This window comes from Spirochaeta dissipatitropha (genome assembly GCF_054657935.1).
Genome location: NZ_BAAHXT010000003.1, coordinates 1 through 57,671, shown reverse-complemented (window position 1 = coordinate 57,671; position 57,671 = coordinate 1). Strand labels below are relative to the sequence as shown.

Below are 57,671 nucleotides of genomic sequence, written 5' to 3'. Positions count from 1 at the left end.
TCTGAGAGTGCATATAATCAGCAGTAACACCCATTCAGTAAGTAACTGCTTGAATCCCTGGTATCCGGAAAACCGCGACAGGGTTCTGGCCTGGGCCGAGAGCGTTCAGCATTCTGCTCTCCTGGAACATTGGGACAACTCCAATGATTTGTTGTATGCCTTGCTTCGCGACTATTTTCGTAGTTATCCGGAGGAGCAGGAGGCTTCGGCTGCACGAGGAAGGGACCATGGAATTGTTCGTCTCAAGGAAACGGCATCGACTGGAATCCAGGTGCAGATTATTGACTGTTCCAGGCTCTCGGGTGCCGCAATCGATCCGGATGTTGTCCCCGTCCCATCGGATTGCAGGGATGTAATAATCAACATTGATTATGCATTTGGTGAGCAGGCGGAGCATATAATGCGGAACCTGGTAATCCTGTTCGGTGAGAATGTTCGCAGTATCAATTTTCTTGGCAAAGCAGGGGCCTTGCTGGGTAAACGGGGTGATGTGCTGGCGCCGACTGCCTTCATCGAACAGGCAACGGATTTCTTCCAGCCGGTACCCCTGTCCTCCCCGAAAGCTCTCGAAGAGCTTGGAAGCCGCATGCCGGGACGAGAAGTGCATATCGGACCAATGCTGACGGTTGAGGGAACGCTGCTTCAGAACAGCATGATGCTGCATTTTTACCGGAATATCTGGTCATGTATCGGACTTGAAATGGAAGGCACGCATTATTACCGGCAGGTTCTTGAGTCAACACAGACCGGGGTTATTCCCGGCGACGTCGACCTCAGGTTTTTCTATTATATTTCCGATCTGCCGATGGAGCATCAATCTGCATTGTCAGCCCGTATGCAGCTGTCGGAAGGCGTACCCCCGCTCTATGCGATTACACGCCATATCCTCAGTGATATATTCCGCAGCAGCTGCTGAGCTGCCGCTGCTGTGGAATCAGAATTGATCAGATTATCGAATCGAGTTTTCCGACGGCCTCGCAAAGAGCGTCGCCAAATGACTTGTATTCAGTGAATACAGGGATCTGGGGCTGCTCCAGCTTTATGCTGTCAGGAGGGCAGAAAAAAGCTCCATAATCAGCTTCCTTGATCATGGACAGATCGTTGTAGGAGTCGCCGGCAGCGAGGACCTTCAGATTCATGGATCGGAAACCCAGTACTGCATGGCGCTTACCGTCCTGCTGACGCAGTTTATAGTCTACAATCTTCCCCGCATCATTGGATATCAGGTCATTGCAGAAAATTGTCGGGTATCCGAGGCGTGCCATTGCCGCTCCGGCAAATTGCCGGAAGGTATCGCTGAGAATTACCACCTGTGTGGTTTTTCTCATACGATCAAGAAAATCCCGGGCTCCCGGAAGTGGTTCGATAGCATGCGCAACCTCGGTTATGCTATGCATGTCGATTCCATTCTCATCGAGAATCCTCAGGCGTGTGCGCATAAGTTCATCGTAATCGGGAATGTCCCTTGTTGTTATGCGCAGGTCGTCAATACCGGTGGTATCAGCCACCGCCAGCCAGATTTCGGGGATCAGAACCCCTTCCAGGTCAAGGCATAGTACAGTCATAGCTGCATTATGCAGAATGTTTATGCCGCAATCAAGCTAGGAAAATTCATTAAGAATTAACTTAACTTTTTTGCTCGCATATATTACCCTATACAGATGGGGTAATGGGCTTTGAAAGTACAAGGTAAATTTAGCAGTCTCTTCGGCACCAGGGTTGGTGGTACGAGGGTAGTTCCGCTTCTTCACAAGATTATTTTTATTTTTCTCGTGTTTCTTCTTCTGTCAAATTTTGTGACGAACTATATAAATCTGACACTGAACCGCGGTGAGCAGATCCACCTGATGAATCAGCTGCTGGTAAAGGATCTGAAAGATCTCCAGATATTTGCAGCTAATCAGGCACAGATATTCGATTTCAATCAGGATATCGAGGCCGCAACCTTAAACATGAAGAATGCAGCCGGCAGGGATCTCAGGGGGCAGAAATCGCTTGCGCTGGCGGTAGGGCAGGATGGAGATTTTCTGTTCCTGGCGACAAACCGCAGTGATACACCTGATTCTTTTACTGACGAAAATGTGCTTCAGTCGATGAAGGACAGGCTGGATGAAGGTCTCAGCGAGGGAACTATACGTTTTACATTTTCGAGAGATAACTATTTCGGTGTCTATCGTTACAATGATCAGTGGGATACATTCCTTGTTCGTGCAGAGGAACTCGGCGAATTCTATAGTGACTCACAAAGAAACTTCCGGATAATTTCTGCAATAATAATAGCCCTCAGTTTTGCAAGTGCTGTTCTCGGTATAATTTTGCTGAGGCATATCCTGCGTTTTCTCGGGCACATAACCCAGGCGATAATGCAGATGCAGGATGAGCAACAGCTTGACCTGTTGAAACTGGAGGGCGCTTCCAACGATGACATAACCTATCTTGGAATGGCCTTCAATTCTCTGGCAGCCACTGTCGATAACCTCATGGGTATCTTCAAGAAATTCGTTGCCCGGGATATTGCAGTTAAAGCCTACAAGGAACGTGAAATCAGGCTTGAAGGCGAGAAGCGTAATCTGACTATTCTGTTTACCGATATCCGGAGTTTTACCTCCATGACCGAAACTCTGGGGACCGATATTATCAAATTGCTCAATCTGCATTATGACCGGGCGATCCGGCTGATTCATGACCAGCATGGGGATATCGGCTCGATTATCGGTGATGCGCTTCTGGCAGTGTTCGGAATTATGGGAGATAACCGGCAGAAATCAATGCTGGCGATTGACTCTGCATACCATATACAGGATGTGGCATCGAATCTCAGGCGCGAGATGCGTCAGAGAAGAGAAGCTATTGAAGCCTCGGGAGGCGCTCTGACTGAAGAAGAGGAGCGTGTGTACCAGGCTGTGCTGCTTGAAGTAGGTGTCGGTATCGATGGCGGTGAGGTCTTCTACGGCAATATCGGAAGCCTGGAGCGCATGGTCAATACTGTTATTGGAGACAATGTGAATGCTGCCTCCCGGCTCGAAGGACTTACCAGGCTTTATCAGGTTCCGGTGATTTGTTCTGATTATGTCCGTGAGGAGACCGAGGCTGTAACCAACAAGTACTATTTTCTGGAAATAGATCAGGTTCAGGTTAAAGGGAAATCGGTAGGTAAGAAGGTGTACTGGCCGATCAGTCGGAGTGAGTTGGGCGATGAGGGGATGGAGGAGATACATGCCTATGAGAAGGCCCTCGAGCTGTATTATTCCGGGAACTGGGCTTCTGCCTATGATGGTTTTGTCCAGTGCAAATCGCTGCCGTGTGCTGCGGTTTTCAGAAGACGGACACGAGGCAGTATCTGCCCGAAGGGTTGGAATGGTATATGGACAATGAAAGAAAAATAATCCGTCGGGGAGCAGATCTGTTCCTTGAAGATGTTAAGGGTGAACTCAGCCAACGCGAAAAACAGTATGATATCGCTGCCGAGTTCGCAAAGACAAGAAAAAACCGTAGTTACCTGGTGCCGATGATCATACTGTCATCGATTCTGTTTTCATTACTGCTGTCGGTTGGTGTGTATCTGCTCATCGAGCGCAATACGGCACGTGTCCAGATTCAGGTCGGCGACTTTCAGGATATAAACCTGCGGGAAGTCCTGGATACCGTTTCCCGTCTTGAATCAAGATTGCGCAGACTGCAGGATGCGCGTGACAGAATCGAGAGCGAGTATGGGCGCAGACAACAGGACATCCGGAGCAGGGCCTCCAGAGAAGAAAGCCTTCTGCTCGACCGTGGACTGACCCAGTCCCAGTTGAACGCTGAACGCAATCAACTGGCAGAGAGACAGACCCAGGAGCTTGCAGCGGTTGAGCAGCGTTTTGAAAGTGAAATGGCGGAGAATCAGGCCGAGATAAATGAGGTTCTGGATCTGCTTGCTCAATATGATACCCGTCAGAGAGATACTGCCAGAGAACAACAGGCTGTACTCGACAGTCAATCACAGTTATTTGAACTTCAGCTTGAAGAGCTTGAGGCCGAATATACAGCGCGGATAGAGAACCTGGAGCGCGATTATCAGGAGCGTATAACTGAACTGGAATCGCATCAGGATAGTCTGAGAAGTACACTGGAGCAGAGGATCGCCCGCGAGCGGGCCGAACTCGTCCGGCGTTATAATCCTCTGCTTAACCAGGGTGCGGCTGCGGAAATCATCGGTGGAGACCTGCCTGTAACGGCTGCGTTCGCTTCGAGTGATAATTTTTTCCCTTCGTATCCGGTGCTGGAGCAGGAGGGTATACAGGAGAGCGGAGAGCCAGAGAGAATTTCATCCTATCTGCAGGAGCTTGAACTGCTTTTGGCAAGGCTTGATCAGATTCCTTATACAAACTCTGTGCCGGACATCCTTGCTCACATTACTGCCCGCAGCAGATATCTCTCAATGTCATATCAGCTGACCCGTGAGCGTCAGGCTGAAGTTCTGAGCCGGAGGCTTGTTCAGATACAAGAGCGGGAGGAATACATCGGCAGGCTTATGTATGCAGCCGAGTTCTTTACAAGAAGCAGCCGTGAAAACGGTTATATTCTGAATCCTCTTGATCCGGATCAGATGATCGTGTATGTGGATCCGGAACGTCTTGCGCGCAGCACCAAACGTGGCTATGTGTTCAGGACCGAGGATCAGTTGATTGCCGAGATAGAAATACGAACCGAGGGCATGCGGCAATATGCAGAGGTTATTTCACTCACTCCAGGTGAGCATATTGAGCCGTTCGATACAATACTTCTGCAGCTGCGGGATATTGATTAAGGAGATTGTGATATGAAAAAACTGCCAATTATACTACTGGCCGTATTGATGCTGGCCGGAACAGCCACCGCCTATGAAATTAGTTATCAAGCCCTTGAAGGAAGTCGTTTCCCTGAAAGCAGCCAGCAATCGCAGGTTGAAAGCTTTCTTGAATCCCTGGAGATGATTGTCCCTTCTTCGGTGCTGGTGGTCGAAAGAGAGCTTGGCATAGAACTGCTGCTGGTGCCTGAGAGTTTTGTCTATGAGGGCACTGATTTTACACGTAACCTGCCGGCTGGGCTGCAGTTTTTTGCCAACGGAGAGATAGAGTTTGATTTCCGCATGCGGGTAGCTGAATTCTTTCTGAGGATCAGTGGTCGCTGGTTCAGTGAGCGTCAGCTTGCCGAAACAATGTATCGAGCCCTACAGAATCCGCAGGCCTTCCTGCAGTCACAGGATCCTGAGATACTTTTTCAGAGAATGATTGAACAGGAGCGCGTGTCGGCGGCTCAGCTTGCCCGGATTTACGAGCTGCAGGAGGAAACAGCAGCCTTGAGGGATGAAGCTCAGAGCCTCAGGGATGAAGCCCTCGATCTCAGAGATGAGCTGCAGGGGCAGCTTGATTATCTTTCGCGTATGCAGAGTTATCTGCAGGAAACTGTGATCGTTGAGCACAACCGGGGCTTTTTTGGCGGTCTGCGTGTTCCTGATGTCGATATGGTTATGCGGGCCCGTGAACTCAAGACGGCTGACCCCGGACTTGATGCCAGAAACCTCAGGGATATGCTGAGAGAGGAAGGTTTTTCTGCTTCTGATCGGGAGGCTGCCCTTATTTTATCCGTGTTTTTCAATGAACACAGCTGATTTCGCCGGCCACAGCGTATATGTAAAACCGAATTGCGAATCGCGGTGTTGAATAAAGCTTGTCATTCAAGTATTATCTGCGCACATAAACTGCTGACAGGTGATTTGTTAGAATCCATATAAAGGGAAGAAAACTATGAAGTTTGATATTCAGAAAATGCGTAATATCGGGATCAGTGCACATATCGATTCCGGTAAAACAACGCTGACCGAAAGGATCCTCTTCTATTGTGAGAAGATCCATGCTGTGCATGAGGTTCGGGGCAAGGATGGTGTTGGAGCGACCATGGATTCCATGGAGCTGGAGAAAGAGCGTGGGATTACCATCGCATCAGCATCTACCAACGTAACCTGGAAAGATACCCCGATCAATGTTATTGATACACCCGGCCACGTTGACTTTACAATTGAGGTTGAGCGTTCACTCCGTGTTCTTGACGGAGCAATTCTGGTGCTTTGTTCTGTAGGTGGTGTTCAGTCACAGTCAATCACTGTTGACCGCCAGCTTGCCCGCTACAACGTACCTTTCGTAGCATTTATCAACAAATGTGACCGTACCGGGGCAAATCCATACCGTATCAAGGACCAGCTGATCGACAAGCTGGGTCATAATGCAATTATGCTGCAGATGCCAATTGGTCTTGAAGACAAGCTCGAAGGTGTAGTCGATCTCGTTAAAATGAAAGCCTTCTACTTTGATGGTGACGACGGACAGATTATTCGTGAAGTCGATATACCTGCTGATATGCAGGAGGAAGCTGCACGACGCCGTGAAGAGCTGATCGATGCAGCATCCATGTTTTCTGACGAACTCGCTGAAGCCTTTCTTGAAGGTGAAGTCGAAGAGGGACTCCTCAAGTCTGCAGTTCGAACTGGTACGTTGAAGCGTGAACTTCTGCCGGTTTTCTGTGGCTCTGCCTACAAGAACAAGGGAGTGCAGAAACTGCTTGATGCAGTAGTTGATTACCTGCCGAGTCCGGGACAGGTTGAAAACTTTGCTCTTGATCTGGATAACGATGAAGCTGAAGTTAGCCTGAAACCTGTAGAGGATGCCAAGACCGTAGCTCTGGCGTTCAAGCTGGAAGACGGTCAGTATGGACAGCTTACATACATCAGAATATATCAGGGTAAGGTCGAAAAGGGATCGGAATTGTATAACTCCCGATCACGCAAGAAATTCAAGGTCGGTCGGCTTATCCGCATGCACGCCAGCAATATGGAAGAAATCGATTATGCCGGACCTGGTGATATTGTTGCACTGTTCGGTGTAGAGTGTGCATCCGGTGACACCTTTGTGTCTCAGGGACTGAACTATTCAATGACCTCAATGTATGTTCCTGCTCCGGTTATTTCTCTGGCTGTTTTTCCGAAGGACAAAAAATCTTCTGACAATATGGCTAAGGCCCTCAACCGTTTCACCAAGGAAGATCCGACCTTTACTACCTATGTCGATCCTGAATCAAATCAGACTGTTATTCAGGGCATGGGTGAGCTTCACCTTGAAGTGTACATTGAGCGCATGAAGCGTGAGTACAAGGCTGAGGTAGATACCGGCATGCCGCAGGTTGCCTATCGTGAAACAATCAGCAGGAAGGTTGAGTTTGACTACACCCACAAGAAGCAGACAGGTGGATCCGGTCAATATGGACGTGTAGCAGGATACTTCGAGCCGTTTGAAGATGATAAATATGAGTTTGTAAATAATATCAAGGGTGGGGTTATTCCTGTGGAATATGTACCTTCTGTTGATAAGGGTGTCCAGAAAGCTATGGAGCGCGGAACACTTATCGGATTCCCGATAGTAAACGTACGAGCTGTTGTCAATGATGGTGCCACTCACCCGGTTGACTCATCCGACATGGCGTTCCAGCAGGCAGGTCTCGGTGCATTCCGTCAGGCTTATGATAAAGCCGGCCCTGTTATTATGGAACCTATCATGAAGGTTACCGTTGAGGGACCGACAGAATTCCAGGGAAATATTTTTGCTACCATTAATCAGCGCCGTGGTGTTATACTTGCATCAAGTGAGGATGGGGCTTTCTCTGTTGTTGAGGCCGAAGTTCCTTTAAGTGAGATGTTCGGTTACTCTACTAACCTGCGTTCTTTGACTCAGGGTAAGGCAGAGTTTAGCATGGAATTTCTCAAATACGGCAAGGTTCCTCAGAGCATAACAGAAGAGCTGCGGAAAGCGTATCTTGAGAAGCAGAAAGCTGATCAGGGCAAGTAAAGGGGGAGACGATGGTTAAGACAGAATTAGTGCAGCGCAGCCCGCTGCGTATCCTTGAAAAATCGATACATGGCGGTCTTGGAACAGGTAACCTCGGGGTAATCGCAGCGCCGGAAGGTATCGGAAAAACCGCGGTGCTTGTGCACCTTGCGACAGACAAGCTGCTTCAGGGGCAGCATGTTATCCATGTGTCTTTCTCTGAAAAGACTGATCATATCTATGCCTGGTACGAAGATATATTTTCCGAGATTGCAAGATTGAAGAATCTTGATGATGCTATGCAGGTTCATGATGAAATAATAAAGAACAGGGTAATCATGAACTTTGTTCAAGGTGAGGTGGCAGTAAAGAAAATTATCAGCAGTATCCGTGCAATTATTCGTGACGGAGAGTTTGCCGCTGATACAGTTATGATAGACGGATTCGACTTTACAAAAACCAATGCCGATGAGATTGCCGAGCTGAAGCAGTTCCTCGCTGAAGATGGTCTTTCTCTCTGGTTCAGTGTATCTGTACCCGAAACCCAGAACTTCTCAGCAATCGAAATCCCCGCATGTCTGGCTGATTTCAGCAATCAGATAAGTGTACTTTTTACGCTTGATGATACAGCAGAGCATATCTGCCTTCGTCTGGTCAAAGATCACGATCATTCTCATCCGGAAGATCCGCATTTGATGCTGGATACCAAGAGTCTGCTCGTTATTGAAGAGAAATAGTTATCGCAGAGGCAATTGCAATATGACTTTTTGTGAAAAGCTTCTGTATGAACAAGAAAAAAGCTGCCTTTTGGCAGCTTTTTTTATTCCGTTTTTATTTGAGCTCTTTGCAAAATTACATTTTGCATGAGCATTCGCAAGATTATAAATTCTCAAGTTGTTTACATAAAACAACTTGAGAATTCGCTACTAATGCGAGGAGGAAATTGCACGTAATTTTGCAATTTCCTCTTTGCTTATGCAAATTTATTGATGAGGGAACGTGTCACACGGGTGTGAGAGGTCGGTTCAGCTCAGTCCAGGTCGTCATCGAAGTCATCAAGTGGATCCATATCTTCAGTATCTTCCAGATCCGGTTTTTCGGATTCGAGGCGGCTGAAAATTGCTTCTTCCATTTCTTTTTTGGTTTTACCCAGAGCCGAAGATGTTTCTGCCACCAGCAGTGTAAGGGCACTGTCAAACAGTTTACGTTCCAGAATAGGGAGTTCCTTGACCTTGCTGCGATGGTACAGTGAACGAACAACTCGGGCAATATCGGATACACTGCCTTCCTTGAGCAGGTCAAGGTTCATCTGGTATCTCATTTTCCAGTCGGCAGGTATCGGATCACTGGCTTCTCCGACCAGCTGAAGGGCATGTTCGGCTGATGCCTTGTCAACTATTGCTCTGATTCCGAGTGGCTCTGCTTTGTCTACAGGTACCATTACCGTCATATCCGAGACTTCAAGGTAAATAACATAGTACAGGATTGTTTTACCCTGAAATTCACGGGTTTCAATCTTGTTGATTATACCAACGCCCTGTAGAGGATATACGACCTCCTGTCCAGCAGCGAAAGTGGTTTTTTGATCTTTTGTTTGGGAAGCGCTCATGTCCTGAGTATATTGATATATTCTGTCTTCGTCAAACTGTCAGTAGAGCGCGATGCCTGGACCAGGAAGGAATTCTATTCTGCGCATGAATTTAAAGGGGTGAATATCCAGCACGGTAGGAAACCAGCCTTCAAGATCCATGGTATTTACCAGATTGAATGCTGCGGTGTGGCTTATGGGCCAGACACTTCCTTCCTGAAGCAGTAAGCTCTCTGCTTCAGCAAGTGTTTTCATGCGTTCCCGGTTTTCCTGACTATGAGATAGGCCAAGCAAACTGTCAAAGTGAGGATTTGAGTAGGCAGCCTCATTTATTCTGCTGTCACTCTCAAACAGCATGAGGAAAGTCAGTGGATCAAGATAATCTCCTATCCAGGTAATGCTTCCGATCGTGTACTCGGTATCTGCCAGTCTGTCATAGTAACCTTCGCCACTTCTGAATTGATCGATTTCTACATTAAATTGCAGATGCTTCACAATGCTGCTGCGGAAAATCTCTGCGATACGTCTCTGTTCGGCGCCGGGAGGAATTCTGATTATAAAGTCGGGGAGTCCCTCACCGAGCGGATGACCTGCACTCTCCAGCAAGGATAGTCCTTCTTCTATATTCTGTGTTTCTATGCCATCGGTTCTGCCGTACCCGGGGATCTCCGGTATAAGTTGATTACTTGGCTGGAAGTGTACGGCTTCACTGCGCACCTCGTCCCAGGGGATAAGCAGGCTTATGCCTCTCCTGACTTCGGGTGAACGAAATGCTTCCTGGCGATGATTGAAGTAGAAAAATGAGGTGCTGAATACCGGGTTGATCATCAGGTATTCAGGATTATTCAAAGCTGAAAAATTGAAGTTTCCCATTGACCATTGAATCTCTCCTCTGTTGAAGGCCTCGGTAACCTCTATAACGTTATCGGAATACTCAATGAATATGGAATCGAGAGCGGTACGGGCAGAGTCCCAGTAGTGCGGGTTCGGCTCGAACTCCAGGCCGTCGGAATCTGCCTGAACAAGCACGTATGGACCATTTCCTGTAATGCCATCGTTGCCGCTCCTTGATTCATTACCGAGTAAATCAGGATGAATAAGAACCATGCTTTGATGTGCTAACATGTCCAGAAAATAGGGCGCTGGGTGCTCGAGCTCGAATACTAGTTCATATTCGCCTTTGCTTTTTATACCTACCGAGGATTTGTCGCCATTACCAGTTCGGTAATTTCTGGCTCCGATAACAGCATCCAGAAATCCGGAAAAAGGACTGGGTGAATCCGGATTGATGTGTGCCATAAATGACTGGACAAAATCATCGGCTGTTATGCCCCGGCCGTCGGAGAACCGCGCATTCTCTCGAAGATAGAAGCGTAGCTCGGAGCCGTCTTCGCTGGTCTGCCATTCTCTGGCTGTGCCTGGAAGTGGCTGCAGGGTGACCGGGTCCTGTATAACCAGGCCCTCGTATATTGCCGTGTATATCTGGGCTTCGGTGGCTGTATATGTTCTGAGAGGATTGAATTCTATATCTGCCGGGAACATAGATACACGTAAACTATTGGCGCTTGAAGCATTCATCGGGGTGACGTAGACAGTAAAAAAAACTGATGACACGGTGAGCAGAACAGCTGTCCACCTTCGCAGTAACAAGGAACGCATGTGCATATAGTACTGCAATATCAGCGTTGAATCAAATAATCACATAAAGGTTTCTGTTTCTGCTCATGAAGGTTGATCCCGGGATATCAAGTAATGTATTCAGGTGTCGATATTTATTTACAGGAGTCTTGCGTGAGATATAAGTACATAATACACATCTTTTTCCTGGCGGTAATTTTATGCGGTGGATTTGTATCAGCTGCGGATCCTGTCAGTGGTGAGCTCGATTTTTCCGCTGCCTATGTAGTGCCGGGAGGTCCGCGGGGATTTTTTGTCAGGAATGTCCAGATAGATGCAGTTCCAAGTGCGATTTTCATTGAAGAGCGTTCTGAGGGTAGATTCGTCGTCAGAGAGGTATATGCTGAACAGGATTATCTGCTGCCTGCGGATTCCGTGTGGGATTTTGCTGCGGTCTACTGGGAAGATGATGCTACTATAGTGATTGATGGTGTTCTGCTGGAGGGGCGCCTTGTGAAAGGAAGCTTCAGTCTGCAGGATGATGATACAATATTAATTCAGGATCTAATGGAAAGCAGCCGGCTTGACATTACAAGAGGTCATCGGGCAGAGGGACTGCTCAGGCTTGTCCTGGAATCAGAGATGAGCAGGCAGGCAGACGAGCAGCTGCGACTCGGTGAGAAGATAAAAGAACAGGAAAATCAGCTCCTTCTGATGAAGTCCAGAATTGAGGCAGCAGAGCATCTTGAACTGCAGTATCTCGAAGAGATAGAGCAGCTTGTCCACAGGGTCAGTGAGCTTGAGGATGAGAATGCCAGGCTGACGGAGCAGGTGGCTGACCTTGAGTACAGACTCGGATCGGACGGCGAAAGCGCGGGAGCGGGCGCTCAGTATCTCCTGACAGAGGAAATACGGCAATTGCGTGTGGAAATATCCCAGCTGCGTGACGAGCTGAAAGATAATCGTACAGAGGCCGTGGTTCCAGGACCCGGCAGTGATGTACATGCTCTTGAGAATGAGCTCCTGGGAAAACTCGGTAGTCATGGTCTCGTAGCAATGCTGCAGCATAGATTTACCGAAGAAATTCATGTGCAGGAGGGCCGGGCCGTGTTTGGAGACTGGGTGTGGGATGATTCCGTACTGCGGCAGCAGGATTCCTCATCCCTGTTTGCCCGCTACCGTCTCCCTGCACCTCAGAACGAGCGTCCAGCATTGTACAGGCTGCAGGGTAAATCCACTGGAAGTGGTTGGGTTGGTTATGGAATACATCTGCAGGCTCATTCTATCCGGGCAGCGGGGTATGGACATGGAGAAAGTATCCTTGTCTGGCTGACCCGTGACAGACGGGCATATGGTGATGATCGTACATATCTACAGCTGTATCGATCCTTTGATGACATAGATATGCGTATGCAGCTTCATGCTGCTATTGAGACATCGATTGATGACAAGCTTGAGTTGGCAGTTATGCTTGAGCCTGTATCCGGCTACATTACCATTTCAGTTGAGGGGCAGGATGTTCTGCGGTATAAGCTGCCTTTTCCTGTTGATAGTGGAAGCGAGATAGCATTGCGTAGTCTGGATACAGCGGAGTTTCATGAGCTTGAGGTTCGTTTTGTGCCGGATGAACTTCTCTGGTAGTAAGGTAGCGTGGTAGTAAGGAATAATTGATCAGAGCGCTGTTGTTTTATCTGCGGCGCTTCGAGCTTGATCTGGCCGTTCCGCCTGTAAAGAGCAGGAACATGCCTACAAGTAAAGCTGCCGCACCGGCTGCAATACTTCCGTACGCAAGCAGCTCGGTATCTGTGAAACGGGAAAGATCAAGGAAATCACCTGGCAACGGCTGCTGCCGGAATGTCTGCCGCAGCCTGTAAGCCAGGCTGTTGCTCATCTGTATATACGTATGAACCCCGAAACTTACTGCCGCAGTTCCGCCTGTAAGCAGAACTGCGGCAATGATATTCCGGGTTCGTTTTATCATGCGTCAATGCCTATGGCTTTTTTCGGAAATATTTTTTTGGCACCTACCTTGTTTCTGTTCTCACCAAAAACATAGCCGGCGTTCCAGTATTCAAGTGCTGCAAAAAGAGCGTTTCCGCCATCGTTATCATCGGACTGAGCGGTCCTGTAGGATACGTAATCCGCGAGCTTGACATAATCCTGAGACAGGAAAGCCTCAAGACGCTTGCGGTTGAAATCGTTCCATTTTTCGATGTCCTTGAATCCTGAACCTTCATCCTCGACAATAAGCCGTGCTTCATGTTCCGAGAAGTAGTACCAGACTTTAACCTTTTTCTCGGGATTGTTTTTGTTGCCATGCTTCACCGCGTTCTTTATGATTTCACTTATCTGCTGTTCAAGAAGGTTCAGCTCCTTGATTGAAGGTGGAGCTTTCTGCACGATCAGCAATGTAAAGTATCTTATCTGACGGAAATCACTTGGAAATTCCTTATAAAACATGTTCTTGGTATCGAACAGAGGTGATTTTTCGTCTACCTTGATCTCTTTGAAATCTGCTGCATTATCATTCATTTATCTCTCCTGGTGTATGCGTCTGAAACGCGGTTTACTGCATAGCTCCGAGAGCTTCTTCGACACTTGGAGCGATCGGGAAAAAGCCCATAAGCTTGGTTAGTTCAAGTACTTTCTTGGTAGTACCATGAACATTTGCGAGATAGAATTTCAGGTTCTTTTGTTTTACTGTAGAAAAAATATTTATCAGTGTACCAACGCCGCTGGAATCGATGTAGCTTACATTTTCCAGGTTGATGATGAAACACTCTATGTTTTTCGCCAGCATTTTCATGAACAGCTCTTTTAGCTGGTTGGTGTTGTAAAGGTCCATGTCACCGCTTACGTCGATGATGTAGATTTCACCTTGTTTCCGAATCTTCAGTTCCATGCCGTTCTCCTAATCATTTATACATGTCGTAAGGCAATGCTGCGCCTCAGGATCATGTAATAGTATATCAAATATTATGTAAGTAACAAGGCCGTTTTGCATATGAAGCATAACCTGTTATTGCATTCCAGCCATCTTTTTGGCACTCTGGGAGTATGATAGCATGTCTTCGGATTTTGCGCGAGTTCTTTTGTGCTTGCCAGATGGAGATTTGACTAAAGGAGAAATATTGATGGCTTCTTTTGTAAAGGAAGGAACCGGTTTAAATGATGGTTCCGGGAAAAAACTCCCGAAAGGTTACGCTGTTTTACGGCCTGTAGCTGATTATGCACCGTGGGATAATGACAGTGAGTTCCTGAAACTGTATGAGCAGATCAAGGAAAACACACTGGTTGATATCTATCGCTGTTATACACTCTGGCAGCTTGCCCGGCAGCTTCGCAGCCTGGAAGGTGATGTGCTGGAAGTTGGCGTATGGCGGGGCGGCACAGGTGCACTCCTGCAGCAGGCTTTCTCCGGCGCTGTCGGGGCTGAGGTATTTCTTGCAGATACCTTCAGGGGTGTCGTCAAAGCAGGTCCGAAGGATGACTACTACAAGGGCGGTGAACATGCAAATACCAGCCGTGAAACCGTAGAAGCCTTACTGAATCCACTTTCAGGAGCAGAATGGAGTATTCTCGAAGGAGTGTTTCCCGAGGATACCGGAGATCAGGTATCAGAACGACGTTTTCGCATGTGTCATATTGATGTGGATGTATATCAGTCGGCTCTTGATGTTCTGCGCTGGGTCTGGCCCAGGCTGGAGCCGGGAGGCGTTGTTGTTTTTGATGATTATGGATTCTACGGCTGTGAAGGTGTGACCGCACTCGGCAACGAATTGCTTGCCGAAGCGATTGAAGGAGCCGTTGACTACGTTTTTATGTATAATTTATCAGGACAGGGGGTAATGCTGAAAAAATCAAGTAAAATCTGATTTTTTTTTGATTCTACATCATTGACGGCTTTACAGGTGATTATAAAAACTGATATACAGCACGCCGAAGCTTTACTTCTGTTGCTGAGCATCTTTGTAATATCCGGTACATACGCGGATATAAATCTGAATTAAAAAGTTGAGATGCAGAATGATACCGAACAGATTACTCGTTTTATGTGCTTTTATGATTACGCTGGGCTGCAGTACCTCGTTTTATACAGTGGACAAGGAGCTGCACGGAAATCGCAAGCTCAGGCAGACAACTGCCCATATCGATACCTCCTCGACGGCAGTTGAGGAGGACGATTCAAAAGACAAACCGGTCGCTACCTACCCCTGGGTTGATACTATACTGGCTGGAGAGAATCCCGGACTGGAACTCTACAGAAATCCTCTGACTCATGCTGGAGTACGGGACTTTTTTGTCGAGATAGCTGGAAGTGAAGAGGTTGCACTCCCTATTCTTTATCATGCCGATAGAATGGATGTGCCGCTGTTTCTTGCTTTTTCCCTGGTGGCAATTGAAAGCCGATTCCGGATTGATGCAGTGAACCAGAACCCGACCTCGATAGACAGGGGACTTTTTCAGCTGAATAACCGGTCGTTTCCGAATCTGAGCCTTGCAGATTTCTTTCATCCCGATACCAATGCCTATCATGGGGTAAGCTATATGCGTTATACCCTGGATGCTATGGGCGATGTCGAGCGGGGACTGGCGATGTATAATGCCGGCAGAACCAGAGTTGTAAGGAATGAAATACCTGCGAGTACTATTGTGTATGTTCAGCGGGTTCTTTCCTTCCGTAATCAGTTGATCGACGATTTTCGGCAGTATATCCTGGAAACTTTCCCGCCAACCGTGTAATAGTATCTGCATGACTCATATGCAGGATGAATCGGTATGTTTATGTGGCGGAGTTCCCATTGGCGGCGGCAGGATAATTCCTGTTGCAAGAGTTGCCGGAACCATTGGGGCAGCTGTATTGCTCGGATTACGGGACGCAGGGGCGGTACTTGCCTGGATACGTTCAGGAGAGCCGGGCAGGATAGATAGTCTACCGGATCCGGAATCTCTGCTGGATATACGCAGCAAGAGCGCTCTGGGTATGGTTATCCCCGTAGGTAAACCCGAAGACATAGAAACCTATGCCTCAGCTGCAGCCGGCTTCCATGTTCCTTTCTGGCACATGCAGAATGAGTATCTGCTGTCTGCCCTCAGCCACAGTACCCTGCCGGTTTTTCTCAGCCGGCACCCCGGCTGTGACCTCGAGGAATGGATCGAATCTGCCAAAACCCTCGGCTCTGCAGGAAACAGGAATATAGTACTGGTAGAAGACGGGGAGCGGGGGATAGATATCTCTTCAATAGCTTCTCTCTGTCATAACAGCCCATTTCCCCTGCTTGTGTCGCCGGGACAGTATGATATCAAGGATGAGCGGCCGGGCCATATTGCTCTGGGGGCAATTGCTGCTGGCGCTCATGGGATAATTCTCGATATTCCTGACAGCAATCCGCAGGAGCTGTCGGATAGAATCGAACAGTTTCAGCGAATAGTGCTTGATCTCGGGGTTCTGGAAATTCCGCTTGAGAGAGAGCTGCTGAGACCACCGTCAAGACATATATTTCCCAGCACAGATACCTACTCTGCTAATCAGAAGCAGGGTTCACGGGATGCTGTCACCGCCCCGGTGACAGCAAGCACATATCCTTCAGTTGGTTTTCAAGGTGAGCGTGGTGCTTATTCCGAGGCTGCGATGCGGCGCTATTATGGCGATGAGGCGGTTCCGGTACCATTCCAGTCTTTCCACGAGGTTTTTGTGGCAGTACTGGAAGACAGGGTCAGATATGGAATGATTCCTCTGGAAAACTCGCTGGCAGGGTCGGTGCATGAAAACTATGATCATTTCATGCAGTTCCCTGACATCAAGATAATCGGAGAAGTTCAGATCCGTATCGAGCATGCCCTGATCGCAGCTCCCGGAACCCGGCTTGAACAGATCCAGAAGGTTTTTTCACATCCGCAGGGTCTGGCTCAGTGTTCACGTTTTTTACAGCAGTATCCTGCCTGGGAACGAGTTCCATTCTATGATACCGCTGGTTCTGTTCAGTATATCGCACAGAGCGGAACCGGGGGCCTTGCAGCAATCGCCGGGGCCGGAGCTGCTGAAGTCTACGGAATGGAAGTCCTCAGGAGCGGGGTGGAAAACAATCCTCTGAACTTTACCAGATTTGCCGTTATTGCGAGGCTTGAGGAGAGTGATCCCCTGGATTCCGGTAAGGCATCACTCGTTTTCAGCACCCCCGATACCCCGGGTGCACTCTTGCGTTGCATGAACGTGCTCGCCAGCTGCCGACTGAATCTGAAAAAACTGGAATCACGGCCGATTTTCGGCAGGCCATGGCAGTACCGGTTTTATGCTGATGTTGAAATGTCGGGTGATGCGGGCAGTCTGGATGTAGCGTTGAAAGCCTTGCGGGAGGAAGCAGAGGATGTGCGATTGATTGGCTGTTATTCAGTTCACGGAAGTGATAGTGCAGAGCATCAGCTGTAGCTGATACCGAGTTTTTTGAGTTGTTCCTGCTCTTCTCGCTTGGATACATAGTCGTGTTTCTTCTGGTTTGCACTTACCAGCACGTTTTTCAGAGCTGTCAGGTCATTCTTGATTCCCTGAACCTGTTTTCTCTCATCTCTGGGCATTTCGGTCTTGAAATAGGTATCGAGTCCTGAGAGTCGGCGGTAGATCGTGTGCAACTCTTCCAGATTCTTGAAGAGAAACTGGAAGAGTTGGTCCTCATTCGCGTTTGCAAGTTTGGCAGCAGTGCTGCCGCTTTTACTGAGAATTCCGTTGTAGAGCCGGGCTTTTTTGGTAACAGTTTCCGAGAACTGCATGTAGCTGACCCTCTCGGTTCTTCTGGTCGATGTCGCAGGATCCATATATTCGATTTCGTAGACACGCTCCATATTCGCTTTCAATACCTTACGGGCAAACCAGCGCTTGAATCTTTCTGTGAGTGATATCTGCCGGTTTTCAAGCATATAGTGGTTTTCGTTCAATCTGCTGATACAGACTTCCAGACTGCGGCTGGACTGGGACATTGCCCTGATGGCATCCTGAAGCATATCGGTAAAGGATGGCCCGATATTTTTCTTGACCTGCTGTTCTTTCTCTGGACGCAGCTGTGAAAGAAGTTCCTGCTGAAGGCGGGAGCTGTCAGGGCCGTAGTCCTCATTCAGGACCTCACTGATCAGCTCTGCGTAGAATGGCTTGTCTCCCATTACTGACATGAATTTTCGTTTGACTGGTGTCATATGGCTGTTGGCAGGTTCTTCAGCCTGCTTCAGATCAAGCTGATCAGTTATCTGCTGGCGGATAGCGAGTTTATAGCGCTCACGGTGCCATAGGGTGACATTTTTCAATCTGTTCCGGATCGATTTTCCATGCTTGATCAACTGATCAACACTGTCCTTGATAATACCGGTAGAAAGACTGTCGCCTCCCGCTTTTATCTTGCTGAGATAGATGGCCAGTGATTGTGTATTGATGTTCGGGTTGGTGTCTGTAAGCTCGTTCCAGCGGATATACTGGGTCATTTTCGCAAGCAGCTTGATGCGTTCGAGACTTAACATTTCCAGGCTGAACTGAAAGTAATTGTTGATGAAGTCCAGCTGGGCATCGAGGTTGCTGAGACGGATTGACATTCTGTCATCCCGCTCGGATTCCAGAAAATTATTCTCATCCGGGATCTCGAGTTCAGCAACCTTCGCTTCAAAGCGGTATGGATCGTCCTGTATAAGGCCCTTTTTTTTAAGAGTCTTGTAGATTGCCTCAAAAGCCAGATAGAACATGCGGAATTCTTCCCTCATTTTAGGGAATTCGTGGGCTTCCAGATGTTCCTGGTACTCCATGAGGGCATCATCCAGCTGCTGAGTGAAATCAATGCTATCATCCATCTCATTATATTATCCCCTATTAAAGCTCCGGTTGCAATACCTGTGTATATAGATGTGTATATAGAGACAGGAGAAGCATGGTAATGAAAAAACTGGCAGTGTTAGGGATATGTATTATGTATTCTGCCTGTAGTATCGTGCCGGATGACAGAATTCTGATTGTCCTTCCTGCGACGATTGCCGGTCCACACCGCAGTGAGGATGACATCGTCTGGAAGGTGCGCTGGAATGACGGGCAGGCAAGCCTGCAGGGTGCGCGACAAATTGCATTACCGGCCAGTGATGTCTATACGGCGCAGGCGTATGATCAATGGGGTATTGCTCTCGGGCCGGCAGCAGGTGCGGTTCGCCGCTGGTCTGAAAATGTAGACATTGTCATTCTGTGCCATGAACTCGGGTTTATCTCTGAAACAGCAATGTTGATGCAGGAGGCCGGGGCGAAACTCAGCCGTTACAATCTAGAACGATTGCAGCTGATGGCGATGCAGTCTTCAGATGGACGGCCTTTTTTGCTGGACAGCCGGAAGGCAGCCGGCATGCTTCTGTCCGGGAATGTGAAAGCTGCTGATATCCGGTCGGAACAGTATGACCTGCCAGCGGCACTCAGTGATTGGCGACTGCATTATCCGCCGGATACAAAAATGCCCCGGCGTCTGAAGCCGGGGCTGTACATGATCTGGCATCCATTTGAAGGAAACGGCTGGCTGGAAGTACAGAGGGGACAAGTGTCCTGGTCTGTGTTTCCAGCCGTCGGTGCCGACTGATCAGTGGAGAATGATCAGAAATTGCTGATCAACGGAGCTTTTTGCAAAATTGTATTTTCCTCAACGGACTACAAAATTAACGAGTTTATCCGGTACGACGATCACCTTTACAATGCTCTTGCCTTCAAGGTATACGGCTACTTTCCCGCTGGCACGAGCATGCTCTTCGAGTGTGCTCCTGTCTGTACCTGCGGCCAGGACAGCCTTGTCGCGAACCTTACCGTTAACCTGGAATACAATCTCAAGTTCATTGTCTTTGCAGAGTTCTTCATCCCATTCCGGGAAGGGCTGATACGCCAGACTTTTACTGTGGCCGAGCTCTTCCCAGAGTTCTTCTGCGAGGTGCGGGGCATATGGCGCCAGAACCAGTACGAAGGGTTCCCAGAGCGCACGATAGTGAACACTGTCCTTGCTGATTTCATTGATGAAGATCATCATCTGGGAAATTGCAGTATTGAAATCCAGGTTTCTGGTGTCCTCTGAAACCTTTCGTATCGTTTTATGCAGCACCCTCAGGAGTTCTTCCGGTGCCTGTTTGGTACTGAGCTCTCGACGGCTCAGCTTCCAGACCTTCTCGAGGAAACGATAGACTCCGCTCAGTCCCTGGGTGTTCCATGGCTTTGATTGACGCAGCGGTCCCATAAACATTTCATACATGCGCATGGCATCGGCACCGAAATCCTTGACTATATCATCCGGGTTTATGACGTTGCCGAGTGACTTTGACATCTTGATGCCGCCCTCGCCCAGGATCATTCCCTGATTTACCAGACGGGTAAAGGGTTCTTCAGTATTCACAACGCCGATGTCAAAGAGAACCTTGTGCCAGAATCGTGCATAAAGCAGATGCAGTACGGCATGTTCAGCCCCGCCGACATATAGATCAACCGGCATCCAGTAGGCGATCTTATCAGGATCCGCCAGTCGTTCACTGTTTTTCGGGTCGATGTAGCGCAGGTAATACCAGCAGGAACCGGCCCACTGTGGCATGGTGTTGGTTTCTCTCCGGCCAGGTTTGCCGCATCCCGCGGGACAGCTTGTATTGACCCAGTCGCCTACATTAGCAAGTGGCGATTCACCGGTACCGGTAGGTTTGTAGCTCTCTACTTCCGGAAGCATGAGCGGCAGCTGATCCTCAGGAATGGGGTGAATGTTACCGTCCTCACAATGGACAAGGGGTATCGGTTCCCCCCAGTAACGCTGTCGGCTGAAAATCCAGTCGCGGAGCTTGTAGTTGACGGCCTTGCTTCCCAGCCCCTTCTCTTCAAGCCATGAAGTAATCTGCTGTTTAAACTCTGCTGTTGGCAAGCCGTTGAACTGACCTGAGTTTACTGCAATACCTTCCTCAGTGAAGGCTTCTGTCAGAGCGTTTTCGCTGGAGAAATCGCTTCCTTCAGGCGCAACGACCTGAATAACAGGAAGCTCGAAGGTCTTGGCAAATTCGAAGTCCCGAGTGTCATGCGCTGGTACGGCCATGATCGCCCCGGTTCCGTAACTCAGAAGGATGTAGTCAGAGATCCAGATTGGCACCTCGGCTCCGTTGACTGGATTGACTGCATAAGCACCGGTAAAGACGCCGGTTTTATCCTTGGCGAGATCGGTCCTCTCCAGGTCACTCTTGGTTCTGGTTTTATTAACATATTCCTGTACGGAGGCGCGCTGTTTTTCACTGGTGATTTTTTCCACAAGCGGATGCTCTGGAGCAAGAACCATATAAGTCGCACCGAAGAGGGTGTCGGGCCGGGTCGTGAAAACCTCAATTTCCTGATCAACGCCATCGGTTGCCTTTGCGAGTCTGAATTTAACGTTTGCTCCCTCACTGCGTCCAATCCAGTTTCGCTGCATGGCCTTGATTGATTCCGGCCAGTCCAGATCTTCCAGTCCCTCAAGCAGCCGGTCGGCATATTCGGTGATTTTAAGCATCCACTGACGCAGTGGGCGCCGCTCAACCGGGTGGTTTCCCCGCTCTGAGCGCGGTCCATCCGGCCCGGCGATTACTTCCTCGTTAGCGAGAACGGTTCCAAGCTCCTCACAGTACCACATCGGTATTTCTGCAACATAAGCCAGGCCCTTTTCATAGAGCTTGAGGAAAATCCACTGTGTCCAGCGATAGTAGTCGGGTTTGTGGGTAGAGACTTCACGATCCCAGTCGTAGCTGAAACCCAGGCTTCGAATCTGTTCCCGGAATCGGTCTATGTTTATTTCGGTGCTCGTGCGCGGATGTGTACCGTTCTGAATTGCGTAGGTTTCCGCTGCCAGACCGAAGGAATCAAATCCCATTGGGTGAAGAACGTTGTAGCCCTGCATCCGCAGGAAACGGCAGTAGATGTCGGTGGCTGTATAGCCTTCAGGGTGACCTACATGCAGGCCTGCAGCCGACGGGTATGGGAACATATCAAGCACATAGCAGCGCTTTTCCGGTGGAAAGGCAGGATCTTCTACTGCTTTAAAGGTTTTATTCTCAAGCCAGTATTTCTGCCATTTTGGTTCGATCTTGTCAAAAGGGTATGCACTCATGGGCGAATAGTACCCGAGACCCAGCGTATGGTCAATTCTCATGCATAGTCTGTGAAGCAGGTGAGGTAGCAGATTAAGATTCAGGAATCAATCATGGTCTGAGCTTTTTGCAAAATTACATTTTGCATGAGAATTCGCTACTAATGCGAGGAGGAAATTGCACGTAATTTTGCAATTTCCTCGGTCTGTAAATAAAAAAATCCCCCGGGGAAAGGAGGTAACTGTACCCGGGGGAAATGGAGAAAGATACGGTGCAGCGGACATGCAGCTGTATCAAGACTGCATGTGAATATATTAGTAAATAGGTAGGGTATTGGCAAGAGGTTTCAGGAAAAAAATTACTTTTTTTCCTTGTTTCTGGAGGCCGGCCGGAATCTGAGGCTGATTATGTGTTTTCTTGCCATCCGTTCGATAATGAATCTGCCCTTGTCCATCTCGATTATCTGATGGGCTGTAGGAATGCTTCCGATCTGATCAGTCAGCATTCCTCCGATTGTCTTGGCTTCATTATTTTCCTGAAATCCTGTCTGGAAAAACTCGTTGAATTGATATAGAGGTGTATCCGCAAAAACCCGGTACTCATCATTATGCAACTGTATAATTTTTTCACCGAGTATCATTTCATTTTCATCATAGATCTCTCCAAGCATTTCTTCGATAACATCCTCCATTGTGACGATGCCAGCCAGTCCGCCGTATTCATCCAGAACCACGAGCATATTCAGGCTTTCGGTTTTCAGGGTATGAAAGATTTCTTCGATTTTCCGATTCTCGGAGACAAAAACGGGTTCGAGCATTATTGATTTCACCGGGCTTGATTCAAGTCCGCGTTTATATGCGGCACTGATATCTCTGAAAAGAGCGATCCCGGTTATGATTTCCGGATCCTTGTCGTATACGGGAAAACGGGAAAAGCCGCTGTTAAGGCAGATTTCGAACGCGTCTTCAATACTCGTCTGCTTTTCCAGGCTCACAACCTGGGTGCGATGGGTAAGAATAGCGGAAACCGGTATGTCCTTAAGCTTGAAGAGGCTCTTGACCATTCGACCCTTGAAGCTTTCCACAACTCCAATCATTTCCCCATGTCGTACCATGCTGAGAATTGTTTCCAGACTCATGTCCCTGTTGTTGGTTCCTCTGGTCAGGTTTGTAATCAAGCGACTCACGCCGCTGACAAAGAAAATAATCGGACGGAGAACGACAGTCATTGTGCGTATAAGTCTTGCTGTATGGAGGGCCCATGACTCGTTGTGCATGATTGCGAGTTGTTTTGGTGTGACCTCTCCGAATATGAGCACGAAAAGAGTCAATAGTCCTGTAGTGATGCTGAGTGCACCTCTGCCGAACATGCGTGAAGTAATATCGGCGGCAAGTGTAGATGCTCCGATGTTCGCAAGGTTGTTGCCGATGAGCACGGCTGTCAGAAGTATGTCCGGGTGGTCGGTCAGATGAGCCACGGTTTTGCCGCGACGGGGATGTTTCAGTTTTATATCCTGTATCTGTGAGGCCGACAGCGAGGTATAGGCAGTTTCAGTGCCCGAGAAAAAGGCTGAAAGTAATAATAGGGCCGCCAGGGCGGAAAAGGAGTACAGCATGTTCAGTTAGTATCGTATCCAAAAGCCGGCGGGAAAACAACAATAATCCGGTTCTTTCGATAAAAAAAACCGGATTGTTGCATGCATGGATGATTACTCGACGTTGAGAATCTCCTTGAAAGCCTTTTTGAAGGAGTCTTTCGGGAGCGCTCCGGCAGCCATCTGGGGCTGTGACTCGAGCGGTATGAAGAGGATTGATGGAATACTCTGGATTCCAAATGCAGCTGACAACTCCTGCTGTTCATCTGTATTTACCTTGTAGATATCGATCTTTCCTTCAAATTCTCCGGCGAGTTCCTCAAGAATGGGGGCAACCATCTTGCAGGGACCGCACCAGTCCGCATAAAAATCTATTACAGCTGGGCGTTCGCCCTTGAAGTTCCATTCCTGACCTTCTGTGAAATCAAATACTTTTTCCTTGAATGCATCGGTAGTTAATACTTCAACCATTATTTACCTTCCTTATATAATAAAATTGTTATATATGTAACTTACTGAATAATCCCCCGAAAGTAAAGAGGGCCATGGCTAATCCTGTGTGAATTCGTTGGTTCTGCGGAGCATTTCCCGATAGCAGGCCTCATGATCTTCCAGGATTTCTCCTAGATATGCCAGGTTGTTCAGAATTGATTCCAGATACAGATTGCTGGAAACTCCCCGGGATTTTTCGAAGTATGAGGAGAAATAGTCTCCGATATTTTCCATCTTGTCCTGGATTCTTGGTCGAACCACATAGTCCCAAAAGCCCTGGGTTCCACGGAGCAGATCCAGCGGGGATTGATAGCCGGGAATATGGGCTTCCACGAACTCATCATAGAGAAGAAGCAGTTTTTCCAGGTATGCCCTGTCGGCCATCTGGGCGTAGAGGTCGGACGCTCCTACAGCGAAACTGGCCATTCTTTCCTGGGAATCGGAGAACTTAAGTGAGGAAGGATCTACGGAAAGAATGGTGCAGGCGATTGTCTTGTTAATCAGTCTCAGGTCAATAAATGAGAAATTTCGGCTTTCACTCGAAAAATAGGCCTGTACAAACTCCATACTGCGCTGTTCATGACCAGCCGTATATTTTGCTCCGGTTCCTGTGGTGTCATCATCTGTCTGGATAAGCCCTACGTCATGAAACAGAGCCCCACAGAGTGAATTCAGGGCATGTTTCATGCTTAGTGTATGTCCACTGAAGTTCATTCCGCAGATGAGTCTGGTTACCGCCAGATATACCGACATGGTGTGGGGCAGATCGTGGTAATGTGCTGTGCTTGCCCTGTAGCCGGGGTAGGCACCATTGAAGAGGTCCAGGATATCGTTTTCTATCAGCGACATTTCCTTTGTCGGAAAATCCGGATACACGGATTGCATGCACAAATGAACCTGTTTCAGGGTATCTTCGGGCTTGAGAACAAAAAAACTGTCATATACCGGTTCAAATTCAATCATACTGACCTCCGCCTGCAATCAGAAAACGAGCTGCGTTGTCTGATGCCCTTTGTAATAATACCTGAATAAATTGATGTTGTGGGATTTCCTGCTGAATAAAGCTGCTGATTCTTCTTATTTCCTCCGGACCAAGTCGTGGTGGTGGGTAGGGATAATTCTGGCTGCTGAAGTCTACAATCTGGATATCGAGTATTTCAGACCCTGGATCAACGGAATCCATACGGATCAGATCATAGCCGACATTTATGGATATGTTGAGAACAATAAAATCTGGTGATGTTGGATCAGCAGCCCACCCGATATCCTCACAGAGGCGGGATAGTCTGTAGAAGCTGAGTTCTCTGGCTGTAAGTTCTTCACGTAACGGTCGAACAGCCTCCTCCGCACGCATGCGGATATGATCGAGGGAGTATCCGGGTGGAATGTAATCGTGAGGGAATACAGTTTTCAGATTCAGCTGTCCTGTTACAAGCATGCCAATCGGATTATCCTCCACCAATTGTGGTGATGATGCACCTCTGCGCTCTCTGTGTATGGGGCTGAGTTTGCTGAACAGGTCATCCGCCCCGGGGACTGTGTGATACAGGAGGGCAGTTCCGGCAAAAATACATGCTGCTGTCAGAATCAGATAAAATATTCGATACAGATATTTAATCATAGGCAGGCCTGTATGAGGCAAAAGAGATATTGGTGTCGGCAACTCCTGCCGTCATGCTCTGTATGAGTAGTCCTGCGTGTGCCTCTGCCTGCTGCAGTATTCCGTTTCTGAGGGCATCTTCCCGGATTGCAGTTCTGCTTTTCATGATCTGATCATAACAGGCAATCAGGGTAATCGGGACACCGTAGCCGCTGCTGAAATACTGGCGGATAGATTCCTCTCTGGCGTCGACACTGAAGATTTCTGCATCCGGCAGGCGTACGGAGATATTCGTCCTTCCACGGTGATCCCTTTGTGTATGCAGTTCAAATCCGTGATCGAGATTTATACCTGCACGTACCTGAATATCTATTGCAAATAGTATCTGGCGATTCCTCATGGGTATGCCGAAAACTTTGTCGGTTTCGCCGATGTAGATAATGTCCCGGTATATATGCTCTGCGGTGTGAAGCTGCAATACATCTTTAATGCGGCGCTCCAGCAGGGCATTGCTCGCTGGGTCTGTTTGCACTTTCCGGACAAGCAGCAGTGAAATCAGCATTACGGCAAGAAGACCAATGAGATATAGTGGAAACTGGTACTTTTTTTTTCTCCCCACTGGCTTATTCTAAGGTTATTGTCGGCTGTGTGCAAATTTATACCAGGAATTATTCCAGGAAAAAAATGATACTTGTCTCTGACCGAGTCTATTGGTATATTATGCCCACTTCCAAAACAATCTAGTAAGGACAGAACCATGGCAACACACGAGTTTCAAACAGAGGTTTCGCACCTCCTCAATCTAATTATTCACTCACTGTATTCGCACAAGGAGATTTTCCTCCGCGAGCTGGTTTCCAATTCGTCGGATGCTCTGGACAAGCTGAAGTATCTTACGCTTACCGACGATGCGCTGAAGGAGCTTCCCTTCGAACCGCGCATTGATATCCGTTATCGTGATCCAGCCGAGACCGGAAATGAGAGCGAGCCCCCGACCCTGACCATATCCGATACCGGTATCGGAATGAATGATAAGGATCTTGTTGAAAATCTGGGGACAATCGCCCGGTCCGGAACCAAGGAGTTCCTTGGCAAGCTCAGCGGAGATAATAAGAAAGATGCTAATCTGATTGGTCAGTTCGGGGTTGGATTCTATTCAGCCTTTATGGTTGCTGACAAGGTCGAGGTTATTACCCGCAAAGCAGGAGAAGACAAGGCCTGGAAATGGGTGTCTGACGGAAAAGGCGCATTTGATATTTCTGAAGCCGATCGCGATACACAGGGAACCACTGTTACACTTTTCCTGAATGATGAGGGCAAGGAATACGCCTCCCGCTGGCAGATCGAACAGGTTGTCAAGAAGTACAGCAACCACATTGCATTTCCTATATACCTTACCTATCTCAAGAAAGAATATGATGACAAGGGTGAAGAGAAAAAAGCGGTACCGGCAACCGAACAGGTAAACTCTGCGGCAGCACTCTGGAAGCGTCCGAAAACCGAGCTGAAGGACGAAGATTATAACGAGTTCTACAAGACAATCGGGCATGACAGCGAGAATCCTCTTCTGCACCTGCATACCAAGGCTGAGGGGACCCTCGAGTTTACCACCCTGTTCTTTGTTCCGAAAAAAGCGCCTTTTGATATGTATCAGGTCGATTACCGGCCGGGTGTCAAGCTCTATGTGAAACGGGTATTTATTACCGATGATGAAAAGGAACTGCTGCCGAGTTATCTGCGGTTTGTCCGCGGTATAATCGATAGTGAAGACCTTCCCTTGAATGTCAGCCGGGAAATCCTGCAGCAGAACCGGGTTATGAGCAATATCCGTAATTCATCGGTCAAGAAAGTGCTCGGCGAATTCGAACGCCTGGCCAAGGAAGATGCAGACACATATATCGAGTTTATCGAGCAGTACAACCGCCCCCTGAAGGAAGGTCTGTATCAGGATTTTACCAATCGTGAAACCCTGATGGATCTGGTGCGATTCAAATCCAGCAAAGTCGAAGGTTGGACCAGTCTCGCGGAGTACAAGGAACGGATGACTGAGGATCAGAAAGCGATCTACTATATTACCGGCTCCAATGAACAGGTGCTCAGAAGTTCTCCGCTGCTCGAAGCCTACAAGAAGAAGGATATAGAAGTCCTGATTATGGCTGATGACATAGATGAAATTGTTGTGCCGTCAATCGGACGTTACAAGGACGTGGAACTGAAGCCGGTCAACCGCGCAGATGCCGGAGATGACCTGAAGGATGATTCCGACAAGGAAAAAGCAGAGTCCTCCAAGGATGTGGTCGAGAAGATCAAGAAAGCCCTCGGCGACAAGGTCAAGGATGTCCGGGTTTCGATTCGTTTGAGTGACTCTCCCAGCTGTATAGTCGTCGATGATGCTGATCCTACCATGCAGATGCAGCAGATGATGAAGGCCATGGGCCAGGCAGATCTGCCGGAGATCAAGCCTATACTCGAGATCAATCCAGATCATCCGATAGTCCTGAAGCTTCAGGAGCTTGAGGATTCTGCCCTGGTTGAAGATTCTGCAGTACTCCTGCTTGATCAGGCCCTGTTGGTTGAGGGTGCTCCTGTCAAGGATCCGGTAGAGTTTGTGCAGCGCCTGAACAGGGTAATGCAGCAGGCCCTGCAGGCCTGACCTGCAATAGCGTTCTCGATTACGTGTGATTAAAACCGGGCAGCCTGAAGCTTCCCGGTTTTTTTTTGAGCATTCGCATTGTACTTTTCGGGGTATTGCAGCATGCTTGTGTACATGCATTTGCTCGCTCATGCGCTCCTCGCTGACATCAGTCTGACGCCTGGAAGCAGTTCCGGAGATGCAGCCTTGTATATAACCGGATCGGTAATGGCTGATTTTTTCTCCGGTCAGAATCTGCAGGATTACCCCCTGGCTGTTCGTCGGGCAATCCTACAGCATCGTGAAATAGATGATTTTACCGACAGACACCCGGTCTTTCAACGCAGTCGAGGTCTGATTGCCAGCGCTGGTGCTCCACATTTAACCTCAGGCATTCTTGCTGATATTTTCTGGGGGCATATACTCGCGGCCCGCTGGGCTGAACTAGCAGAGCCATTGTGTGGATTACCACTGACAGGGTTCAGTTCCCGGGTATATAAATGCTTTGAAGCTACAGAGGACTGGCATAGTCCTGGATTCGCTCGGGCTGTTCAGTGGATAAGCCGGAATAAATTCCTGGAAAGAATTGCTGTCCGGGATGGAATCGAGCAGAGTCTGCATGGCCTGTCCCGCCGCCTGCGGGGCGCTGAAAAGCTGCCGGAAAGTATGAAAATCCTCGATAGAAATATTGACCGGTTTGGGGCTGACCTGTCTGAATTCTGGCCGGAAGCAGTTGAACTTGCGTCCCGCTGCTGCCTTTTTGATCTGGCTATAGAATCATGACGATCTGCTGATCCTGTAGTACAATTATAAAATGAAAATACAAGGACTTCGAGCCGTTGTTACAGGCGGTGCAATGGGAATCGGCAGGGCAACGGTCAAACGTCTGCTTGAGAGCGGATGTTCGGTTGCGGTGTGGGACTATTCCCGCGAGGCGATTGCCGAGGCAGGCAGGGTGCTGGGTGAACACCCTCAACTACTGCTTCAGCATTGTGACATACGCAGCCGCGCGGAGGTAGATAGTTCCCTGCGCATCGCAGAAGAGCATTTCGGCGGTATAGACATTCTGGTAAATAATGCCGGAACTGTAGTCTCCGGTCAGCTTCAGGATAGTGATCCTGATCAGCAGCAGCGTGTTATCGATATTAATTTTTCGGCACTGGTGTATCTGACGAGGGCTGTTTTGCCGGCTATGTACGAGCGTAATTTTGGCATAGTTGTAAATATTTCCTCTGCAGCCGGTACCCTTGGCGTCGCCGGACAGTCCGTCTACGCTGCCACTAAATGGGCGGTCTGGGGTCTGACCGAATCATTGCGACATGAGGCTTATAACAGTGCTGCGGATATTCACTTTGCGAGTGTACATCCCGGTTATATTGCCGAGGGACTTTTTGCCGGTGCCCGGATCAAGGGATTAGGAGGACTGATTGTTCCTCTTGTAAGGGATCATGATGTAATTGCCAGGGCTATAGTTGAGCAGGCAATCCGGCGTCGAAAAACTGTAGTGTGCCGACCGCGCTCTGTGCGTCTTGCGGTATTCCTTCGCGGAATACTCCCTGACAGGGTCTTTTTCCGGCTCGTTCGCTTACTGAACATCCACAGCAGCATGGAGCATTACAAAGGTTACAGCTGATTGATTATGAATGACGCTCTGCTCCGGCTCTGTGTGCATCAGCGATCTCCTGACGCATGTGTTCCGGCTGCAGCAGTTCTATATCGTTCGGCTGGCTGAGTACCCATTGCCGGACCTGGAAGGGTCCGATGCTGCGGAACTGCATTTCCATACCCCCATCGGATAATTCCGTGATTCGGTAGGACTTCGGCCAGACCCGCTCACGCACAAAGAAAGCATACTGCGGGCTGATGCGCAGGTGAATGTCGGTCGGCTCACCTACGACCAGTGCAAATGGATCGTCAGGGAGTTCGCCTCCCTCATAGGGCTGAAAAACGACTCCGGTTTCTTCGAGCTGCTGGATTCTCTCTACCGCCAGGGTACGGAAGTCACCGTATTTCGGGAACAACACACGCACATAACTGCCACCGTTGCTTTCAAAGAGGGTGATCGGGTGGATAGGGTAGCTTCTTGCTTCCGAGGCATGAGCCCGTTGATAGCTGCACATGAGCTCACGGCCGTTGCGGATCGCTGAAATCAGAATACTTCCCATTTCGTTGGTGGTTTCGGAGCGCTGCTTACGGGAACTCGGGAACAGTGAAAGAGGCAGCCTCTTGCTGTGTGTCTGCCCATCAGCATTTGTGCGGCCTGGTTCGCTGTCTGTCGAGTCAGATTCGAACAGGATTGCCCCGGCATCTGCAGCCCACATGGCGATCTTTCGCTGCAGACTTGCGGTGAGTGCTTCCATACCGGGCATGGCATGCGATGATGTAAACAGGTACTGTAGCAGGATGCGTTCCTCAACCGTCAGGCGTGCATCCGGTTTGGGCATGCTCCAGCGGATGCTGTGCTCATCACTGATCAGCTTGTAGCGAACCTTGTGGGCAATGTTTTCATTGGCGTTATAATATGGATACCCGAGCCTTTCCAGGGTGTTCAGCAATCGGTAGACACTGCGGCGGGAGATCCCGAGCTCTTCCTCCAGTTCACTGATTTCGGCACCTTCCGGACGCGCCATCAGCTTTGCAGCACTGATAATCTGAATAAGATTCTGATACATTACTATTCAAGTATAGACCTGAGAGACTGCAAGTCAAATCAGGGGATATCCTTAAGCTCTGGTTTCCGGACGGGACCGGGCAGAAAAAAGGGAGACGCGGAACCATCCGGTACATTGTGAATGGTCAGCGTGTCTTGGGTTAACAGGTGACTGGTAAGATGTGCATTATAGGTCACACCTGGGTCACTCTTGTTTTAAGTGGCATGTGAAAGGGCCACTTCCGCGTTTCGCTGCGGAGGGCGGGCTATCCTGCCTCACGACAGATTTGCGCTTGTTCCCCTGTCTCCCGAAATAATTAATAATTCAAGTTCCCTGAAATTATTGCAGGCTATTTTTCGTCAGCAAAGACAACCTGCGCCTCGTGATTTACCTGATGCAGTCGGTCATTCAGTTCACGCAGCAGTTGCTGGTTCTGTACAAGCTCCTGCCAGCAGTCCGGAAAGACGTGCAGCGGTCTGTACTCGATATCCCTTTCTTCCTTGTGTACAATCTTCTTGTAGGCGGCGGATACGCAGATAGCCGAGAGCTCGTCAGTTCTGCTGAGCAGACTCTTTCGGTGCTCAAGGGCTTCAGCAAGACAGATTTCCTCGCCCTGCCAGTGCAGCGTATGTGTAAAATTGCAGCCCTGTATTGCCTGATTCAACTTGACTCTCTTTGTCTCCAGCTTCTGCAGCAGCTTTTGCTGTTCCCTGCTGTCGAATGCGTCATCAAAGTCCTGCATTTCTGTAGAACCTCGCCCGATCCCTTCAAGCCGGGAAGATGTTCTGTTATTCCCTTTGGATAGTATCCGTTTCAACACATGAATCTGTGTGTCCCACATGGTCCGCAGTTCAAGCGCCTGATACAGTATGAGATTCTTTCCCGATTTTGCCATATAAGCCTCCTTCTGAAATAAATCACCTGAAAACACACCTGGACTACCGAGCTTACTGGCCTATATGAAGCGAAGCCTAACATATAACTGTGTCATATTCGGTCACAGTTAATGAAAAAATGTTTGTGTATCAATGTAGAATGAATTAAAATCTACAGTGTGAAGTATAAGATGAGCGTACCAATTATTGTTCTGCTTCTTTACAGTCTGATTGCCTTACCAGCTGCAGGAGCCGAGAAAACCCGAGACATCCTTATTCTGAACAGCTATCACCCCTTGATGCAGTGGGCGGATGAAATTCAGCAAGCCATTGCTATGGAGTTTGCGTGTGAAGCAGCCGCCGAGACCTTGTATGTGGAATACCTGGATACCAAGCGTTGGGATCGTGAGCTGTTGTTTCCGGCACAGGCTGATTTCCTGATGTGGAAATACAGGGGCCGGTTACCAGAGCTGATTGTCGCCACGGATGATAATGCATTGGACTTTCTTGTTCACTATCGTGATCAGGTTTTTCCCGACATTCCGGTTATATATACCGGCATAAACCGCAGTCTGGAGGAAGTGCAGAAGATCAGCAGGGGGTGGGCAAGTGGAATAATCGAGCAGGTTGATTTTGCGGGAACCATTGAACTTGCACAGAATCTGCTTCCCGACTTGAGGAAGCTCATACTAATAGCGGATGCAACAGTAACTGCGAATCTTAATCTTCAGCTCCTGGAAGCGCTTTCTCCAGCACAGACTATAGAAATCGAAGTGCTGAGAGATCTGCCTCCGGCAGAGCTGCGGTTCCGGCTGCAGCAGCTGCCAGAGAATAGCGCCGTCCTGTATGTATCCTATATCCGCTTGAGCTCGGGGGAACTTTACAGCTATACAGGTGGACTTGAACTCGTTGCCGGGGCGACTGAGGCCCCGGTATTTGTAGTATGGGATTTTCTTCTGGGACAGGGTCATGCGATTGGTGGGAAGGTATTGCGGGGACAGGATCAGGGTAGGGCAGCTGCTCTGGCAGCAAGACACTATTTTTATACCGGAAACCTTGCTGACCCAGATCCAGCCATGTACCCGCAGTCACGGCTGATGCTTGATTATAATGCTGTTCAGGAGCAGGGCCTGCTTTCTGTAGCCGGAAAGCTTGATCCGCTCTGGCTGAATCGTCCACAAGCAATATGGACAATGTACCGCCTGCAACTTTCGATACTTACCGTGGCTTTTCTCAGCTTGCTGGTTCTCCTCGTGGTGGTTTCTGAAGGCCGGCGCCGTCTCCGCAAACAGCACAGACTTCTGATCAGGAGTGAGCAGGAACTGGAAATCAGCCTGGCTACCAAGGAGCTTCTGATCCAGGAGATTCATCATCGAGTAAAAAATAATATGCAGCTTATTGCGAGTATGTTGAGTCTTGAAAGCAGTCAGTATTCCAACAAGGGTTTTGATACCGTTGCTGCAAAAACCCGCAGACGCATTCATGCCATGGCTGCGGTGCATGAACGTTTATATACAGAGGATAATGTAGCCTTGGTGGAGCTGGATAGCTACGTTCGTGATCTATCCAATGAATTGTCCATGCTCTGGCTGGATCGGGTCCATATTTCAGTTCAAACTGATTGTGGCCAGCTTGCGCTGGACATCGATACGGCCCTGCCGCTTGGTCTGTTGCTGAACGAGCTAGTCGAGAATGCCTGTGAACATGCATTTGCTGAATCTGTCTCTGCATCGCCGGAAATCCTGATCAGTTTATTGCTTGAACAGGATATCCTCATAGTGTCTGTATCCGACAATGGCAGTGGAATGACCCAGGCAGAGTTCGACAGCTGCATTAGCGAACAGCAATCGCTGGGGTTGGTTCTCGTTGATACGCTGACCCATCAACTCGAGGCTGATTTATCCGTTGATGCGGCTGAAGGCGGCGGAACCATATTTACATTGAGAATTCCGGTCTCTGCTTGATTTGGAGGATAGTATGGCATCAGTATTGATAATTGGAGCAGGGGTCACCGGGTCATATATCGCTGCCCGTTTGCATGAACACGGAATCAGTACGGACCTTCTGGCGCGTGGTCAGAGGGCAGAATTGTTAAAAAATGATGGGCTCCGACTACGAAACGGGATTACCGGTGAGCAGCGCATTGTGCATATTCCTGTTGTTCTGGAGGAGGAGTGCCTTGCATCGGACAAGCAATATGATCTGATACTTGTATCCGTACAGGAGCAACAGCGGGTACAGGCTGCTGGTATTGCAGCCCGGCTGCCAGGGTCTCCGCCTGTATGGTTTCCTGGAAATACCAGCCGGGGTTTTTCAGAATTACTTGATGTCCTCGGGCCAGAGCGTGTTCTCGGCGGATTTCCTGGAATAGGTGGTACCTGGGAGGATGGTGAACTGGTGTATGCAGACCGTAAGTCTCCTGACAGCAAGCCCTTTCACTGGCTTGTCGTCGGTGAAGTTGATTCCCGTGGAAGAGTAGCCTGTCGCAGAGCAATTACAATTGGCCGGAAAGGTGGATTCAGGGTAAAGCGGCAGGTTCCAATTGAGTCGTGGCAGCTATGTCATGCTGTTCTTGTGGTTCCTCTCGCAGCTTTTTTCTATGAGCATGACTGTAATATGAATGCAGTCGCAGCAGATTCAGCTGGCCTTCGCCGTGTTGTAGGAGCAATTACACAAGGCCTGAAAGGGCTGTCAAATCTTGGAATTGCCATGCGGCCGCGGAGCATGTATCTGATGAGAATTGCACCGACAGCAGTCACTGCACGGAAACTGGCGGGATTACTCTCAGGAGATTTTGCACGTATTGCAATGGCAGCCCATGCACGTACTGCCAGGAGTGAGATGTCAACACTTGCCGCGGGATTGCTTGATGTGCTTGGAGATCAGGCAAGTCCGGATCTGAAAAAACTGCTTCAGCCGCTGGCGAAACTGAGTAACACGGCAGCCCCGGTAGCTCAAGACAGTCGGAACACCGAAATCAGAAAAGCTGATCTGGAAAATCCTCTGCATGTGCAGGCAATACTTCATATACTGAATGAATATGCCATGGATCTTCAGGGCGAACCCCTTCCTGATTCTGTACTGCAGGAGATTGTTCCGGGATTGAAATCTACCCCGACCAGCATGGTATTTCTTGCTGTGAACGGCAGGGAAATTATCGGCCTGGCTATCTGCTTTCTGGGATTTGCGACCTTTCAGGCCCGGCCGATTATAAATGTTCATGATCTTGCGGTGTTAGCCCCCTGGCGTGGGCGTGGCATAGGCCGGAGCCTGCTGCATGCTGTGGAGCAGGAGGCTGCACGATTGAACTGCAGTAAGGTCACGCTCGAGGTTCTCGGACGCAATCCTGGTGCCCGCCATCTTTATGAACGGCTTGGCTACAAAGGTTCTGATCCGGATTCTGCTGAAGGGCTGACATTCTTCCTGAGTAAGAAACTTGACGGGTAGTCAGGGAACTCAGTTCTGATATGTTCGCTCGGTGTAGGCTCTAGGTGGCTCCGGTGCTTTTTCACGGGGGTTGTAGAGCATTACGAGTAAACCTGTGATGAAGCCGCCGACTATGCTCAGTACTAATAGGAGTATAATCGGCACTTCACCTGAAAACCAGAGAAAGCGCGCCTGGACGGAGCTTGTGTTCTGAATCACCATGATTAACATGGGTAAACACAGGCTGACAATCAGCCCTATAATAACTTTTTTCATTATTGTACTCCTCTAGAGCGGCTTTTCTACCATGATCCTATCCTGAAGCGTGAGGCTGAACCAAGAATTCCAAAGGCATTCAAAAGGAACAACACAACAATAATGACCACGACCACATTCAGAATCTTCTTGATATTGGCCTGCATCGGTACGTAACTATTTATTAACCATAGACCTACCCCAATAACCACCAACAGTAAAATCAGTTCAAATAACGGCATATTTCTACCTCCTGTGTATAATATGCTCTTAAGTTACGTTTTTCCCGTTTTTTTGGTCTGTTCGGTAGCGTACACAAGGCCAATTATTGAAGATCATTGCAGTATTTACCCGAATAAACTAGAATTAAACCAAGCATGAATATAGCCTTTTTCGTCAACAGTATTGAATTTCCCTACTACTCGGATATCCTCAGTGGAATCAGGGCTGTTATTCAGCAAGCAGGGGCAAACCTTGATTTATATGTGGGGGGTACTCTCACATACTCTGACCGGATGAGCTCCGGGGAGAATAGTATCTATTCTCTGGCAAATCCCGGAAATACCGATGGTCTGATTTTTCTTGGAGACTTATCCCGAGAGATTTCCATGGAAGAATTCAGGAATTTCTGCAATAGGTTCTCTCCAATTCCCAGTACTGCAATAGCCTTTCCTCTGGACCAGGGCTCATATGTCGAGGTCGATTACAAGTCGGGGATCAAGGAGCTGCTTGATCACCTGATTGTCCATCATGGGTACCGCAGGATAGCATGCATAACCGGACCGTCCGACAACTATGAGGCAGATCTGCGGCTTCAGGCATATCGCGAGGTTCTGAATGAACATGGAATAGCCTACGATCCCCTGCTTGTGGTTCCGGGAGATTTCAACTATCTGTCCGGCAGGCAGGCAATCGAGATCCTTCTCGATGAACCAAAAGTCGAGTTCGATGCGGTGTTTGCTCTGAGTGATGGAATGGCAGCGGCTGCCTGTGAAATGCTGAATCTCAGGGGGTATTCGGTTCCAAAAGATGTTGCCCTGGTTTCATTCAATGATTCTACTGATCTGCTGTACCACAGCCCCTCAATGACTACAATCGATCAGAATCTGGAGCTTCAAGGGCGCATGGCGGCCCGAAGAGTTCTGGATCTTATTGAAGGAAAGCAGTTGAACAACCGAGAAGTAATACCTACATCATTGGTAATACGGGAATCATGCGGATGTCATTTTGAAATAACCGGGATGCAGTCTATTTTCCCCAAAAAGAAAGTCAGAATATCTCTTCTTGATTTTGCAGGATCCCTGAAAGAGAAATTATCAGCTGACAGTTCTCACTACCGGGATATTCCTGCTGAACATCGTTCTGAAGTCAATGATCTTGTTGATGCTTTTTTTCTTGATGCTCAATCAGATCTTGTTGAACACAGGTTTGTCAGGAAATTCCGTACGGCAATAGTCGCATCGAGTGCCGGCGAGGTACAGATGGAGTTCTGGCAGAAGTTTGTAATGCTCATCCACAAGGAATTTCACTCCCATGTAATCTACAATGAAGCAGTTTTTACTCGTTTTGATGAACTGGTTCACCGTGCAATCAGACTGATTTCCCGAAATATGCTCAAGCGTTATACAGCCAGGGAGCATGAGTTCAAAACTGTCCTGCTGCAGATCAAATATTTCTCACAGTTCATTAATTCGTCTACAAATTTGGCTATGTTAAACAGTCATATCCTCCGGCATTTGCCGGATTTCGGCATTACTCGCTGTGCGGTTGCTCTGTATGCCTCGGGTATTCACAATCTGGATATGGATGCAAATTTACCGGACCAGGTTAAGATAATTCTGGCGTACGATGAAAGAGGGGAAATTTCTCTGAGTCCGGAGCAATCGCTCGTCAATACAATGGAATTTACACCATCCAGAATCTTTGATAAACAAACAGCAGGAACGCAGGTTCTGTTCTCCCTGTTTTTCCGCAAGGAGCATTACGGATTCATTGTGCTGGAGTATGGTTCCCGCGTTATGCCAGGTGTATACAGCACTGTTCCGGGGTTAATCAGCGGTGCGTTGAATATTGTATTTACCTTGAATAATCTTCACACTGCACGGCAGCAGATAATGCAGACTTCACAAATGGCAGCCCTGGGAGAACTGACCTCCGGAATTTCACATGAGCTTAGAAATCCCCTGAATGCAATCACCAATTTTGCAATGCTTGACAGGGAAAGTCTTGAGGAACTTGAAGACATTCTTACCTCTATGAACTCGTCAAATGACCCAGGTAAATCGGAGCGTGTGACCAAAATCCTTCGGGCGCTGCAGTCCAGTTCAAATAGCATCTACAACCAGAGCAGTCATGCCATAGCTATTATTTCGGGAATTCTGAAGCAAGCCAGAGGAGAGAAAGGCATAATCGAACAATGTGATATAAATGCCATGCTGGAGGAGGAGCTGCATCTGGCAGATCATAGTTACCGAAGTAAATATCCAGACTTTTCCTTCTCAATTTTCAGTCAGTTGTTTGCTAATCTCCCCCTATATCGCGGAAACTCTTCTCAGCTTAACAGGGCCTTCATGAATTTTATAAGCAACGCCCTGGATGCGATGCGGTATAAGGCAGAAACCGATCCATCCTATTCTGCAGAGCTCAAGATCCAGACAGAGTATCAAAATCACCAGACAATTATTACAATTGAAGACAATGGCGTTGGAATTTCTACAGAAAATCGAAGTAAGATCTTTACTCCGTTTTTCTCTACCAAGCCAAGCGACCAGGGTACAGGACTGGGACTAAGGATGAGTCAGGAAATAATCGTAGAGGGACACAACGGAGAGATCCTGTGTGAATCCGAGCCGGGATCCTTCACCCGTTTTACCATCATTCTGTAATTTACTCTGATTATGAGAGGGGAAAACCGACGGTAAAAACTGTACCTTTGCCCGCGTTGTTCTCCCAGCTGACACTTCCTTTTACACTCGCTGCTGCATTGGCTACGATATACAAACCAAGGCCAGTCTTTTTCTGTCCGCGTTTAGTAGTCACAAAGGGATCAAACAGGTTGTCTGAAATTTCTTCCGGGATTCCGCAGCCTGTATCGGAAACCCGAAGGAGTAGTGATCCGGACGATTTGCTGCATTCTATTCCCATGCTTCTCTGATCGACTGGTATATCATCGGGAAATGCATGGTCAATAACATTTACAACCAGGTTTGTAATGATTTGAAGGAAGAAGCGGTGCTGTTCACCAAGCGAAAGATCTTCGTCAATCATTACCTCTACCCTGCATGAAAGTTCTTCAAGTGCATGCCCGGTAGATGAGAGAACCAGTTCAATAATATCGAGAACCCTGATTTTCTGTTCGGCTTCAACAATGGTATCGGGGTGTATTTGATTCAGGGATTGAACCAGGGATTTAATGGAAGTAAGACTTTTTTCCAGAATCCCATGAGCCTCATTTATTCGGTTGATAGAAGAAGCAAAATCAGCATTCATGGGAATAGATTCCACATGCCTGCGTTCCTCGGCGGCAATACTGAGAGCTGTTATGGCATTTCCGAGGGGAGTGTTTACCTCGTGAGCTATACCCATTACCAGATACTCCAGGCTTTTCTGCCTTGCCATGTGCAGCAGTTCTGTATTGGCAGCCTGTGTCATGAGGTGGGTACGTACCCTGGCAAGTACCTCAAGATTATGGAATGGTTTGGAAATGAAATCTACGGCACCAAGTTCAAATCCTCTGGTAATGTTCTCTATTCTGTCAGCGGCGGACATTATGAGTACAGGAATAACTGCAGTCTTCTCATCTTCTTTCAGAATTCTGCAAACCTCAAACCCATCGATTCCAGGCATTTGGAGATCCAGGAGAATAAGGTCAGGATATTCTTTATTCACTTCCTCAAGGGCGATAGTGCCATCACCAGCCGTTCGGACTGAGAACCCATGTTTATCCAGTACCCTCTCCAGAAGAAGAAGGTTGTCAGGATTGTCATCGACAACAAGAATCTGTTTACCTCTCAGAAGGTGTTCCACTGATTTCTCCATTAGGTGTTTGTATCCGGATATGCTTAATAGTAAGACACATCATGCAGTCAGTCAATGTAAATTTAACTTGACTATATGTATAATATGCTTTACATTTAGTTTGTCGGGTGTTACATCCGGCAAGGAGGATGAAAATGTCATATCATGTTGCACGAACTATTACCCGGATACTCTCAGGGCTTGTTCTGTTGATTATGTATCTGCTGTATGTGGTCAGCAGATTTCAGGCTGGCAGTTTACTTATGGATGAATTACAGGCCTGGGCTCGGCTGATGCTGGTAGTTATTGGAATTGCAATTGTAGCGGGAATTGTGCTGGAGATTCTGTTTCACATACTTTTTTCGATCGGGGTAGCTGTGAAGGAAAGCATTGCAAACGGGCAGTGCAGTGAGGAGGAAATCGAAAAAAGCATTCAACAGGATATGGTAGAGGATGAAATGGCGAAACTGATCGGGCTCAAGTCGATGCGGGTATCTTTCGTTATTACTGTGATCGGCTTTTTCGCATCACTGTTCTCACTGCTGTTGGGATATCCGGCGTTCATAATGATCAATATAGTATTTGTGTCCTTTTTTATTGCAGGCATTTCGGATGGATGTACCAGGCTCTATTACTACAAGCGGGGTGTCTGAGGTGGCTATAAAATTCGAGATAAGTAATAATATTCGTAGACTTCGCTTCTTCGCTGGAGAAATGACGCAGCAGCAGCTTGCAGAGAAGGCCGGGATATCCAGGCAGACTGTAATTGCGATTGAAGGAGGGAAGTATTCTCCATCTCTTGAACTGGCCTTCCGGATAGCCCATGCTTTTGAGCTTCCGATCGGCGAGGTTTTTGATTACAAGGTGATTGAAAATGGAAAAGGAGGAGCTATATGAGAGTTCTGATCCTGGGTGCAAGCGGAGCTACTGGCAGACTGCTGGTCAGGCAGTTAATCAGCAGAGGAATCCAGACACGTCTTCTTGTAAGGGAATCAGCAATTCTGCCGGAGGATATCCTGGAGAACTCGCTTGCAGAAATCGTCCGGGCTGATGTTTGTGAACTGGAAAATGCCCGGCTGCGTGACCTTGTTCGAGGGTGCGCTGTCACTGTTTCATGTCTTGGTCATAATCTGAGTCTGAAAGGTATATTCGGAAAACCACGCGACCTGGTATATGACACCGTTCGGAGAATCAGTGAAATTATGAATGCTGATGAAATGGCAAGGCTGATTCTTATGAGTACAACGGCCTATACCAATGTGAAAGCAGGTGAACGGAATTCTCTGGGTGAAGGCATCATTTTTTCATTGCTGAAGCTTTTTTTACCACCTCACAGAGACAATGTCAGAGCTGCTGACCACCTGACAAAAGAAATCGGTGACAGAATTGGCAGCCTGGAGTGGGTTGCAGTACGGCCGGATACCTTGACCAGTGATGAGGAGGTGAAGCCATACGATATCTGTCCGTCCCCAGTGCGGAGTCCGATATTCAATGCCGGTACTATCAGCAGGAGCCAGGTGGGTCATTTTATGGCTGAGCTGATTACAGATTCCGGGTTGTGGGCGAAATGGAAATATCGGACACCGGTCTTGTACACTGTGTGACAGAAATCCATGGGGATTCCAGTTTGTATTGGCCTTTTCCCTCTGATCCTCTATCTTGTGTATATGAATAAATTGGTAATTATTACAACATCTACCCGGCCGCAGAGGCTGGGTATGCTTATTGCGGAGTGGGTGCAGTCGATAGCGCTTGAGATTGCAGCAGCAGACGGAAATGTCGAAGTTGAGCTGATTGATCTGGCAGACATTAATTTGCCGTTTCTGGATGAGCTGGTACCTGCAGCTATGGTTCAGCAGCAGTATATGAACGAGCACACCAAGGTCTGGTCGCAGCGAGTGGCAGCTGCTGACGGTTTTATCTTTGTATTACCAGAGTACAATCACTCATATCCGGCGAGCATCAAGAATGCGATCGACTATCTCTTTGAAGAGTGGAGCTACAAGCCATTGGGCATGGTTTCCTACGGGGCCAGTAAGGCCGTAGGTTGGGGTGCCAAGCATCTGCGAAGCGTGGCGGGGGAGCTGCGGATGTACGATGTCCGCGATTATGTCCTGATTCCCGACTGTTTCGATCGACTGGACAGTCAGGGAAACTTCAGTCCACTGGAGTATCAGCTTGAGGATGCGGCGGGCATGATCACCGAGGTGATTCGGGCTATCGAGCCGATGAAGCTGTTACGCGCTTAGATCGATTCAATCATCTCCAGAAGCCTGGTGGTGGTGTTCCAGTTGCGAATGCTCATGCAAAGTGGTATTTTGCAATAAGATCAGTATTCATGGAATTCGATTTTCATGAAAAAGGGATACAAGCATGCGCTTGAACACAGAACAGCAACGCAGCATTTGTACGGTAATCAACAGGTTTTTTGGTGCGGAGGCCAGAGTCTATCTGTTTGGTTCTCGTACTGATGACTCAGCCAAAGGTGGTGATATTGATCTGCTGGTGGAGTCGTCACTTGATGATCAAACTGCATTCATTCGAAAGCTGCAGGCGGTATCGGAAATGCAGCAGCAGCTGGGTGACCAGAAAATCGACCTGATTGTCACTCATTTACCTGAAAACGGGCATGAGTCTGAATCAGAAGTCGATAGCAGCCCTGTTATACAACAGGCGCGAAAGCATGGTATCGAGCTGACCCGGGAGGTGTTTAATGGATGATATACAAACTGCTTTGCTGACTTTACGTTCGTCGGTTCAGGAGTGTGACAGTCATATTCTACGGCTGCAGAGAGGTCAGGCTCTTCTGAGCAGCTTCTTTCCTTTGAGTAAAGTGATCATGGCACAAACCAGTGAGGATCAGATTGAGCATATTGATCAATTCATCTATCGCTTTATGAAACTGCAGGACTCTCTTGGAACCAGGCTGTTACCGTCACTCTATACTATCCTGGAGCAGAATACCCAACCACGACCCTTTCTGGATATGCTCAATCGTCTTGAACAACTCGGAGTACTGCCATCAGCTGCTGATTGGCAGTTTTTCCGTAATCTTCGGAACAATCTGGCACATGACTACCCCGAAACCATTGAACAGACAGTACTAACCCTGAATACATTACACAGCCATTGGCACAAGCTGCATGACTTTTATACACATATTCGTGAAAACGCAGAAAAATTGCTTGATTGATGTGAGAGCTTATTATATAAATCTTCGGCGTATTGCAAACCATGCCAGACCGCTCAGCAGGAGGCCGAGACCGATGGCCCAGACGACGGGATCCACGAAAAATGCCGGAACAAGACAGCCGATCAGACCAAGCCAGGAGATCCATCGCGGGTAGAGGGCTGTTTCACGAGGGATTCGCAGGGCAGCAGCGTTGGTAATAGCATAGTAGACAAGGACGCTGAAGGCGCTGAATGACCAGGTGGTACGGACATCGCCGATCAGGGTCAGCAGCAGAACCAGAGTTCCAACGGCCCAGACGGCACGGAGCGGGGTTTTTCCGCTGCGGTCAAGGATGGAGAAGAATCGCGGCATATCACCACGGCGGCCCATGGCCAGCAGGACGCGAGAGAGACCGAGAATCAGATTCAGCAATACCCCGGCCATAGCGGTGACAGCAGCAATCGAAAGAATCAATCTGCCGGGACTACCGGCGAACTCTGCTGCCCGCAAGGCCAGTGGGGCGGTGAGAGCAGCGGCTTCGGATGCCGATGTGGAATCGGCCGCAATCAAGCCGGCGGCGCTGGCTCCAGCGGAACCTCCATCGCTGCCGGGCAGGATGTAGCCGCTGATGGCAACACCGATGTAGAGCAACATGGTCAGCAGCAGGGTGGCAAGCACTGCGCGGGGGATCGTTCGGCGCGGGTTTTTGACTTCTTCACCCAGGGTTGCAATGCGCCCGTATCCGGTAAAAGCGACAAACATGAGGGCAACGGCATGCAGCAGGGCTGCAGAACCCCCCGGAGGCAGCAGGCTCAGCTGAATCGAGGCGGATCCGGGAGGGTTGCCGAGAGCCGTAACTGTGCCGCTGGCAGCGCCGGATCCCAACCAGGAAACTGTGCCCAGGGCGATAAAGAACAAGAGCGATCCAACGGTAATGAGGACTATAATGGCATTGAGGCGGGTACTGCGTCTCACCCCGGCTGCGACAATCAGGGTGAAGAGCAGAATGATTCCGGCAGCCATGACTGCGGCAGCGGCCTGGGGAGGTGGTGCACCGGTGACAGCACTCCATGCGTAGCCGGCGAATCCGAGCCCGGCCGTGGCAGCGGAAGCGCTCTTGGCAAGCAGAAACATCCAGCCGGCGGTGAAACCGGCTGCCGGAAAAAGAAATCGATATCCGTATTCATAACTCCCACCGCTAACCGGATGGACAGCTGCCAGTCCCGCACTCGAGAAACCGTTGCAGATTGCGATCATGCCGGCTATTACAACTGCGGTCAGCAAGGCATTGCCGGCAATTCCGGCAGTAATGGCAATACTGACAAATACCCCGGTGCCGAGCACCGAGCCTAATCCGATTATAATTGATCCGCCGAGTCCGAGCTCGCGCGTGAGTTTCTGATACTGCATGCAGCAAAGATAGCAGTTGGATGTGGCTGCCGTCCAGTTATCACTTTTCAAAACTGCCCATTGGAACAGCGAAGAGTATTTTCAGGCAGGCTGGAATAGACTGGAAGGAGAACAGATGAGATACCCTATTTTTATAGAGAAAGATCCAACATCGGATTATGGTGTCACTGTACCTGATCTACCAGGCTGTTTCTCTGCTGGTTCTACATTAGGCGATGCGGTGAACAATGCCGAGGAGGCTATTCTCACCCATGTCGAGGGTATTCTTATGGATGATGAAATTATACCTACTCCATCTACAATCCAGAAACTGAAAGCCGCACATAATAATCCGGATTATGTCTGGATGTTGTGTGAGGTTGATCTGAATAAACTGTCGGAAAACATAAAACGTATTAATATCACGATACCGGAAAAGGTGCTTTCCAAGGTAGACAATTATGCAAGCAAGCAGCGCGAAACCAGATCCGGTTTTTTAATGCACGCTGCGCTTGATTATATTTCACGACATTCCATGAGCTGATACTGCCATCATCCCAACGGTATCCTGCGCGGGTCATCGGCCTGATCGGCGGCCCGGCCGATGTTCTCATGCCGCCGGGCCCCTGCAATCTCGAGCTACACTACCTCGACAATTCCTGTCAGGCGGATGTCGCGGGAGGATGCTCCGACCAGAATCCTGAATTCACCGGGTTCGACCTTCCAGTTTCTGGATTTTTCGTCCCAGAAAGCGAAGCTGCGGGGTGTGAGTGTTACACTGACACCTGCTGATTCTCCTGCTGCGAGGGTCAGCCGGCTGAAACCCTTCAGTTCCTTGTCCGGGCGCAGTACTGACGACTCGGAATCACTGACATATACCTGAACGATTTCAGCACCGTCAGTAGATCCTGTATTCCGGACATCCAGCTCGACGGTAATCGATTCTTCCTGCCCGATGCGCGGTGCGGAGATACGCAGGTTTGAGTATTCGAAGCTGGTATATGACACTCCATGGCCAAAGGGATAGAGCGGTGCTATTTTTTTGGTATCATACCAGCGGTATCCAACCAGAATTCCTTCGCGGTAGGGAACATCAAATACCTTGTGGGTTTTTTCGGTTTCATCGTTCCAGCCATGATACAACTCTTCACCTTCGGGCAGGTAGCCGTAGCCCGGGGAGTCGGAAAAATCGCGTTCTATGGTAATCGGAAGTTTTCCCGATGGATTGATTTTACCGCTGATTACTCGGGCCAGTGCCCGGTTCCCGGTCTGCCCGCCATACCAGGCATAGATGACTGCTGCTGCCTTGTCGTTCCAGTCGGTCATCCGAATGCCGCTGCCGGAACTGACCAGCACGACCGTGCGCGGGTTGAGTCCCACGGTGCGACGGATAACAGCCTCTTCAGCTTCGGGCAGCTCAAAGGAACGGTCACAGCCCTCGCTGTCCAGGGTTCCGGTACTCAGGAGCACAACATCCGCGGCGGCTATTTCCTTATCATCTGGATTCTCAACATATCGGATCGCCGAACCCAGTTCCTGCTCGAGTTCGTGCAGCAGGCTTGTATTGTTAAAGCCCCGAACGGATGCCGCCCCGCCCCCGGCTGCGGTTTCGTTCACAAAGCGACCGGTCACCAGAATCTTTTGACCGGATGACAACGGCAGGACAGCGCTGTCATTTTTCAGCAGTACAATCCCCTCCGATGCGGTCTGCATGGCTACCTGTTCATGATCGCCGAAGCGATCGAGCATTTCGGGCTGACGGAAGTTCTCATCGTAGAATCCCAGGGCAATGCAGGTGGTAATAATGCTTTTGACCATACGGTCGATGTCCTGTTCATCTATCTTTCCCTGTGCAAGCAGGTTTTCAATATCGCCCAGAACTTCACGGGCGGGCATTTCTATATCCAGCCCTGATTTCACGGCTTTTTCACAGTCCTCGATTGCCCACCAGTCGGTCATTACAAGCCACTGAAAGCCGAGCTCCTTGCGTAAAATGTTCTGAATCAGCTCCTTGCTCTGGCTGCACCATTCCCCGTTCAGTAGATTGTAGGCAGTCATGACGGCCTTCGCTCCAGCCTCGATACCAGCTGCGAATGCAGGCATGTAGATTTCGCGGAGACTGCGGTCATCGACAACAGAGTTGCTGCGCCGGCGGAAGAAATCACTGTTGTTGGCAATAAAATGTTTGAGAGTAGCTGCAACGCCGGTACTCTGCAGCCCCGGTACATATTCTTTAATAAAGCTTGCTGCCAGGAAAGGATCTTCGCCTAAATACTCGAAGTTGCGGCCGCACTGGGCGTGCCGGTAGATGTTCATGCCCGGTCCCAGCAGGAAGGCAACCCCGGCAGCCCGGCATTCCTCACCGATGCTGCGGGCGTAATTATAGGCAAGTGAGGTGTTCCAGGTCGCTGCGAGCTGCAGCAGGCATGGAAAAGCCACGGATTCCTTGATATGCATCTCTACCGACTCACCAAGCCAGTCCTCGCGAATGTTGACCCCGCAGCTGGCATCGGCCATGAGAACTTCCGGAATATTTTGTGATGGGATACTGCGGATATAAAACCCCCGCACTCCGCCGGTCAGGGAGATCTTCTCTTCTATTGATAACTGCTGCAGTAAGGTCTCTGCCTGTTCTGAGGCCTGACGGTACAGCTCTGATTCATCGGTTTTTTGTGTGTGTTCTGACATGTCGGAAATAGTAGCTGACCGGGGTGAGTTTGGCAACGGGATTCCTGTTGATTATTCCAATAATTAAAGATCCTGGAACAGCTTGCTTTATCGTGCTTTGTGTATCATTCTTGAATGGATAGAGAGGGTATCATTATTATGGCTGTAATTACCAATGAAGACAGATTTATCAGGAACGTAGAGGATCTCATAGACCCGGCAGAAGTATGCAACCTTTTTTTCTTTCAGCGGTTCAGAAAACTTATGCCGAACACTCTTTTCAGGAAACTGTTGGTCAGGACTTCCCGAAAGACGCCCTATATGGGTTTCGTCATTGAACCATACAGCCTGTTTCTGTTTTTTAAACTGATAGATGTCGATAAAGCCAGAGCAATGCTGCCGGAACGCTTTGAACTGATCAAGGCATCTGTATTTGAAGGTGATGAACCTGACTACTATTTTGGTATCGGTAATCTGAATACCCGGGGCAGCACATTCTGGGGAGTCCGGCTGGAATCATACCTGATCGCCCGTGATAAAGAGACGGACATAATCTCCTGGATATTTTTTGATATTCTCAGTAATACGATTATTGCTATTCCTTCCGAGGGAATTGTAGATCCTAACAGTAAGAATGCAATATTCACTACCAACTCAAAGGGTGATGTATATGTGGACATAAAGGATGATGGAAGCAACAAGGAGCTGGTGCTGAAAGGAAATCTGCAGAACGGAAAGCTCAGAAAACCCGATCAGCCGTTATGGGTTATGGGAAATACCTCTATTGCTCATGTGAAGAACATTTCAGCACGTGGAGACGATCCCTTTGCGGTGATTTTTGATCCATCCGAAGTGAGCGCTGCAATGGATCTGCCGGTAGATGATTTTGTAATCTCGCGGAATACCCTGGTACCAGATTTCGCCGACAAGAATCCAGTGAAAATCGCGTGCTTTCCGTATACCCAGCACTATATAGCTGACAGTCCCGGATGCCGGACTCATGTCCGGAATACCGATGATCTGATATTTCACTATAACCGTCTGGCCGGGATGAGCAGCATCAAGACCTTTTCTACGAAATCAATCAGGAGACTGTTTCTGGCGGGCATAGTTAGCTCTCCGATTATTTCCCTGATCCTTTTAATTCTCCTGATTCTTAAATAATGAGGCAAAACCGGAATGAATAAAGAAGAATATCGATCCTTTGTACGGAAAACCGAATCCCTGGCAAAACCTGAGGATGTCACAGCTATCAGCTTTCTGGGTGATTTTAATCGCATTCTTCCCAAGCGAGCCCAGGATGCGGTTATGGAAAAAGGAAACAAAAAAATTCCTTATATGGGTTTTATTGTCGATCCCTACTGCACTTTTCTGGCATATCGGATCAAGAATATTGAAACAGCCCAGGCAATGCTTCCCGAAGGTTATGAGCTGGCCGAGACCTCGCTCTTCAAAGGTGAGCAGAAACAGCCACTGATTATTTTCAGTGCCTTTACCGCCCGGACCTCTGCTTTTATCGGAATGCGTCTGGAAATGTATATTATCGCCCGCCATACAGAAAGCGGCCTTTTATCCTGGATTATTGCAGATTACGTAACCAACACCAACAGTCATGATCCGAAAAACGGATTTTGCGGCTACAGCAGCGATAAAGCAGTCTTCACGACCACCCCCTACGGGGAGGTTGTGGTGGATGTTAAGAGTCGAAGCACAGGAGAAGAGCTTTCTCTGACAGCGGAGATCCAGAGCGGCACGATGACACTTCTGGATGAAGAACTCTGGATCGAGGGCAATCTTTCTGTTGATTACGGTGGAAAACTGAAGGAACCCGGTACGAAGCCCTTTGGCTTGATTTTTGATCCAGTACTCATGAAAGAAGCCCTGCGAGTTCCACTGGACAGGATGCAGATACAACAAAACAGCTATATGAGTGATCTCATCGGGAATGACTCACCGGTAAGTGCTGCCATATTTCCTTTCAGTCAGCATTTTATTATCAAGCAGAACATGAAGCGCACAGAGCTCATGAAAGAACCCGATCTGCACCCGCTCATACAGGATTTTCTGGACCGCAGCGGATTCAAGACTATGAAAGGTGAGGACCTCAAAAAGCCTATTCTCCGTGGAATGATTGTCTCGACGCTGTTCAATTATGGCCTGATTCTCTTCCTGCTGTTCAAGCTTTTTTCTGCATAGCAGCTGATGCAATTCAGTCGCTGTTCTGGTTCAGAGTGCATAGCTCGAGACTCCTGGTCCAGACCTTCTCGACCTGACTTCGGTCTATAGCGTGGGGAGCGGGTTTCTCTTCTCTGGTAAGATTAAAGAATTTCCCGGAAACAGCCTCCAGTTCACTGGAGGCTGCCAGATAGTAAATAGCCTGAGCCGAGATACGGGGTTCGCGCGCCGAAGAGAGAACAAGCTTGTCCTTCATGAATCGATACAGCTTTCCGTTGTTATTTCCTATATCGGACACTACGTTTCCCGGATGCATTGCATTGATTGTTACCTGCGAGTCTGCAAGATACTCGCTGAATTTCATCATGGTCAGCAGCTGAGCAGTTTTTGAAGCTCCATAGCTTTTAAGGCCTGTGTAGAAATGCCAGCGCCAATCGAGATCTTTCAGATGAACTCCTGACAGCGCAAAGCGGTGCCCTTCGGAGTTGACCAGGATTATCCGTGCGCGGTTTTCCTGTTTCAGCTTCTCCATCAGGAGATAGGTAAGTAAAAATGGGGCAAGATGATTTACCTGGAAAACCATTTCTATAGCATCGTGAGAGTAGGTTTTGCGTGTGTAGTAGACCCCGGCATTGTGGATCAGCACATCAATAGGCCGATCCAGCTGCAGCAGTCTTTGGGCGCAGAGCCTCAGATCATTCAGTGAGCTGAAATCCGTACAGATACTCTGAACGGAACAGCCGAATCGCTGTTTCAGTTCCTGTTCCAGTGTCGCTGATTTTTCGGGATTCCGGTTGATGCATACCAGGTCAGCCCCGCGCTCGGCAAAATAGAGAGCCGTTTCACGCCCGATGCCTGCCGTAGCCCCGGTAATTAGCACCAGCTTTCCCTTCATAGTTTCGGAACATGGAAGCGGATCGCGTTTTTCATTGCGAATCAATTCGCCCATATCCCGGAAGCGGTATTGAATCAGGTATTTAAGTAGTCTCATCAGTCAAACATCTTTCTACTTTTCGCTGATTATATCAACTGACCACCGGCAGAAAAATAACAATCGTGGTGCCACCAGCCAAACCACCACCGCTTTCAATATGCAGGCTACCCCCGAGATCGCTGATAATCTGGTGACTGATGGTCAGCCCCAGTCCGATGCCTTCACCGGGTTCACGTGTCGTGTAAAATGGATCCAGGACTTTCGGCAGATGCTCATCAGGAATCCCCGGTCCTGAATCAGCTATGCTAATACGTATTTTCTCGTCTTCCACTCGCCCCGTTACTCTGATTTCTCGGGTCTTACTCTCCGGGTTTGCCTGCACCGCTAGCAAGGCGTTATGGGCAATGTGCAGCACAGCCTGGCTCAGCCGACCCGGCTGCGCATAAATGGCAGGCAGCTCATCAATTTCTGTGCTCAGATGCATGGAATGATCAAGCTGCGGTTCAATGATCAGCAGTGCCCGCCGTATTTCCTCGCCGGGATCAATGTGTTGCTTGGTCTCCGAGGGGTCAGCAGCCAGGGACTGCAGCGATTTGACAATCCCGTGGATCTTAATCGCTCCCGAGTGAATGCCCTGCAGAAGATCCCTCATTTCCTGCAGCAGCAGCGGATACTCGATTTCATTCTTCACTGCAGAAAGCTGTTCAGATTGCGTTTCGTTATCACAGATGCTCAGCAAGCGCAGAATATCTTCAAAGTCGGTTTCAAAGGCCTCGCTGCTGTTGATAATATAATTGACGGGGTTGTTGATTTCATGGGCAATGCCTGCCAGAAGCGTGCCGAGGCTGGACATCTTTTCGCTGTGAATGAGATGCTGCTGCGTCGCCTGAAGCTGCTGCAGGGTAAGCTCCAGGGATCTCTGCTTTTCCCGCAATTCTATGTGGGTACGGATCCGTGCCAGAACCTCCCGGGTTCGAAAGGGCTTGGTAATGTAATCCACCCCTCCAGCTTCAAAGGCCTGTACAATATTAAAGGTCTCATTCAATGCACTGCAGAAAATGACCGGAATTTCTGCAGTAGCTGGATTCTTTTTCAGTTCAAGACAGATTTCATACCCGTCATGCTCCGGCATATGGATATCCAGAACAATCAGATCGGGGGTCTCATGCGAAATGCTCTCAAGCATGGCAGTGCCTGACAATGAAGCCCGGGTTCGGTAGCCCTCGGCTTCCAGAATATCGGAGAGCACCTTCAGGTTTTCCGGGTTATCATCGGCAATAAAGATTGTCTGTGGACTGCTGCTTTTCATGTGTCTTCCTCCTGATCTGCTGACAGAAATGAGATTATCTCTTCAAAGCGATATTCATCGGCTAGTTTGCTTATTACGGGCGACTGCAGGGACACATCCCTCAATGCCGCAAGAATACCGCTGCGGCTACCCAGCCGAGCTTCCTTGATAATCCTGCTGCGTAATTCATCCGGCAGAGTTTCTGGCTTCTTCAAGGAATCCGAATCCGATCGCGAACCGGTCTTGTCTTCAGACGCAGTGGAGTAGTCATAGGTAATATCCAGGAGAATCGAAAGGGTTTCCAGCAGGCGGGTAATACGGTAGGGCTTGAACATGAAGCCATCCGCTCCCGCATCAAGCACAGCCTGCTTGTCCTCCACCAGAGCGCTGGCAGTGAGTGCTACAATCTTGACCCTCCGGCCTCCAGGCAGCGCCCGGATCTGTTTTACCAGCTCGATACCGTCGACTTCCGGCATAACGATATCGGTGAGAATACAGTCAGGCTGCCACTTCCGGAACACCTCAATACCTTCCTTACCCCCGGACGCACAGCGGATCGTAAAACCCAGGGGTTCCAGTAGTTTGCGTGCTATGTCCCTGTTGGTTTCCCGGTCATCGACTATCAGAACCTTGATCGGCAGACAGTTGGCGCTTACACCTGTAATTTCAGCTACCGCACGGGTGGAAAGACTCAGCTGTTTGCGGCTATTGGCGTTTTCATCGGGCTCCGGAGCGGAGAATGAAAACGAAAAGGCACTACCGGAATCATCACTGCGGTCCAGGTGAATATCACCCCCAAGCAGCCTGGCATACTTGCGGCTAATCGCCAGCCCCAGCCCCACACCTCCAGCAGTACCGGCCTCATTATTCCCTGACTGCTCGAAGGCGGTGAAAATACGCTGTTGATCATGATCAGCAATGCCGCCGCCGGTATCCTCAACTACCACACGTGCAAAGGGACGCCCACCGGATTCCGAGCGATAGCTCGCCTTGATTGTAATAGTGCCTTCAGCAGTATACTTCACTGCATTGTTCACCAGATTTATGAGAATCTGACGGATTTTCTGTTCATCGCTGACAAGATGCTGCGGAAAATCATCTGAAACATCAGAGAAAAGCGACAGGCCTTTTTCGCTGGCGACCGGCTGCAGGAACTGGACCACCTGCCGGATCACCTCCCGCAGATTGACCGAAGAAGGCTCATATACGATCTTTCCTGCTTCAATCCGGGACATATCCAGGACCTCATTGATCAGCCCCAGCAGATGCTCACCGCTGCGGTTGATAACCTCCAGACTGCGCCGCTGTTCATCACTGAGAGCGCTATCCCGCTGCAGCAGTTCAGAATAACCGAGAATTGCATTCATCGGGGTCCGGATCTCATGGGTCATATTTGCCAGAAACACGCTCTTGGACCGGTTGGCGTACTCTGCCTCACGTTTGGCTGCCCGTAAATCAGACTCCACCCTGTGCCGCAGGCGGATCTGTACAACCAGAAAAATCGTTGTAAGAATCGCTATCAACAAAGCCAGTGAAATTACTGCAATCAATAGAATGACCCATAAGGGAATACTGCTTTGCGTCTCGGTGAATCCTGCCAGATACTGTCCGATAATCCGGTAATAACTGCTGTCGGGGTCTGCTTTCAGCTTGATCAAGGCTTCATCGATCCGGTCTGCAATCTGCTGCGAGCGTTCTGTTCCCGGAGTGAGGGCATAGCGGACAGCAATCGGGTTTACCGCGATAGGGGTACTGTTAATGTTGTAGTGCCTGGCCTGCGATGAACCGAACAGACGGTTGACTACTGCCGCATCAGCCTGGCCTTGTTCGAGCATGGAAAAAGCACTGGAATAATCAAGAACCTCCGACAGAATGAAATCGATTCCCAAACCCTCTCTGAGTGCACGGAGTCCAAGATCACCAATCAGGTGGATGTCGTTCTGCATGCCGACAATGTGCAGACCCTCAAGCTCGAACAGGGACTGAATATCGATATTCTCTCTGGTATAAATTGCTCCCCAGTCCATGAACACATCTTCCCGGGTCAGCGTAAAATTACCGTCACGCTGCCTGGAATATGCAACATCCATTAAAAGATCGATCTCTCCGGCTGCGGTTCTGTCCAGAAGCAAGGCCCATTCATCTATATGAAATTCCAGGTTCCAACCGTTCACCCGGGCAATCTCACGAATGAGTTCATAGTGCAGACCGCCGATGCTCCCATCCGGACGGGAGAATATCTTCGGCGGATTCTGATACACCCCCACACGAATCGGCTGATGAAAATCGGCATGAATGCTGACCGCCGCAAGCATGAACAATGCAGCAAACACCACCGAAACCAGCGGTACCAGAGGACGAGAAATCTTCATGATTCATCCTCCGGCTGCTGATTCTCTTCAATAAAACGAATAATCTCGGGAACCCGATACGGCTTCTCGATCGCTGCCTGAACCAGCCCGTTGCGCAGCCCCTCCTGAATCCGCGTATCTTCAATGAACCCGGAGATAATAACACGCCTGGCCCCCGGTTGCTGATTCCTGACCCAGTCCAGCAATTCAGTACCGCTCACCTGCGGCATACGCTGATCGCTGAACACAAAGTCTATGGATTGCTGCGCAAGAATCTCCCGGGCAGACTCCGCACTATGGGCACAGAACACCTCGAACCAGCGCCTGAACTGAGCCCGAAAGGCCAGCAGATTGATCTTCTCATCATCTATATACAATAGTCTTGTTTTCGTCATTACTATCCCGTCAGGTCACCCTAGGACCCATACTACAATTGTAGAGCAAAGAACCCGGTAATTCCGCGAAAATGCCAATATTTCTGTAATTTGCTCAGGAAATTGATCCGGGCGTGCCCCCGACGGAAGCCCAAAGTAGGGTACTACTCTCACCGCGACACCCCGCCGGGGTCGGGCCATCCGGAGCTTCGGCCGATGGACTGCCCTCACAGAACCAGGAAAACCCGTAGCACACAAACCAGTCCACCGGCTGCTTACGCACCCCTCCTGTCCCTCACGCAAGACATTCCCGCTGCTGCCGTTAGCGCGCATGAATGAACCTGATCGGAAGAAGCCGCCAGGGATTTGTATACAATATGGATTTTGTAAACATATTGTTTGCTATAATACATCGATTAGATAATACTGTTGGTAACAGATAGAAAAGCCGGTGGGAGTGATGCCTGTCTTTGTATTGAGAACCAGGATCCGGGGAGCATAACTGCGTAAAAAAGTCCGCTGCGGCAGGATACACGAAGCAGAGGGCACTTGCTTTACTGGTGGATGCAGGTTTGCAGTGGTATTATGTATAGTTGTTGGTGTGTGGATACAACGGAAATATACGCAAGGTGGCGTGTGTTGGGGAGTTAGACGACATATTCGACAATGTTTTAATAAATCTTCGCCATCCATGGCTCAGGAGGAAAGGAAATATAATGGCAAGCGAAGAACATATAAAAATCTTACAGAGTGGAATTGAAAACTGGAACTCATGGAGAAATGAAAACCCAGGACTTTCTCCGAGTCTTAGAGATATAACATTTTCAGATAAGTTTCCAAATCCAAAGGAAATATATAATCTTCCAAACTTTGAAAATTGCAATTTTTCTAATACAGATCTTCATGGTGTTTCTTTACGAAATGGTTTTTATACAAGGTGCAATTTTAATGGTTCACAAATTAATTTTGCAGATCTTGTTGATGCATATTTTGAATCCTGCACATTTAATGAGGTTAGAATGCGGGTAACAAAAATTGGTTCAGCTTCATTTCATAATTGTTCATTCATCGATTCAGATTTATCGTATTGCTCTGCACAGGATACTTCCTTTTCAGGATCAACATTTAAGAATACAAAGCTTGAACATATCAGCTTCATAAATAATGATTTTTCAGATTCAACAATTCAAGGTTGTTTTGTATACGGAATTTCTTCATGGGATTTAAGCCTTGAGAATGCTGAACAGAAAGACTTAATTATCACAAATGAAGACCAACCACAGATTAAAGTAGATAATATTGAATTAGCTCAATTTCTCTACTTAATAATTAACAACAAGAAATTAAGAGATGTCATTGATACAATTACTTCAAAAGTAGTCTTAATCTTGGGTAATTTCTCGCCAGATAGAAAAGCTATATTGGATGAAATTCGAGACATATTGCGAAAGTCTGATTTCATTCCTGTTATGTTTGATTTCAAAAAACCTGCATCCAGAAATTTAACCGAGACCGTAATGACATTAGCCAATATGTCTAAATTTGTTATTGCGGATTTAACTTCCCCTCGAAGCATTGGTCATGAACTATCAGCTGTTATTCCACGACTCCAATCTGTCAATTTTTATCCTATAATAAATCAAAATGAAACAGAGTACGGTATGTTTGAGGAATTTGCAAAACTACAATGGGTGAAACCTATTAAGGAATATGATAGTGTTAAAAAAATGGTTGCATTAATACTAAAAGATGAAATGTAAAGTGTGAGAAAGTACATCCATGTACTTTCTTAGGTTGAAACTGAAACGTCGAATACGTCGTCTAACAGCGAGTACCCGGCTACGCTTCGCTCCGCCCAAATTGACTCCCGTTGGTCGCCAACTTCGGGTACTCGCGGAACGTTATGTCCACTTTTATTTATGAGGAAACCCTAAATGAGAGAAATTAAAATAAAAGAAATTACAGAAAAAGATATTCCTCAAATAGTAGAGATCTGGTATGAAGTGTCTCTTAAAGCTCATAGCTTTATTCCCTGCAATTATTGGAAAGAAAATAAAGATCAAATGAGCAATAAATACATACCAATGTCTGAAACATATCAAGCAACAGATGGGAAGGATATTTTAGGTTTTGTTTCATTATTAGATGATTATCTTGCTGCGATATTCGTGAAATCTGAATTCCAGGGGAAAGGTATTGGATCTTTATTATTAAATCATGCAATGAGTATTCGAAATACTCTACAGTTAAAAGTTTTTTCAAAAAATATAAAGAGTGTAGAATTCTATACATCAAAAGGTTTTTCTGTAATTTCAGAAGCAAATGACAATGAGACAGGAGAAAATGAGCTTGTCATGCAGTGGCACAAATAAAACTGGGCGGCGGGCACGCCCGCCAGCTGTCCTACGTCGCTTCGCAACTTCGGACAACTGGCGGGTATCCACAATGTCCAAAACAGGCTACCCAGTTCAGAATTTGGGCAACGGCGATTCTGAAAGAGTATATCATCAAGGGTTTTGCCATGGACGATGAAGAAATTAAGGATTTAAACGAGATTGTCACCATGTATCTTGATTATGCCGAACGAAAGGCTCGTAAAAGAAGAACCGTGACCATGGCAGAATGGTCTGGTAAACTTGATGCCTTTCTGAAGCAATAAGAAAAGGCAAATATTGTGGATAAGTATGTGATATAGTATAGTCAAACGGAAATGAGACAAAAAGGAAGCACTATTGGTCAGAGAAAACAAGACTCAATACGTTATCCTCGGATTTTTACAATACAAGCCCATGAGTGGATATGATATTAAGAAAAGTACCGATGAAAGTTTGAGGTATTTTTGGCAGGAGAACTACGGGCATATTTATCCTGTTCTAGCCAAACTTCAAGAGCAGGGAATGGTTACTTCCAGTCTGGAAGCATCGGAAACCGGCCCGGATCGGAAAGTATATTCTATTACCGAAAAAGGCAAGGGAGCGTTTACAACCTGGCTTAACCAGGAAGCCGAACCACCAAAATACAGAAAAGAACTGCTTTTAAAACTCTTTTTCCTGCCCGCAGATAAAAAAGATTCAATGGTCAACCATTTGGAAGCCGAAATAGAGCGGCATAAAAAGCTTATGATTGATTATAAAAAAGTGCAATCCCAACTTGAACAACTTAAAACCGACAGCAATTATTCACCGGCATGGCTCTTTACGGTCAGAAACGGTATGTACACAAGCGAGGCCCAAATCAATTGGTGCCGTGAATGTATAGAATTCCTCACTGAAAAGAACTGATTTGTAGAAATCTCCATTAATAAAACAAAAACTCGATTTTTCCCTTGACTATATCTGTGTGATATATATATGTATATCCATGTGATTGACTATATCACAGTGATATAGTTATGAAATTCACGGTACAACAACGTTGGGTCAGGAAGATTCTACGGTGTACAATATTCATTCACCCCAGGAGGATAATAATGAGTGAAAAATTCCCTTTCAGATTTTTTGTGGTTACATTTTTATGGACATGGCTGCTTTGGTTGCCATTCGTTTTAGCTGGTCTTGGTGTTTTACAATTAAGTGACACTATGATTTCTTCAATGACCATGCCAATGATTGGCCTTGGCGCATTTGGTCCTGCGGTTGGAGCATT

At 48.3% G+C, this 57,671-nt stretch carries 54 protein-coding genes (1 of these 54 running past the window's edge); 30 read left to right on the top strand and 24 right to left on the bottom strand.

The features are described from left to right. On the top strand, positions 1–916 hold the final stretch of the coding sequence (locus ACYQ2L_RS03890) for a cyclic nucleotide-binding domain-containing protein (protein WP_460051266.1). Its footprint begins 1,121 nt before the window's first position; the window shows 916 of its 2,037 coding nt (coding positions 1,122–2,037); its start codon lies beyond the left edge, outside the window; its stop codon occupies positions 914–916. Positions 917–944: 28 nt separating this feature from the next. Here the strand turns inward: ACYQ2L_RS03890 and thrH are convergent, their stop codons facing one another. Beyond that, positions 945–1,565: a bifunctional phosphoserine phosphatase/homoserine phosphotransferase ThrH gene (gene thrH / locus ACYQ2L_RS03885; protein ID WP_460051264.1), complete on the bottom strand. Its 621-nt coding sequence runs from the start codon at positions 1,563–1,565 to the stop codon at positions 945–947. Between the two features lie 111 nt (positions 1,566–1,676). On the opposite strand from thrH, the gene ACYQ2L_RS03880 reads away from it, so the two are divergent. The 5 genes from ACYQ2L_RS03880 (at position 1,677) to ACYQ2L_RS03860 (ending at position 8,575) form a co-directional block, all read left to right on the top strand. Continuing rightward, positions 1,677–3,386 carry an adenylate/guanylate cyclase domain-containing protein gene (locus ACYQ2L_RS03880; protein ID WP_460051262.1) on the top strand — a complete coding sequence of 570 codons (1,710 nt, stop codon included), beginning with the start codon at positions 1,677–1,679 and terminating at the stop codon, positions 3,384–3,386. Next, positions 3,365–4,789: a hypothetical protein gene (locus ACYQ2L_RS03875; protein WP_460051260.1), complete on the top strand. Its 1,425-nt coding sequence runs from the start codon at positions 3,365–3,367 to the stop codon at positions 4,787–4,789. The genes ACYQ2L_RS03880 and ACYQ2L_RS03875 overlap by 22 nt, the downstream gene beginning before the upstream one ends. A 12-nt stretch (positions 4,790–4,801) precedes the next feature. Further along, the gene (locus tag ACYQ2L_RS03870; RefSeq protein WP_460051258.1) at positions 4,802–5,632 is read left to right on the top strand and encodes a hypothetical protein; all 831 of its coding nucleotides are present in this window, start codon (positions 4,802–4,804) and stop codon (positions 5,630–5,632) included. Between the two features lie 136 nt (positions 5,633–5,768). Further along, positions 5,769–7,859 carry an elongation factor G gene (gene fusA / locus ACYQ2L_RS03865; RefSeq protein WP_460051256.1) on the top strand — a complete coding sequence of 697 codons (2,091 nt, stop codon included), beginning with the start codon at positions 5,769–5,771 and terminating at the stop codon, positions 7,857–7,859. Positions 7,860–7,870: 11 nt separating this feature from the next. Further along, positions 7,871–8,575, top strand: coding sequence for an AAA family ATPase (locus tag ACYQ2L_RS03860; RefSeq protein ID WP_460051254.1), 705 nt, complete (start codon positions 7,871–7,873; stop codon positions 8,573–8,575). A 293-nt stretch (positions 8,576–8,868) separates the two neighbouring features. On the opposite strand, the gene ACYQ2L_RS03855 is transcribed toward ACYQ2L_RS03860, so the two are convergent. Both ACYQ2L_RS03855 and ACYQ2L_RS03850 read right to left on the bottom strand, forming a co-directional pair. After that, positions 8,869–9,447: a CarD family transcriptional regulator gene (locus ACYQ2L_RS03855; RefSeq protein ID WP_460051252.1), complete on the bottom strand. Its 579-nt coding sequence runs from the start codon at positions 9,445–9,447 to the stop codon at positions 8,869–8,871. Between the two features lie 39 nt (positions 9,448–9,486). Continuing rightward, the gene (locus tag ACYQ2L_RS03850; protein ID WP_460051250.1) at positions 9,487–11,085 is read right to left on the bottom strand and encodes a peptide ABC transporter substrate-binding protein; all 1,599 of its coding nucleotides are present in this window, start codon (positions 11,083–11,085) and stop codon (positions 9,487–9,489) included. 132 nt (positions 11,086–11,217) lie between these two features. On the opposite strand from ACYQ2L_RS03850, the gene ACYQ2L_RS03845 reads away from it, so the two are divergent. Next, a complete protein-coding gene (locus tag ACYQ2L_RS03845; RefSeq protein WP_460051248.1) occupies positions 11,218–12,684 on the top strand; it encodes an AAA family ATPase in 1,467 nt (488 codons plus the stop codon). Positions 12,685–12,730: 46 nt separating this feature from the next. Here the strand turns inward: ACYQ2L_RS03845 and ACYQ2L_RS03840 are convergent, their stop codons facing one another. Genes ACYQ2L_RS03840 through ACYQ2L_RS03830 form a run of 3 tightly spaced genes read right to left on the bottom strand, consistent with a single transcriptional unit; the run spans position 12,731 to position 13,945 of the window. Then, positions 12,731–13,024 (bottom strand): hypothetical protein, encoded by a 294-nt coding sequence (locus ACYQ2L_RS03840; protein ID WP_460051246.1) that lies wholly within the window; start codon positions 13,022–13,024, stop codon positions 12,731–12,733. Next, entirely contained in the window at positions 13,021–13,575 is a 555-nt protein-coding gene (locus ACYQ2L_RS03835; protein ID WP_460051244.1) for an ATP-binding protein, read from the bottom strand. The genes ACYQ2L_RS03840 and ACYQ2L_RS03835 overlap by 4 nt, the downstream gene beginning before the upstream one ends. Positions 13,576–13,609: 34 nt before the next feature. Next, the gene (locus tag ACYQ2L_RS03830; RefSeq protein WP_460051242.1) at positions 13,610–13,945 is read right to left on the bottom strand and encodes an anti-sigma factor antagonist; all 336 of its coding nucleotides are present in this window, start codon (positions 13,943–13,945) and stop codon (positions 13,610–13,612) included. Between the two features lie 232 nt (positions 13,946–14,177). Here ACYQ2L_RS03830 and ACYQ2L_RS03825 point away from each other — a divergent pair, with 232 nt between their 5' ends. From ACYQ2L_RS03825 to ACYQ2L_RS03815, 3 genes are all read left to right on the top strand, one after another. Beyond that, on the top strand, positions 14,178–14,918 hold the full coding sequence (locus ACYQ2L_RS03825; RefSeq protein ID WP_460051240.1) for a TylF/MycF/NovP-related O-methyltransferase: 741 nt from the start codon (positions 14,178–14,180) through the stop codon (positions 14,916–14,918). 151 nt (positions 14,919–15,069) lie between these two features. Beyond that, positions 15,070–15,786: a transglycosylase SLT domain-containing protein gene (locus ACYQ2L_RS03820; RefSeq protein ID WP_460051238.1), complete on the top strand. Its 717-nt coding sequence runs from the start codon at positions 15,070–15,072 to the stop codon at positions 15,784–15,786. Between the two features lie 10 nt (positions 15,787–15,796). After that, positions 15,797–17,473 (top strand): prephenate dehydratase domain-containing protein, encoded by a 1,677-nt coding sequence (locus tag ACYQ2L_RS03815; RefSeq protein ID WP_460051236.1) that lies wholly within the window; start codon positions 15,797–15,799, stop codon positions 17,471–17,473. On the opposite strand, the gene ACYQ2L_RS03810 is transcribed toward ACYQ2L_RS03815, so the two are convergent. After that, entirely contained in the window at positions 17,464–18,873 is a 1,410-nt protein-coding gene (locus ACYQ2L_RS03810; protein ID WP_460051234.1) for a TP0584 family protein, read from the bottom strand. The two genes, ACYQ2L_RS03815 and ACYQ2L_RS03810, sit on opposite strands and share 10 nt — an antisense overlap. A gap of 83 nt (positions 18,874–18,956) precedes the next feature. Here ACYQ2L_RS03810 and ACYQ2L_RS03805 point away from each other — a divergent pair, with 83 nt between their 5' ends. After that, positions 18,957–19,637, top strand: a complete 681-nt coding sequence (locus ACYQ2L_RS03805) for a hypothetical protein (RefSeq protein ID WP_460051232.1) — start codon at positions 18,957–18,959, stop codon at positions 19,635–19,637. Positions 19,638–19,697: 60 nt separating this feature from the next. Here the strand turns inward: ACYQ2L_RS03805 and leuS are convergent, their stop codons facing one another. From leuS to ACYQ2L_RS03775, 6 genes are all read right to left on the bottom strand, one after another. Continuing rightward, positions 19,698–22,154 carry a leucine--tRNA ligase gene (gene leuS / locus ACYQ2L_RS03800; protein ID WP_460051230.1) on the bottom strand — a complete coding sequence of 819 codons (2,457 nt, stop codon included), beginning with the start codon at positions 22,152–22,154 and terminating at the stop codon, positions 19,698–19,700. 338 nt (positions 22,155–22,492) lie between these two features. After that, positions 22,493–23,749: a hemolysin family protein gene (locus ACYQ2L_RS03795; protein ID WP_460051228.1), complete on the bottom strand. Its 1,257-nt coding sequence runs from the start codon at positions 23,747–23,749 to the stop codon at positions 22,493–22,495. A 93-nt stretch (positions 23,750–23,842) separates the two neighbouring features. Further along, positions 23,843–24,199, bottom strand: a complete 357-nt coding sequence (gene trxA, locus ACYQ2L_RS03790) for a thioredoxin (protein WP_460051226.1) — start codon at positions 24,197–24,199, stop codon at positions 23,843–23,845. A gap of 78 nt (positions 24,200–24,277) precedes the next feature. Then, positions 24,278–25,183, bottom strand: coding sequence for a hypothetical protein (locus ACYQ2L_RS03785; RefSeq protein ID WP_460051224.1), 906 nt, complete (start codon positions 25,181–25,183; stop codon positions 24,278–24,280). Next, positions 25,176–25,841 carry a hypothetical protein gene (locus tag ACYQ2L_RS03780; RefSeq protein WP_460051222.1) on the bottom strand — a complete coding sequence of 222 codons (666 nt, stop codon included), beginning with the start codon at positions 25,839–25,841 and terminating at the stop codon, positions 25,176–25,178. Before ACYQ2L_RS03780 ends, ACYQ2L_RS03785 begins: the two co-directional genes overlap by 8 nt. Continuing rightward, positions 25,834–26,439, bottom strand: coding sequence for a DUF4230 domain-containing protein (locus tag ACYQ2L_RS03775; RefSeq protein ID WP_460051220.1), 606 nt, complete (start codon positions 26,437–26,439; stop codon positions 25,834–25,836). Before ACYQ2L_RS03775 ends, ACYQ2L_RS03780 begins: the two co-directional genes overlap by 8 nt. A gap of 138 nt (positions 26,440–26,577) precedes the next feature. Between ACYQ2L_RS03775 and htpG the strand changes: the two genes are divergently transcribed. From htpG to ACYQ2L_RS03760, 3 genes are all read left to right on the top strand, one after another. Beyond that, positions 26,578–28,473 (top strand): molecular chaperone HtpG, encoded by a 1,896-nt coding sequence (gene htpG, locus ACYQ2L_RS03770; protein ID WP_460051218.1) that lies wholly within the window; start codon positions 26,578–26,580, stop codon positions 28,471–28,473. Positions 28,474–28,587: 114 nt separating this feature from the next. Further along, positions 28,588–29,235, top strand: a complete 648-nt coding sequence (locus tag ACYQ2L_RS03765) for an ACP phosphodiesterase (RefSeq protein ID WP_460051216.1) — start codon at positions 28,588–28,590, stop codon at positions 29,233–29,235. A 31-nt stretch (positions 29,236–29,266) separates the two neighbouring features. Beyond that, entirely contained in the window at positions 29,267–30,085 is an 819-nt protein-coding gene (locus tag ACYQ2L_RS03760) for an SDR family NAD(P)-dependent oxidoreductase (protein ID WP_460051214.1), read from the top strand. 4 nt (positions 30,086–30,089) lie between these two features. Here ACYQ2L_RS03760 and ACYQ2L_RS03755 read toward each other — a convergent pair whose 3' ends face one another. Both ACYQ2L_RS03755 and ACYQ2L_RS03750 read right to left on the bottom strand, forming a co-directional pair. Beyond that, on the bottom strand, positions 30,090–31,124 hold the full coding sequence (locus ACYQ2L_RS03755) for a helix-turn-helix transcriptional regulator (protein ID WP_460051212.1): 1,035 nt from the start codon (positions 31,122–31,124) through the stop codon (positions 30,090–30,092). A 328-nt stretch (positions 31,125–31,452) separates the two neighbouring features. Further along, the gene (locus tag ACYQ2L_RS03750; protein WP_460051210.1) at positions 31,453–31,998 is read right to left on the bottom strand and encodes a hypothetical protein; all 546 of its coding nucleotides are present in this window, start codon (positions 31,996–31,998) and stop codon (positions 31,453–31,455) included. Between the two features lie 159 nt (positions 31,999–32,157). On the opposite strand from ACYQ2L_RS03750, the gene ACYQ2L_RS03745 reads away from it, so the two are divergent. Then, complete coding sequence (locus ACYQ2L_RS03745) at positions 32,158–33,942, top strand: sensor histidine kinase (protein ID WP_460051208.1); 1,785 nt, start codon at positions 32,158–32,160, stop codon at positions 33,940–33,942. A gap of 13 nt (positions 33,943–33,955) precedes the next feature. Next, the gene (locus ACYQ2L_RS03740) at positions 33,956–35,425 is read left to right on the top strand and encodes a GNAT family N-acetyltransferase (RefSeq protein ID WP_460051206.1); all 1,470 of its coding nucleotides are present in this window, start codon (positions 33,956–33,958) and stop codon (positions 35,423–35,425) included. Between the two features lie 9 nt (positions 35,426–35,434). Here ACYQ2L_RS03740 and ACYQ2L_RS03735 read toward each other — a convergent pair whose 3' ends face one another. Both ACYQ2L_RS03735 and ACYQ2L_RS03730 read right to left on the bottom strand, forming a co-directional pair. Further along, positions 35,435–35,680, bottom strand: coding sequence for a lipopolysaccharide assembly protein LapA domain-containing protein (locus ACYQ2L_RS03735; protein WP_460051204.1), 246 nt, complete (start codon positions 35,678–35,680; stop codon positions 35,435–35,437). Between the two features lie 26 nt (positions 35,681–35,706). Then, a complete protein-coding gene (locus ACYQ2L_RS03730) occupies positions 35,707–35,901 on the bottom strand; it encodes a Thivi_2564 family membrane protein (RefSeq protein WP_460051202.1) in 195 nt (64 codons plus the stop codon). 135 nt (positions 35,902–36,036) lie between these two features. Between ACYQ2L_RS03730 and ACYQ2L_RS03725 the strand changes: the two genes are divergently transcribed. Next, complete coding sequence (locus ACYQ2L_RS03725; protein ID WP_460051200.1) at positions 36,037–38,544, top strand: substrate-binding domain-containing protein; 2,508 nt, start codon at positions 36,037–36,039, stop codon at positions 38,542–38,544. Positions 38,545–38,554: 10 nt separating this feature from the next. On the opposite strand, the gene ACYQ2L_RS03720 is transcribed toward ACYQ2L_RS03725, so the two are convergent. Then, on the bottom strand, positions 38,555–39,697 hold the full coding sequence (locus tag ACYQ2L_RS03720) for a hybrid sensor histidine kinase/response regulator (RefSeq protein ID WP_460051198.1): 1,143 nt from the start codon (positions 39,695–39,697) through the stop codon (positions 38,555–38,557). 134 nt (positions 39,698–39,831) lie between these two features. Here ACYQ2L_RS03720 and ACYQ2L_RS03715 point away from each other — a divergent pair, with 134 nt between their 5' ends. From ACYQ2L_RS03715 to ACYQ2L_RS03690, 6 genes are all read left to right on the top strand, one after another. Then, positions 39,832–40,329, top strand: coding sequence for a hypothetical protein (locus tag ACYQ2L_RS03715; RefSeq protein ID WP_460051196.1), 498 nt, complete (start codon positions 39,832–39,834; stop codon positions 40,327–40,329). A gap of 1 nt (position 40,330) precedes the next feature. After that, a complete protein-coding gene (locus ACYQ2L_RS03710) occupies positions 40,331–40,573 on the top strand; it encodes a helix-turn-helix transcriptional regulator (protein WP_460051194.1) in 243 nt (80 codons plus the stop codon). Continuing rightward, positions 40,570–41,280 carry an NAD(P)-dependent oxidoreductase gene (locus ACYQ2L_RS03705; protein ID WP_460051192.1) on the top strand — a complete coding sequence of 237 codons (711 nt, stop codon included), beginning with the start codon at positions 40,570–40,572 and terminating at the stop codon, positions 41,278–41,280. Before ACYQ2L_RS03710 ends, ACYQ2L_RS03705 begins: the two co-directional genes overlap by 4 nt. Positions 41,281–41,343: 63 nt before the next feature. Further along, positions 41,344–41,925, top strand: coding sequence for an NADPH-dependent FMN reductase (locus ACYQ2L_RS03700; RefSeq protein ID WP_460051190.1), 582 nt, complete (start codon positions 41,344–41,346; stop codon positions 41,923–41,925). Between the two features lie 124 nt (positions 41,926–42,049). After that, positions 42,050–42,397 carry a nucleotidyltransferase domain-containing protein gene (locus ACYQ2L_RS03695; RefSeq protein ID WP_460051188.1) on the top strand — a complete coding sequence of 116 codons (348 nt, stop codon included), beginning with the start codon at positions 42,050–42,052 and terminating at the stop codon, positions 42,395–42,397. Beyond that, complete coding sequence (locus ACYQ2L_RS03690; protein WP_460051186.1) at positions 42,390–42,869, top strand: hypothetical protein; 480 nt, start codon at positions 42,390–42,392, stop codon at positions 42,867–42,869. The genes ACYQ2L_RS03695 and ACYQ2L_RS03690 overlap by 8 nt, the downstream gene beginning before the upstream one ends. A gap of 12 nt (positions 42,870–42,881) precedes the next feature. On the opposite strand, the gene ACYQ2L_RS03685 is transcribed toward ACYQ2L_RS03690, so the two are convergent. After that, positions 42,882–44,258 carry an APC family permease gene (locus ACYQ2L_RS03685; protein WP_460051184.1) on the bottom strand — a complete coding sequence of 459 codons (1,377 nt, stop codon included), beginning with the start codon at positions 44,256–44,258 and terminating at the stop codon, positions 42,882–42,884. Positions 44,259–44,373: 115 nt separating this feature from the next. Between ACYQ2L_RS03685 and ACYQ2L_RS03680 the strand changes: the two genes are divergently transcribed. Next, positions 44,374–44,781, top strand: a complete 408-nt coding sequence (locus ACYQ2L_RS03680) for a type II toxin-antitoxin system HicB family antitoxin (RefSeq protein ID WP_460051182.1) — start codon at positions 44,374–44,376, stop codon at positions 44,779–44,781. 95 nt (positions 44,782–44,876) lie between these two features. On the opposite strand, the gene ACYQ2L_RS03675 is transcribed toward ACYQ2L_RS03680, so the two are convergent. Further along, complete coding sequence (locus tag ACYQ2L_RS03675) at positions 44,877–46,925, bottom strand: beta-glucosidase family protein (protein ID WP_460051180.1); 2,049 nt, start codon at positions 46,923–46,925, stop codon at positions 44,877–44,879. A gap of 114 nt (positions 46,926–47,039) precedes the next feature. On the opposite strand from ACYQ2L_RS03675, the gene ACYQ2L_RS03670 reads away from it, so the two are divergent. Both ACYQ2L_RS03670 and ACYQ2L_RS03665 read left to right on the top strand, forming a co-directional pair. After that, the gene (locus tag ACYQ2L_RS03670; RefSeq protein WP_460051178.1) at positions 47,040–48,068 is read left to right on the top strand and encodes a hypothetical protein; all 1,029 of its coding nucleotides are present in this window, start codon (positions 47,040–47,042) and stop codon (positions 48,066–48,068) included. A 15-nt stretch (positions 48,069–48,083) separates the two neighbouring features. Next, a complete protein-coding gene (locus tag ACYQ2L_RS03665) occupies positions 48,084–49,100 on the top strand; it encodes a hypothetical protein (RefSeq protein ID WP_460051176.1) in 1,017 nt (338 codons plus the stop codon). Between the two features lie 13 nt (positions 49,101–49,113). Here the strand turns inward: ACYQ2L_RS03665 and ACYQ2L_RS03660 are convergent, their stop codons facing one another. From ACYQ2L_RS03660 to ACYQ2L_RS03645, 4 genes are read right to left on the bottom strand one after another with little or no spacing between them, the layout of a single operon-like run. Then, positions 49,114–50,070 (bottom strand): SDR family NAD(P)-dependent oxidoreductase, encoded by a 957-nt coding sequence (locus ACYQ2L_RS03660; RefSeq protein ID WP_460051174.1) that lies wholly within the window; start codon positions 50,068–50,070, stop codon positions 49,114–49,116. Positions 50,071–50,104: 34 nt separating this feature from the next. Then, positions 50,105–51,322, bottom strand: a complete 1,218-nt coding sequence (locus ACYQ2L_RS03655; RefSeq protein WP_460051172.1) for a hybrid sensor histidine kinase/response regulator — start codon at positions 51,320–51,322, stop codon at positions 50,105–50,107. Next, positions 51,319–53,673 carry a response regulator gene (locus ACYQ2L_RS03650; protein ID WP_460051170.1) on the bottom strand — a complete coding sequence of 785 codons (2,355 nt, stop codon included), beginning with the start codon at positions 53,671–53,673 and terminating at the stop codon, positions 51,319–51,321. Before ACYQ2L_RS03650 ends, ACYQ2L_RS03655 begins: the two co-directional genes overlap by 4 nt. Continuing rightward, complete coding sequence (locus tag ACYQ2L_RS03645; protein ID WP_460051168.1) at positions 53,670–54,047, bottom strand: response regulator; 378 nt, start codon at positions 54,045–54,047, stop codon at positions 53,670–53,672. Before ACYQ2L_RS03645 ends, ACYQ2L_RS03650 begins: the two co-directional genes overlap by 4 nt. A 695-nt stretch (positions 54,048–54,742) precedes the next feature. Between ACYQ2L_RS03645 and ACYQ2L_RS03640 the strand changes: the two genes are divergently transcribed. From ACYQ2L_RS03640 to ACYQ2L_RS03625, 4 genes are all read left to right on the top strand, one after another. Continuing rightward, on the top strand, positions 54,743–55,786 hold the full coding sequence (locus ACYQ2L_RS03640) for a pentapeptide repeat-containing protein (RefSeq protein ID WP_460051166.1): 1,044 nt from the start codon (positions 54,743–54,745) through the stop codon (positions 55,784–55,786). 174 nt (positions 55,787–55,960) lie between these two features. Beyond that, the gene (locus tag ACYQ2L_RS03635) at positions 55,961–56,398 is read left to right on the top strand and encodes a GNAT family N-acetyltransferase (protein WP_460051164.1); all 438 of its coding nucleotides are present in this window, start codon (positions 55,961–55,963) and stop codon (positions 56,396–56,398) included. Next, positions 56,386–56,685 (top strand): RhuM family protein, encoded by a 300-nt coding sequence (gene rhuM / locus ACYQ2L_RS03630; protein WP_460051162.1) that lies wholly within the window; start codon positions 56,386–56,388, stop codon positions 56,683–56,685. Before ACYQ2L_RS03635 ends, rhuM begins: the two co-directional genes overlap by 13 nt. 73 nt (positions 56,686–56,758) lie before the next feature. Continuing rightward, the gene (locus ACYQ2L_RS03625) at positions 56,759–57,307 is read left to right on the top strand and encodes a helix-turn-helix transcriptional regulator (protein ID WP_460051160.1); all 549 of its coding nucleotides are present in this window, start codon (positions 56,759–56,761) and stop codon (positions 57,305–57,307) included. Positions 57,308–57,671 lie beyond the last annotated feature (364 nt).

Coding starts and splice junctions, on each gene's coding strand:
- ACYQ2L_RS03810 (WP_460051234.1), bottom strand. CDS start 18,873: ATGGATGATAGCATTGATTTCACTCAGCAGCTGGATGATGCCCTCATG.
- fusA (WP_460051256.1), top strand. CDS start 5,769: ATGAAGTTTGATATTCAGAAAATGCGTAATATCGGGATCAGTGCACAT.
- ACYQ2L_RS03835 (WP_460051244.1), bottom strand. CDS start 13,575: ATGAATGATAATGCAGCAGATTTCAAAGAGATCAAGGTAGACGAAAAA.
- ACYQ2L_RS03805 (WP_460051232.1), top strand. CDS start 18,957: ATGAAAAAACTGGCAGTGTTAGGGATATGTATTATGTATTCTGCCTGT.
- ACYQ2L_RS03705 (WP_460051192.1), top strand. CDS start 40,570: ATGAGAGTTCTGATCCTGGGTGCAAGCGGAGCTACTGGCAGACTGCTG.
- ACYQ2L_RS03680 (WP_460051182.1), top strand. CDS start 44,374: ATGAGATACCCTATTTTTATAGAGAAAGATCCAACATCGGATTATGGT.
- ACYQ2L_RS03785 (WP_460051224.1), bottom strand. CDS start 25,183: ATGATTGAATTTGAACCGGTATATGACAGTTTTTTTGTTCTCAAGCCC.
- ACYQ2L_RS03860 (WP_460051254.1), top strand. CDS start 7,871: ATGGTTAAGACAGAATTAGTGCAGCGCAGCCCGCTGCGTATCCTTGAA.
- ACYQ2L_RS03700 (WP_460051190.1), top strand. CDS start 41,344: ATGAATAAATTGGTAATTATTACAACATCTACCCGGCCGCAGAGGCTG.
- ACYQ2L_RS03650 (WP_460051170.1), bottom strand. CDS start 53,673: ATGAAGATTTCTCGTCCTCTGGTACCGCTGGTTTCGGTGGTGTTTGCT.
- ACYQ2L_RS03685 (WP_460051184.1), bottom strand. CDS start 44,258: ATGCAGTATCAGAAACTCACGCGCGAGCTCGGACTCGGCGGATCAATT.
- ACYQ2L_RS03825 (WP_460051240.1), top strand. CDS start 14,178: ATGGCTTCTTTTGTAAAGGAAGGAACCGGTTTAAATGATGGTTCCGGG.
- leuS (WP_460051230.1), bottom strand. CDS start 22,154: ATGAGTGCATACCCTTTTGACAAGATCGAACCAAAATGGCAGAAATAC.
- ACYQ2L_RS03725 (WP_460051200.1), top strand. CDS start 36,037: ATGAATATAGCCTTTTTCGTCAACAGTATTGAATTTCCCTACTACTCG.
- htpG (WP_460051218.1), top strand. CDS start 26,578: ATGGCAACACACGAGTTTCAAACAGAGGTTTCGCACCTCCTCAATCTA.
- ACYQ2L_RS03815 (WP_460051236.1), top strand. CDS start 15,797: ATGACTCATATGCAGGATGAATCGGTATGTTTATGTGGCGGAGTTCCC.
- ACYQ2L_RS03830 (WP_460051242.1), bottom strand. CDS start 13,945: ATGGAACTGAAGATTCGGAAACAAGGTGAAATCTACATCATCGACGTA.
- ACYQ2L_RS03675 (WP_460051180.1), bottom strand. CDS start 46,925: ATGTCAGAACACACACAAAAAACCGATGAATCAGAGCTGTACCGTCAG.
- ACYQ2L_RS03850 (WP_460051250.1), bottom strand. CDS start 11,085: ATGCGTTCCTTGTTACTGCGAAGGTGGACAGCTGTTCTGCTCACCGTG.
- ACYQ2L_RS03660 (WP_460051174.1), bottom strand. CDS start 50,070: ATGAGACTACTTAAATACCTGATTCAATACCGCTTCCGGGATATGGGC.
- ACYQ2L_RS03695 (WP_460051188.1), top strand. CDS start 42,050: ATGCGCTTGAACACAGAACAGCAACGCAGCATTTGTACGGTAATCAAC.
- ACYQ2L_RS03735 (WP_460051204.1), bottom strand. CDS start 35,680: ATGAAAAAAGTTATTATAGGGCTGATTGTCAGCCTGTGTTTACCCATG.
- trxA (WP_460051226.1), bottom strand. CDS start 24,199: ATGGTTGAAGTATTAACTACCGATGCATTCAAGGAAAAAGTATTTGAT.
- ACYQ2L_RS03730 (WP_460051202.1), bottom strand. CDS start 35,901: ATGCCGTTATTTGAACTGATTTTACTGTTGGTGGTTATTGGGGTAGGT.
- thrH (WP_460051264.1), bottom strand. CDS start 1,565: ATGACTGTACTATGCCTTGACCTGGAAGGGGTTCTGATCCCCGAAATC.
- ACYQ2L_RS03670 (WP_460051178.1), top strand. CDS start 47,040: ATGGATAGAGAGGGTATCATTATTATGGCTGTAATTACCAATGAAGAC.
- ACYQ2L_RS03690 (WP_460051186.1), top strand. CDS start 42,390: ATGGATGATATACAAACTGCTTTGCTGACTTTACGTTCGTCGGTTCAG.
- ACYQ2L_RS03855 (WP_460051252.1), bottom strand. CDS start 9,447: ATGAGCGCTTCCCAAACAAAAGATCAAAAAACCACTTTCGCTGCTGGA.
- ACYQ2L_RS03840 (WP_460051246.1), bottom strand. CDS start 13,024: ATGATAAAACGAACCCGGAATATCATTGCCGCAGTTCTGCTTACAGGC.
- ACYQ2L_RS03740 (WP_460051206.1), top strand. CDS start 33,956: ATGGCATCAGTATTGATAATTGGAGCAGGGGTCACCGGGTCATATATC.
- ACYQ2L_RS03765 (WP_460051216.1), top strand. CDS start 28,588: ATGCATTTGCTCGCTCATGCGCTCCTCGCTGACATCAGTCTGACGCCT.
- ACYQ2L_RS03640 (WP_460051166.1), top strand. CDS start 54,743: ATGGCAAGCGAAGAACATATAAAAATCTTACAGAGTGGAATTGAAAAC.
- ACYQ2L_RS03755 (WP_460051212.1), bottom strand. CDS start 31,124: ATGTATCAGAATCTTATTCAGATTATCAGTGCTGCAAAGCTGATGGCG.
- ACYQ2L_RS03645 (WP_460051168.1), bottom strand. CDS start 54,047: ATGACGAAAACAAGACTATTGTATATAGATGATGAGAAGATCAATCTG.
- ACYQ2L_RS03750 (WP_460051210.1), bottom strand. CDS start 31,998: ATGGCAAAATCGGGAAAGAATCTCATACTGTATCAGGCGCTTGAACTG.
- ACYQ2L_RS03780 (WP_460051222.1), bottom strand. CDS start 25,841: ATGATTAAATATCTGTATCGAATATTTTATCTGATTCTGACAGCAGCA.
- ACYQ2L_RS03875 (WP_460051260.1), top strand. CDS start 3,365: ATGGACAATGAAAGAAAAATAATCCGTCGGGGAGCAGATCTGTTCCTT.
- ACYQ2L_RS03820 (WP_460051238.1), top strand. CDS start 15,070: ATGATACCGAACAGATTACTCGTTTTATGTGCTTTTATGATTACGCTG.
- ACYQ2L_RS03665 (WP_460051176.1), top strand. CDS start 48,084: ATGAATAAAGAAGAATATCGATCCTTTGTACGGAAAACCGAATCCCTG.
- ACYQ2L_RS03720 (WP_460051198.1), bottom strand. CDS start 39,697: ATGGAGAAATCAGTGGAACACCTTCTGAGAGGTAAACAGATTCTTGTT.
- ACYQ2L_RS03635 (WP_460051164.1), top strand. CDS start 55,961: ATGAGAGAAATTAAAATAAAAGAAATTACAGAAAAAGATATTCCTCAA.
- ACYQ2L_RS03870 (WP_460051258.1), top strand. CDS start 4,802: ATGAAAAAACTGCCAATTATACTACTGGCCGTATTGATGCTGGCCGGA.
- ACYQ2L_RS03795 (WP_460051228.1), bottom strand. CDS start 23,749: ATGCTGTACTCCTTTTCCGCCCTGGCGGCCCTATTATTACTTTCAGCC.
- ACYQ2L_RS03715 (WP_460051196.1), top strand. CDS start 39,832: ATGTCATATCATGTTGCACGAACTATTACCCGGATACTCTCAGGGCTT.
- ACYQ2L_RS03655 (WP_460051172.1), bottom strand. CDS start 51,322: ATGAAAAGCAGCAGTCCACAGACAATCTTTATTGCCGATGATAACCCG.
- ACYQ2L_RS03760 (WP_460051214.1), top strand. CDS start 29,267: ATGAAAATACAAGGACTTCGAGCCGTTGTTACAGGCGGTGCAATGGGA.